The organism is Kitasatospora sp. GP30, from assembly GCF_029892145.1.
Classification (GTDB): domain Bacteria; phylum Actinomycetota; class Actinomycetes; order Streptomycetales; family Streptomycetaceae; genus Kitasatospora; species Kitasatospora acidiphila.
In genome coordinates this window covers 1-53,441 of record NZ_JARZAH010000043.1, presented here as the reverse complement: position 1 = coordinate 53,441, position 53,441 = coordinate 1, and the positions used below count along the sequence as shown (strand labels likewise).

Here is a 53,441-nt window from a genome sequence, read left to right as displayed (position 1 = left end):
CGCCGCCCTTCGGCTCCCGCTGAGGGGCTAGGGCCGCTGCTGGAGAACCGCGGCGTCAGCCTTCCCGCGGACGCGGGCGGGCGACAGCCCTGCGGCGGCGCTCAGCTGCGCGGAGTGGGGGCCGTGGTCATCGGGGTGGCAAGTCGAGCCAGCCGGCGCGGTGTTCGTGGTCTTCGGGGGCGGGGAGCGTGGTGGCGAGGCCCTTCTCGTCGAGGGCTGGGTGGGAGTGGTACTCGGTGAGGCCCATGTCGATCGGGGCGTCCCAGGTGATCGGCACGGCCGGGTGCCCGGCGTCGGTGGGCGGTTTTCTGCGGCGATAGCCTCGGGGGGGCACCCCGGGGGTTCACGGCTTGGTTCCCTTATGTTCATCATCTACAGTGACGCAGACCTTCTACGTGGATGTAGACGGATGCTCGTCGCCGTAGCGGATGCCGGCCGGTATCTCGGTCCCGCCCGCAGGCTCGACTTTGAAGGATCCCGCCGATGACCAACTCCGCGGTCCACCTCGCCTTCGACGGCTCCGGTATCGACGGCTCGCTGTTCACCGCCGTCACCGACTTCGCGCGCAGCACGAGGTGGCTCAACACCCCGATCGACCTGTGGACCAACGCGGGGCTCGGGGTGTTCGCGGTGCTCATGCTGATCGGCTGGTGGAACGCCCGTCGCCGCGACACCTCCACCATGACCCTCGCGCTGGCCGCGCCGGTGGCCGTGGGCTTCGCCTTCGCCGTCGCCGAGGTGGCGAAGAAGCTGGTCGCCGAGGCGCGACCCTGCTACGGGCTGCCGCACGACTACTTCGTCGACGCCTGCCCCGTCCCGAGCGACTACGCCTTCCCGAGTGGCCACTCCACCACCGCCTTCGCCACCGTGGCCGCCCTGTGGGCGCTCGACCGGCGCCTGTCGGTGATCGCCGCCGCCTTCGCGGTGTTCGAGGGCTTCACCCGGGTCTACCTCGGCGACCACTACCCCCATGACGTGGTCGGCGCCGCCATCCTCGCCGTTCCCGTCGCCTATCTGGTCAGCCGGATCCTGGGCCGCATCGCCCTTCCGCTGGTGGCCCGGCTGCGCACGGGCGCGCTCTCCCCGGTGCTGACCGCCGCCCCGGGCGGCGCCCACGCCGCCCGCTGAGGTGAGGGACAGCAGGAAGGCTCGAACGGTCAGGGTGCGGTCTGGCGGCTCACCGAGCTGATGACGCGCCAGACGGTGAGCGCGATGGCCAGGCCGGCGGAGACGGCGAACTGCGCGAGGGCGGTGCCGGCGGTCAGGGTCGCGGCGGTGGCGGCGTGCCAGAGCAGCGGGGCGGCGACGGCGACCGTGACCAGGGCCGGGGCGCAGTACCAGAGGACGAACGGGACCGCGCCGTACGGGTCCGCGGAGACGGCCATCAGCTCATAGCGGAGCGGTCCGCGATAGGCGCCCAGCAGGGCGGCGCCGATGCCGGCGGGGGCCCCCGCGGTGAGGAGCAGCAGCACGGCGAGCAGCACGATGGGCGGGGCGCCGATCAGCAGTGCGGTCGCGGCGGCGGCACCCGCGCCGAGCAGCGCCAGCAGGGCGGTCGGCACCACCAGGTGGGACAGGGCGATCCGGGCCGGGGTGAACGGGAGCAGGGCGGTGCGGGCCAGCCGGTCGGTCTCCTCGCGGGCGGGTTCCACCAGTGCGGCGGCCGCCAGGTACGGCCCGAGGCTCAGCAGGCTGCCCAGCCAGGCGGCGGTCAGCGGACCGGGGTGGGCCTGCCCGGCCCACAGGCGGGTCGCGTCCAGCAGTGCGACGGTGCCGGCCGACCAGGCCGCGGCGGCGACCAGGCGGCCGGGGCGCCGCAGCAGGGCGGTGGCGTCGCGCCAGGGCAGGATCAGCAGCCGGGAGCGGGGCATCGGGAGCCGCAGCCCGGGGCCGGTCCGCCGGGCGCGGGCGGCGGCCTGGGCGACCAGCGCGATCTGCCGGAAGTCGAGCAGCAGCAGGCCGATGTGGGCCCGCCCGGCCGCCCGGGAGCGGAGCGCCAGGTCACCGGTCGGCAGGGTGGCCAGCGAGCGGTCGGCGGCGGTGACGGCCAGGGCGGAGACGCCGGCCAGGGCCAGGGCGGCGAGCAGCGGGACCGGAGCGGAGCCGCCCGCCGTGCCGCCGATCGCCCGGCCCGCCCAGCCCCACGGGCCGGAGGCGGCCAGGACGTCGGACAGCAGCGGCCGGTGGCCGGCCAGCAGGTCAGCGGGGCCGGCCAGGCCGAGCAGCGTGGAGCCGGCCCGCACCAGCCGGGCCCGGCGCGCCGAACCCTCGGCCAGTACGCCGACGGCCGCGGCCAGCCAGGCCAGCAGCAGGCCGACCACCATGGCGAGCCCGATCCCGACCACGCCCGGACGGCCCCCCGACGCGGCCACCGCCCCGCACGCCGCGCCCAGCACGGCGCCGGCCGCCCCGGCGGCGAGCAGCGCCGCCGACAAGCGCGGTCGCAGCAGCCAGCGGCGGTCCACCGGCAGTGGCAGCAGCCAGCTGAGTTCCGGTGCGGGCAGCACGATCGGGCCGAGCCAGAGCGACAGCCGGAGCAGCCCGGCCGTGCCCAGCGTGGTGAGGCCGACCAGCAGCCCGGGGAGTCGGCCGTCGTGGGCGTGCGCGAGCACCGCGCCGGCCAGCCGGGACAGGGTGCCGACCGGCCCGGCCACCATGCACACCAGCAGCGCGGCGGTGACCAGGGCGATCCAGATCCGCTGGGTGCGATCGCCGATCGGACGCACCGCCCGCCGGGCCCGGGTGCGCCGCAGTTCCTCGACCGCTTCCCGGGCGGTGTCCGCAGGCAGCTGAGGCTCCGTCAATGCCACGGCGTGGCACCCCGGTTGATCACTTCGGCGGTCGGGCCGTGGTCGACCACGCGACCGCCGTCCAGCACCAGCACCTGGTCGGCGAGCCGGCCGAGCAACTGCCGGTCGTGGACGGCCATGACGATCGCCGTGCCATCGGCCATGGTCTTGCGCAGCGCGTCCGCCAGGCGCTCCCGGGCGCCGGTGTCCAGCCGCTGCTCCGGTTCGTCCAGCAGGAGCAGTCGGGCCGGTCGGACCAACACGGCGGCGAGCAGCAGCAGTTGGCGCTGGCCGGCGGAGAGGGTGTCGGGGAAGGCGTCCGCCCGGTGCCGCAGGCTCAGCAGGTCCAGCACCTGCTTGCAGCGTTCGGCGGCGGTCGGGCCGAGCCCGTGGGCGGTGGCGACCATCCGCACGTGCTCGGCCACGGTGAGGTCGGGGAAGCACGCGGCGTCGTCCAGGAAGACGCCCACCTGCTGCCGGAAGCTGGGCTCGTGCTCCCGGACCGGGCGGTCGTCCAGCAGCACGGTGCCCTGGTCCGGGTGGAGCAGCCCGGCGAGCGCCTTGAGCAGCGTGGACTTGCCGGACCCGTTGACGCCGACCAGTCCGAGGCAGCCGCCCGCCGGCACGCTGACGGACGGTACGGCGAGCAACTGCCGGCCGCCCGCGCTGACCCGCAGGTCGGTTGCCCGCAGGAGTGGCAGAAGTGGCAGAACTGGTTTGAGGCGCTTGGCCATGCGTGTTCCCCCAGGAGCGTTCGCTGACGTCTCGACGGTACGTCAGTCGCTCAGCAGCTCGACCAGCCGCCGCCCGGCCGGGGTGCCCGGGTGGGGCAGGCGCAGTTCGGTGCGGTGGAGCAGCCGGGGGCGGCCGATCGGCACGCCGGTCAGCCGGGGGGCGACGGCGCGGCGGGGGAGGACGGCAAGGCCGTGGCCGGCCGCGATCAGGGCGGTCAGGGTGTGCGGGTCGGTGCCCTGGTAGCGCAGGTGCGGGCGGAAGCCGTCGGTGTGCGCGGCGGCCCGCAGGGCGGTGAGCGGGACGGCGGCCTCGGGGGCGTCGATCCAGCGGGCGTCGACCAGCTCGGGCAGCCCCAACTCCCGTCGTCCGGCCAGCGGGTGGCCGTTCGGGAGGGCGAGCAGCAGCGGCTCCTCGGCGACCATCAGCACGCTGCCCGGGGTCTGGTCGGCCTCCGGCAGGTGGAGCGGGTCGGTGGGGGCCGCGATGCCGTCCAGCAGGACCAGGTCGAGGTCGCCGGTGGCGAGCCCGGCGAGCGCCCGCGGGGTCGGCAGGGTCTCCAGGGTGACCAGCAGCTGCGGCAGGTCGGCGCGCAGCCGGGCGAGCGCCGCGGCGAGTCGGTCGGTGGCGGCCAGCGGGGTGAGGCCGATCGCCAGCCGGGCGCTGGGTGCGGCGGCCAGTCGGGTCAACTCGGTGCGTACGGCGGCCAGTCGGAGCAGCAGCGGTCCGGCGTGCTCCAGCAGCCGGGTGCCGGCCTCGGTCGGCGCGACCGGGCGGCGGGTGAGCAGCGGCACGCCGAGGTCGGCCTCCAGTGCCGCGATCTGCTGGGAGACGGCGGACTGGGTGTAGCCGAGCTCCTGGGCGGCGGCCGAGAAGGAGCCCTCGCGCGCCACGGCGACGAAGGTGCGGAGCAGGTGCGGATCCATGGGGATAAGCATTGCTGATGTCGAGTGCAGGAATCATCGTTGGCGCTGACCTTGTCGGCCGGGGCAGCATGGCGGGCATGACCGAGACCCTTGTTGCGGCGCGGCTGGCGCTGGTCGGCGACCGCTCCCCGAACGTCCGCTCCCACGCCAACATCCCCGACCTGCTGGCCGCCCTGGCCGAGCGCCACCGGCTGGCGCTGGACGCCTACTGGCTGCCAACCGAGGAGGTGGCGGCCGACGGCGTGGCCGGCTTCGACGGCGTCTGGCTGCTGCCCGGTAGCCCCTACCGCAGCGAGCAGGGCGCGCTGCACGCCGCCCGGACGGCGCGCGAGCAGGGCATCCCGTTCCTGGGCACCTGCGCCGGGTTCCAGCACGCGATCCTGGAGTTCGCCCGCGACGTCTGCGGGCTCGACGCGGCCGGGCACGCGGAGAACGACCCGGGCACCGAGCAGGCCGTGATCACGCCGCTGAGTTGCTCGCTGGTCGGCCACGAGGGTGCCGTGCTGGTGGCCCCGGACACCCTGGCCGAGCGGCTGCTCGCCGACCGGCGCACCCAGGAGCGGTACCACTGCAACTACGGTGCGGCGCCGGACTACCTGCCGGTGCTCGAGCGGCACGGCATGCGGTTCAGCGGCCGGGACGAGGCGGGCGAGCTGCGGATCGTCGAGCTGCCGGAGCACCCGTTCTTCCTGGCCACGCTCTTCCAGCCGGAGCTGGCCCCGCTCACGGGCGACGTGCACCCGCTGATCCGGGGCTTCGCCGCGGCGGCGGTGGCGCACAGCAGGGCGGTGGTGCGGCGGTGAACGAGCGCTCGGTCAGCTGCCGATCGGGATCGTGCAGAACGACACCAGTGACAGCAGCGCAGCAGCAGGCGCCAGCAGATACAGCGTGGACCTGAGGGCCGGGCCGGCCGACCGCGCGGCCGGCCAGCTGCCGATCCAGAGCAGCAGGGCCACCGGCAGGCAGGCCACCGCCAGCACGATGTGCTGGTCGGTCTGCGGGCAGCCGCCGGAGTCGCAGGGGTCGTAGGCCATCGGCGACAGCACGGCGAGCAGGCCGTCGTAGGCCAGCAGCGGCAGGGTGATCAGGGTGACGATGGCGGGAGCGATCCACCACCCCCGGCGGGCGATGTCGCGGACCGGGTGGAAGGCGGCGCGGGATGCGGTGGTCATGCCTCAACCATCCGGCCTGGGCGGCCCGCCCCGTCACCGCCCGGCTACTCGAACGGCCTGAGTACGGGTACTCAGGCCAACCCGAGCTCCTCCGGCGCCGGGTCGAAGTGCCGGGCCACCGCCTCCTCCGTGACCCCGGCCAGGGTGGCGGGGGACCAGTGCGGGTTGCGGTCCTTGTCGACCACCTGGGCGCGGATGCCCTCGACGAAGTCGTGGTCCGCCAACCCGGCGCACGAGACCCGGAACTCCTGCTCCAGCGCGGCCGCCAGGGAGGGCAGCCGGCGGGCCCGGCGGAGCGCCGCGAGGGTGGTCTTGAGCGCGGTCGGCGACTTGGCCCGGATCAGCTCCGCGGCCTCCTTGGCCTCCGTCAGGCCGGTCTCGTCCAGCCGCTCCAGGATCTCCTCCACCTGGTCCGCCGCATAGCAGCGGTCGATCCAGGCCCGCTCCCCGGCCAGCGGCGCGACGCCCACGGGCACCGCGAACTCCCGGACGGCGTCCGCCGGTTCACGCTCGGCCAGGGCGGCGCTGAAGTCCGCCAGCCGGTCGAGGGGCACCAGGTGGTCGGCGAAACCGCAGTACACCGCGTCCGCCGCGGTCATCCGCTCGGCGGTCAGCGCCAGGTGGGTGCCGAGCTCGCCCGGGGCGTGCGCCAGCAGCCACGTCCCGCCCACGTCGGGCACGAAGCCGATGGTGGTCTCCGGCATCCCGACCGCGGCCCGCTCGGTGACCACACGGACCGAGCCGTGCGCGGAGACGCCGACGCCGCCGCCGAGCACCAGCCCGTCCATGACCGCGACATACGGCTTGGGGAAGCGGGCGATCCGGTGGTTCAGCCGGTACTCGTCCCGGAAGAAGGCCCGCACCGCCGCCCCGCCCAGCTTGGCGTCGTCGTGGAGGAACCGGATGTCGCCGCCCGCGCACAGGCCGCGCCCGCCGGCGCCGGTGAGCACCACGGCGGCCACCGCCGGGTCCGCGGCGAACTCGTCCAACGCGGCGTGCAGGTCCAGGATCATCCGGTGGGTGAGCGCGTTGATGGCCCGGGGCCGGTTGAGGACCAGCCGGCCGGCCCGCCCGTCGCGGTGGGCCAGGACCAACCGGTCTTCCTGCGCTGCGGCCATCGGGAGTGCTCCTTGTCGGGCGGGCGGACGGTGCGACCGCCACCGTACGCGGCCTGCCGCGCGATGCCTCCCACGGGCCCCCGATACCCCGAAAGACACATCCCGAGCTGCGGTGATGCGGGAATCGGCGTTGGCACCGGCCTCGTTGACCGGGCTGATACCCGCTCAGTTCGGAGTGAACCCGGAGGCCCGCATGACCGTCCTCGACCGGGTGCCGCTGGCAACCCTCAGCCTTCTCGACCCGGAGCAGTCGCCCCGGGCCGCGAGTGTGGACGAGGAGCACGCCGCCCGCCTGGCCGCCCTGCCGTCCGCCCTGCCGCCGATCCTGGTGCACCGCCCCACCATGCGCGTGGTCGACGGTGCCCATCGGCTCCGGGCGGCCGCGCTGCGCGGTGACTCGACCATCACCGTGGAGTACCTGGACGGCGACCCGGTGGACGTCTACCTGCGCGCCGTCGAGGCCAACGCGGTGGACGCCAAGCCGGCCGACTCCGGGGAGCCGCTGGTGCTGCCGCTCACCCTCGGAGAGCGCAAGGCGGCCGCCGAGCGGATCATCACCCTGCGCCCGCAGTGCTCCGACCGCTCCATCGCCCGGGTGGCGGGCCTGTCGGCCAAGACGGTCGGCGAGCTGCGCCGTCGCAGCGGGGTGGCCGAGCTGTGCACCAAGTCCCGGCTGGGGCTGGACGGGCGGCTGCGCCCGGTCAACCCGGACGAGGGGCGGCGCCGGGTGCTGCAGGTGATGCGCGAGCGCCCGGACGCCTCGCTGCGGGAGATCGCCCAGGCGGCCGGGGTGTCGCTGGGCACCGCGCACGGGGTGCGGGCCCGGATCGGGCGGGGCGAGGCGGCGGTGCCGGCCCGGGTGCCCCGGCCTCGCCGCGGCGGGAGCAAGGCGGCCGCCCAGTCGCAGGCCCAGCGGCCCGAGCAGCCCCAGCAGGCGCAGCAGCCGACCGCCACGCACCAGCCGAGCACCGCACACCAGCCGGCCACCGTGCCGCCTGTCATGCCGACCCCCGTGCCCCGCGCCGTGCCGACCCCCAGGAAGGCCCCCGAGAGCCAGACCCCGACCGGGGCCACCCTGACCCCGGCCGCCCTGGCCCCCGCCACGCCGACCCCGATCAAGCCCGCCCCCGTGCGCCCGGCCCCGGTGCGCGCGGTGCCGACCCCGCCCGCCCAGGAGCAGCCCGCCCAGCCGCCGGCCGCCGTGCACCCGTTCGGTGCCGCCCGCCGCCGCCCGCTCGGTCGGCGGGCCGGCGAGGCCTTCGCGGACCTTGGCCTGCTGCGCCGCGACCCGTCGCTGCGGATGACCGACCACGGCCGGGCGCTGCTCATGTGGCTGCAGCGGCGACTGGTCCCGGTCAGCATCACCGAGCGTGAACTCCAGCAGATCCCGGCCCACTTGATCCCGGTGGTGGCCGATCTGGCCCTGGAGTGCGCGGCCGGCTGGCAGCAGCTGGGCGAGCAGTTGCAGCGCCGTTCCCGCCAGATCGGCTGAGGTGACCCCGCCAGCCCGCCAGCCCGCCAGCCCGCCAGCCCGCCAGCCCGCCAGCCCAATCCGACCGTCCGGCCGCCCACCAACCGCAATGCCAATCCCACTCCCCGCCCCAATCCCGTTTTCCACAGGCGAGTTGACTCACCATCAGATTGGTCCATACTCAACGGTGGGCGGACGATCCATCGCACGTTCTTCACTCGGCCAGCCGAGCCTGAACCTGGACTGAACGCTGTACGACGCGCCGTTCGGAATCGACCCGGGGATCAGGTTTGTGAGCCAGACTGCAACCATGCTGGGGCTACCCGACCACATTCGCGCCTGTCTCTTCGACCTTGACGGTGTGCTGACGCAGACCGCCAAAGTGCACGCCGCCGCCTGGAAGGCGATGTTCGACGACTTCCTGCGGGCGGAAGCCGACCGCACCGGCGACGCGTTCGTCCCCTTCGACCCGGTCGCCGACTACGACCAGTACGTCGACGGGCGCCCGCGGCTGGACGGCACGCGCACCTTCCTGGCCTCCCGGGGCATCACGCTGCCCGAGGGCGGCCCGGACGACAAGCCCGGCGACCGCACCGTCAACGGCCTGAGCACCGCCAAGAACGAGCTGGTGCTCACGCTGATCCGGGAGCAGGGCGTGCAGCCGTACCAGGGCTCGGTGGCCTACCTGAACCGGCTGCGCGCGGCCGGCGTACCAAAGGCCGTGGTCTCCTCCAGCGCCAACTGCCGGGACGTGCTGAAGGCGGCCGGCATCGACGGCTACTTCGACACGGTGATCGACGGCATCGTGGCCAAGCGCGAGGGCCTGCCCGGCAAGCCGGCCCCCGACACCTACCTGGCGGCCGCCAAGGCCCTCGGTGTCGAGCCGTCGGCCGCGGCGGTCTTCGAGGACGCGCTCGCCGGGGTGGCTTCCGGCCGCGCGGGCGGCTTCGGCTGCGTGGTCGGGGTGAACCGGACCGGCCAGGCCGAGGCGCTGCGCGCCAACGGCGCCGACCTGGTGGTGGACGACCTGTCGGAACTGATCGAGGGGGCGGCGCAATGACCGCACAGGAGGGCTTCGCGGTCGATCCGTGGAGCATCACCGAACACCGTCTTGACCTGCCGGGCATGGCCCGCAGCGAGTCCGTCTTCGCGCTGTCCAACGGGCACATCGGCCTGCGCGCCAACCTGGACGAGGGCGAGCCGCACGGCCTGCCCGGCACCTACCTGAACGGCGTCTTCGAACTGCGCCCGCTGCCCTACCCGGAGGGCGGCTACGGCTACCCGGAGTCCGGGCAGAGCGTCATCAACGTCACCAACGGCAAGCTGATCCGGCTGCTGGTCGACGACGAGCCGTTCGACCTGCGCTACGGCGAGCTGCGCGGCCACCGGCGGTCGCTGGACTTCCGCGAGGGCGTGCTGCGCCGCGAGGCGGAGTGGACCTCCCCGGCCGGACGCACCATCAAGCTCCGCTCGGCCCGCCTGGTGTCGCTCACCCAGCGGGCGATCGCCGCCGTGGACTACGAGGTCGAGGCGGTGGACGGCCCGGTCCGGATCGTCATCCAGTCCGAGCTGGTCGCCAACGAGCAGCTGCCGGACAGCACCGACGGCGACCCGCGGGCCGCGGCCGTGCTGGAGGCGCCGCTGGTCGCCGAAGCGCACCACGCGCACGGCACCAAGGCGACGCTGGTGCACCACACCCGGTACAGCAACCTGCGCCTGGCCGCCGGCATGGACCACGTGATCGAGGGCCCGGACGGGGTCAGCGTCACCAGCGAGGCCCGGCAGGACCAGGCCCGGATCAGCGTCACCACCGTGCTGAAGCCCGGCGAGCGGCTGCGGATGACCAAGTTCCTCGGCTACGGCTGGTCGGCCACCCGGTCGCTGCCGGCCGTCCGGGACCAGGTGGAGGCGGCGATCACGGCGGCCCGCTACTCCGGCTGGGACGGCCTGCTGGCCGAGCAGAAGCAGTACCTGGAGGAGTTCTGGGACGCCAGCGACATCGAGATCGACGGCGACGTCGAGCTCCAGCAGGCCGTCCGGTTCGCGCTCTTCCACGTGGTGCAGGCCGCCGCACGAAGTGAGGAACGGGCCATCCCCGCCAAGGGGTTGACCGGCCCGGGCTATGACGGGCACAGCTTCTGGGACACCGAGACCTTCGTGCTCCCGGTGCTCACCTACTGCCTGCCCGGCGCGGTCGCCCAGGCGCTGCGCTGGCGCCACTCCACGCTGCCGCTGGCCCGCGAGCGCGCCGCCCAACTCGGCCTGGCCGGCGCGGTGTTCCCGTGGCGGACGATCCGCGGCGAGGAGTGCTCCGGCTACTGGCCGGCCGGCACCGCCGCGTTCCACATCGGCGCGGACATCGCGGTCGCGGTGTCCCGCTACGTCCGGGCCACCGGGGACGTCGAGTTCGAGCGCAGCTACGGCCTTGAGCTGCTGGTCGAGACGGCCCGGATGTGGCGCTCGCTGGGCCACCACGACTCGGCCGGCCGGTTCCGGATCGAGGGCGTCACCGGCCCGGACGAGTACAGCGCGATCGCCGACAACAACGTCTTCACCAACCTGATGGCGCAGACCAACCTGCGCGCCGCCGCCGACGCGGTGGCCCGCCACCAGCTGGAGGCGGCCGCGCTCGGGGTGGACACCGAGGAGACCGCCGCCTGGCGGGACGCCGCCAAGGCGATGTACATCCCGTACGACGAGAAGCTGGGCGTGCACCCGCAGGCCGACGGCTTCACCCTGCACCAGCAGTGGGACTTCGACGGCACCCCCAAGGAGAAGTACCCGCTGCTGCTGCACTTCCCGTACTTCGACCTGTACCGCAAGCAGGTGGTCAAGCAGGCCGACCTGGTGCTGGCGATGCAGATCCGCGGCGACGCCTTCACCCCGGAGCAGAAGGCCCGCAACTTCGCCTACTACGAGCGCCTGACGGTGCGCGACTCCTCGCTCTCCGCCTGCACCCAGGCGGTGATGGCGGCCGAGGTGGGCCAGCTGGACCTGGCCTATGACTACACCGCTGAGGCCGCCCTGATGGACCTGCACGACCTGGGCGGCAACACCCGGGACGGTCTGCACATGGCCTCGCTGGCGGGCGCCTGCATCGCGCTGGTGGCCGGCTTCGGCGGGATGCGCGACCACGGCGAGGCGATCGGGTTCCGGCCGCGGCTGCCCTCCGGGCTGGTCCGGCTGGCCTTCTCGATGCGGATCCGGCAGCACCTGCTGCGGGTGGAGATCGGCCATGACGAGACCACCTACACGCTGCGCGAGGGCGACAAGATCCTGGTCGAGCACGAGACCGAGAAGCTCTGGGTGGAGGTCGGCCGCCCGGTCTCCCGGCCCACCATCACCCCGGAGGCGGGTGAGCGGCCGATCCAGCCGCCCGGCCGCGAGCCGGCCCGGCGCAAGCCGCAGGCCACGCCGATCGGCATCTCGCCGATAAGCGCGTCGGACCACCTGGCAGCGGAGTAGCCGCTGCGCGGGAGGGCCCCTGGGGGAGTACCCCCGGGGGTCTTTTTGCCTCACAGGCACATTTGTTGCCTCGGCGGCAGCGACGGTGTGCACTGAGTGCATGACCACCGACGAGGAGCTGCCGGGGCTCGGCGCCCGGCTGCGTGAGCACCGGCAGTCGAGCCGGCTGACCCTGGAGGCGGCCGCCGCCCGGGCCGGGCTGTCGCCAGCGTACCTCTCCCGGTTGGAGACCGGCCGCCGCCAGCCCTCGCTGCCGGTGCTGCTCTCGCTGGCCCGGCAGTACGGCGCCACGGTGGCCGAGCTGCTCGGCGAACAGCCCGGCAGCCCCGACCCGGTGATCCGCGGCGGCCCGATCGAGCCGAGCCGCACCGGCGGCTGGGGCTACCGGCGGGCCGGCGCGCCCGGCATGGCGATGCAGGCGCTGCGGGTGCACATTCCGCCCGGCCCGGAGGCCGCGGTGGTCCGGGTTCATCCGGGCGAGGAGTGGCTGCACGTCACCAGCGGTCGGCTGCGGCTGACCCTCGGGGAGCAGAGCCATCTGCTGGAGCCCGGCGACAGCGCCCAGTTCGACTCGCTCACCCCGCACCGGCTGGCCGCCGAATCACCGGAGGGCGTGCAACTGCTCTTCGTCCACACCCTGCTGCAGAGCCCGGCCGGCGACCTCTGCCTGCCGACCGGGCACCGCGGCGTCCACTGAGCCTGAGCAACCCCCAATTGAGCAACCCATTGAGCAAGACCCCCTGAAGGAGCCCGAGATGGCCGTTCAGCACCCCAACACGTATGCCCCCACCACCGACGGCGGCAAGCGGACCGACCGCCGGGTGGCGATCCGGGTCGGCATCTACATGGCGGCCGCGCACCTCTTCGGTGCCTTCCTGTTCCTGCTCTTCTGGATCGGCGGCCATCGCTGACGCCCCACCAGTCCCACCGCTGACAACAGTTGGATCACGGCTCTGCTGAAACCGTGTCACACCTCACCGTTCCTGTGATCGAGTGCGCCCGGCGAACACGCTCACTGGAAACGGGAGGGTTCTGTTGTCGGCACGACTGACTACCGGGCGATGGCTCACGATCTGCGCCATCACCGCCACCATGGGATTGACCGTCGGCTCACCGGCGGGGGCCAACCCGCTGCCGCACGCGGCGTCGGGCACCACGGCGCAGCCGATGGACAAGGGTGATGGCGGGGACGAGTCCGACTCCATCCAGGAGGGCGCCGACCAGCGCGCCGAGGCCCGCACCTCGCCGGGCGTGGTGGCGCCGGGCGCGTTCGGCGCGGCCTGGAACGCGCTGAAGGCGCTCCCCGACACCGGCGGCCAGTGGCAGCACACCACCGGTCTGCCCTATGACTCGGACGACCCGCGCTACCGCGATACCGCCTCCAACTCCAGTGCGGGCATGGGCAAGGTGACCGGACGGGCGTCCGCCGTCGCCGCCGACGACAAGGGCGACGTCTACGAGGGCAGCGCGGGCGGCGGCGTCTGGCGCTCCACCACCGGCGGCGGCAAGTGGCAGCCGATCAGCGACAAGCTGCCCGCCCAGGCCACCGGCGCGCTGGCGCTGGACGGCAAGGGCCGGCTCTGGCTGGGCACCGGCGAGGCCTCCACCAACTCCGACGCCTACCTGGGCGCCGGCGTCTTCGTGCTGGACCACCCGGAGCACGGCGAGTTCAGCGCCAAGTCCCGGGTCGGCGGCCCGGAGTTGGACGGCACCACCATCCACGAGCTGCGGTTCGGTGGCGACAAGGTGTGGGCGGCGACCAGCAAGGGCGTGTGGAGCCACTCCACCACCGACCTGAGCGGCCCGTGGACCCTGGAGTTCGCGCCCAACCCCGACTACCTGCCCGGCGGCAAGCTCGCCGCCGACCCCAACGCGCCCTACAAGAACCTCACCAACGACATCGCCATCGACCCCAAGGACCCGTCCAAGGTGGTGCTGGCCGTCGGCTGGCGCACCGGCGACACCTACAACGGCTTCTACAGCCAGACTGCGGATGGCAGTTGGCAGCGGGTGAGCGCGCTGGGCGACCTGCCGTCCGACGCCGCGGACATCGGTGAGGTGACCTTCGCCCGCTCGGCCGACGGCTCCAAGTACTACGCCATCGACCAGTCCCCGACGATGCAGAACTCCGGCGCCCCCAGCGCGCTGGCCGGCATCTTCGTCTCCGACTCCGGCTCCCCGCTGGGTCCGTGGACCAAGGTCGCGGACGCGAGCAAGCTGGCCGGCTCCGGCTCGGCGCTCACCTCGTCCAGCCAGCTGCCGGGTCAGCAGTCCTGGTACGACCAGTCGCTCCAGGTCGACCCGAACGACCCCAAGCACCTGTGGGCCGGTCTGGAGGAGGTCTTCGAGTCCAAGGACGGCGGGGCCACCTGGAACACCGTCGGCCCGTACTGGAACTTCACCTTCGCCTGCTGGAGCATCGACCCGACCAAGCAGAGCGGCAGCTGCCCGCAGACCACCCACCCGGACCAGCACGCGCTGGCGGTGGGCTCGCTGAACGGCAAGTCCTATGTGCTGGCGGGCAACGACGGCGGCCTCTACTCCCGCCCGGTCAGCGGCCAGGTGGACGCGCTGGGCCACGGCACCGACTGGACCTCGCTCAACGACGGCACCATCGACACCCTGGAGTACTACTCGGTCGGGGTCGGCAAGGACCTGACCTACGGCGGCACTTCGGTCACCGGCGGGATGCAGGACAACGGCCAGTCGATGCTCCGCGGCCGCGGCGACAAGGTGATGGGCTCCAACTTCGGCGGTGACGGCGGCGAGACCCTCACCGACCCGGCCAACGGCTGCAACATCGCCCAGGAGTACGTCTACCTGGCGATCAACGTGACCCAGAACTGCGCGGTCAACGACGGCAGTTACCTGACCGACCCGAGCAAGGCCACCACCTTCTCGGTGGCCCCGCCCGACAACGCGCTCGGCGGCGCCGGTGCCCGGTTCATCGCCCCGATGGCGGCGGACCAGCAGAACGGCAACCTCTGGGTGGCCGGCGGCCGGCACGTCTGGGTGCAGAGCCAGGGCTACGCGATCCGGGACAGCAGCGCCTGGACGAGCGCCTACGACCTCGGTGACGGCCATGTCGCCACCGCCGTCGCGTCCTCGGGCGGCAAGGTCTACGCCGCCTGGTGCGGCCCGTGCAACAACCAGGGCTTCACCCGCGGCATCGCGGTCGGCAACGCGGACGGCACCGGCTGGCAGCAGCTGACCCTGCCGGCCGACGGCACCGTGCCCAACCGCTACCTGGCCGGTCTGGCGATCGACCCGAAGAACCCCAGCCACGTCTTCGTCGCGGTCAACGGCTTCTCGCGGGCCTGGACTTCGGGTCCGGGCGCGGGCGTCGGCCATGTCTTCGAGTCCACCGACGCCGGTGCGCACTGGGCGGACATCTCGGCCAACCTGCCGGATGTGCCGGCCGACTCGCTGGTGATCACCAAGACGGGCGGGCTGGCGCTGGCCACCGACCTCGGCGTGCTCTACCGGGGTGCGGGCCAGCGCGGGTGGCAGCGCGTGGGCGAGCTGCCGGCGGTCGCCGTCGACCAGCTGACGCTCGGCACCGACGGCCGGCTCTACGCGGCCACTCACGGCCGCGGCATCTGGTCGTTCAAGGTGGACGACCTCGACCAGAACGAGCAGTAGCCGAGTAGGTCAGCGAGGGGGTCGGGGCGCGGGTTCCCGGCCCCCTTCGTCATGCGCCCTACTGCCCGTCCACCTCGCCGTAGCCCGGCTGCGGCCGGGCCGGCACGGTGGCGAGCGAGCGCAGTCCGCGGATGACGGCCAGCCCGCGGCGCACGGCGGCCCAGCCGGTGGGCTGCGCCGGTGCGGCCGGTGCGGTGGTGGGGGCGGCGGGCCGCGGTGCCGGGGCGGTCCGCTGGGCGGGGACCGCGGTGGTGCCGTCGGCCGTGCCGGGCTGCTGGGTCATGGCCCCTCCTGGTCTCCACGGGTGAGAGGGACTTTAGTCCTATCCGAAGTCCTATCCGATCCGCAGACCATCACACCAGGGTGAGAATCACCTTTGCTCCGGCGCTCAGTCGCTCTTCGCACCCGGCCAGTTGCGCAGGCCGTCGGTCAGCAGGGTGAGCAGCCGGTCCTGGGTCTCGGCCAGGTCCTCGCTCAGCCGGAACGCCCCGGCGATGCTCAGCGAGGCGAAGCCGTGGGCGATGGCGCGCACCGAGCGGGCCGCGTGCACCGCCTCGGAGTCGGTGATGCCGTAGTCGGCGAGGATCTCGAAGATGGTGCCGACCAGCAGGGTGGCCGCGTCCATCAGCTGCTCGTCGCCGGGCAGCGGCGCCTGCGGCAGCGCCGCGTACCGCAGCGGATAGGTCATCGCGTAGGAGTGGTAGGCCTGCATCAGCGCCGTCACCGCCGGCTCGCCGTGCTGCCCGGCGATCGCCCGGCGCAGTTCCCCGGCCAGGTCGGTGGTGACCCGGATGGCGATCAGTCGGCGCAGTCCGGCCAGTCCGCCCGGCACGTGCTTGTAGAGCGAGGGAGCGGCGACCCCGGCCCTGGCGGCGACGGCGGCCAGGGTCAGGGCGTCCGGCCCGTCCTCGTCGATCAGGGCCAGGGCGTGGTCGACCACGGCGTCCGGGTTGAGTCCGGCACGGGGCATCAGGCCACCTCCTTCAGGAACGGGAGCAGGGCGTCGGCGGTGGCCTGCGGGAACTGGGCCTGCGGGTAGTGACCGGCGCCGTCGATCATCACCTTACGGCCGTTCAGCGCGGCCACCTGACGGCCCGCCACCAGCTCCGGGTCGGGGAAGTCGGGGTCCTTGCTGCCCATCACCACCAGGGTCGGGACGTTCACCCCGGTGCTCCAGCCGATCGGCGCCGAGTCGCCGAACACCTGGCCGCGGGTGGCCTTGCGGCGGCCCGGGGTGCGCAGGTCGGCGACCAGGCCGGCGTTGTAGGCGGCGATCTCCTCGGTCACTCCGCCCGGGTAGGCCACCTTGTTCAGGTAGTAGCCCCAGACCTTGGGGAAGGCCAGCACGGCCGAGCCGAGGGTCTTGACCATGGCCTTCTCGAAGGCGGTGGCCGGGACCTTCTCGATGAAGGCGTTCATCAGCACGATCCCGGCCACCCGCTCCGGCGCGTCGGCGGCGACCCGGACCACGCTGGCACCGCAGTAGGAGTGGCCGACCAGCACGGCCTTGTCGATCTTCAGGTGGTCGAGGAGGGCGATGGCGTCCGCGGCCGCCGAGGCCGGGCTGTAGTCGTCCCAGTCGATCGAGGACTCGCCCCAGCCGCGCAGGTCCATGGTGATCACCCGGTGGCCGGCCGCGGCGAGCAGCGGGCGCAGGTGCCGGAACAGGGCCCGGTCCTGGAGCATCCCGGGGAGCAGCAGCACCGGGGCGCCGCCGCCGGTGCCCGGAGTGTCGTCGAAGGCGAGGGTGCCGCCGGGGAGTCGGAGGTACTGGGTCTGCGGGGCGGTGCTGGTGGCGTTCGTGGCGTTCATGGCGCGGGCCTCCTGACCGGGATCGGTGGGTGCCGGCTGCTGCCGACACCCACAAAGCTATGGCTAATAGCCTTAGCCGTCAACCCCTGGACGGCCAGTGGCATCAGGACTCCACCCGGAACGGATCGTGCTCGGCGAGCAGCTTCTCCAGGCGCGCCTGGTCGACCCGGTTGACCACCTCGCCCTCCTGCTGGCGGTCCCGGATCACCTTGGCCAGGGTGAACGCCGAGGTCACGGTGTAGAGCGCGCCGAGCGCGAGGAAGGCGCGCACCCATGCGCTGACCGGCAGATAGGCGATGCCGATCGCGAGTCCGCTGCCGGCAAGGGCGAAGGAGAGGATCGCCTGGACGTAGTAGGCGGACGTGGTACGCGGCTGCACCGAGGAAGTCATGTGTGAAGGATCGCCAACTCCGGTGCGCGGCACCTGAGTACGCGTACTCAGTTCGGCACTCAGCGTGAGGGGCGGTCAATCCCACGGGGGCGGCTTGGAATCAGGAGCTCCTAGGATTAACGTTTGATAACGCAGCGCGGTCGGAAACGCCGTACCCTGACGGCACCGTGCGCGTCGCCTAATCCGCAGGCCTGCCTCAACCGCAGGTCGGGAGCCGGGGAACCACCGTTCCTTGGGGTGAATCGGAGCGATCCCGGCCACGGCCGGGGCCGCTCGGTAGGAGACCTTCCGCTCCGAACCCGTCAGCTAACCCGGTAGGCGCGAGGGAAGGAAAGGAGCGCGCCCCCCGTGGCGTTGACGCACACCCCGCATGGCAACAGCGGCCTGCTCGACCACCCCGACGCGCCCGACGACACCGCCCGCCACCGGCTGCCCAAGCAGACCCGCACCAGCGCCCCGGTGCTCGGAGTCACCGCGATGGCCGCCGCCCTCGGCGCCACCGGCTTCACCGCCACCGCCGCCGCGGCCGCCGCCCCGACGAGCGCCGCGCCCGCGGTGAGCGCGCCCGACCAGGCGGACCCCGGGCTGGCGCTGGCCGCCCGCATCCAGCAGCAGGCCGACGGCGCCCCGGGCGCCGAGGACGGCGAGGACGCCGACCAGCTGACGGCCGGCCAGGGCGCTGCCCACCAGGAGAGCGCCCGGCAGGAGGCGGCCCGGTTGGCCGCCGCGCAGGAGGCAGCCGCCAAGCGGGCCGCCCAGCAGGCGGCCGCCACCGAGCAGGCCACCCGCACCGAGCAGCCGGCGGCTCCCGCCGAGGCCTCCGAAGCCGCCATGGCCGCACCCGCCGAGCAGCCGGCCGCCGTCTCCCCGCTGCCCGGCTACACCGTCGACACCCCGGCCGCCACCCCTTGGGTGCAGCTGCGCACCGGCGTCGAGATCTCCGCGCCCGCCCACACGCCGGTGCGCGCGATCACCGCCGGCGCCGTCAGCTCGGCCGGCTGGTCCGGCCGCTACGGCTACCGGGTGATCCAGACCCTGCCGGACGGCACCGAGCTCTGGTACTGCCACCTCGCCTCGATCTCCGCCACCGGCGGGGAGCTGGCCCCGGGCGCCGTGCTCGGCCAGGTCGGCGCCACCGGCAGCCGCGCCACCGGCCCGCGCCTGCACCTGGAGGTCCGCCCGGGCGGCGGCGCCCCGGACGACGCGCTGGCCTGGCTGCAGGCGCACGGGGTCACCGACTAGCTCACTCGCCTTCGGCGGTGCCGTCCCACTGCCCGATGTCCGGCAGCTCCACCAGGCCGCGCTTGACGATGTACTGGTCCACCTCGGCGGCGCCCGGCTCGGGCGCCAGGTCCTGATACTCCGTCAGCAGCAGCTCCGGCAGCCCGGGAACCGTCCACTGCCCGAGCAGCCGCACCGCCTCGGCCTGCACCGCCGCCTCGAACTCGGGGAGGTCGCCGGCCAGTTCGGCGGGCATCGGGAGGCCAAGGGCGGTCAGATCGGCCAGGTTGCGGTAGCTGCGCTGCTTCAGGTGGTCCTCCACCAGCAGCCGGGCGCCGTCGGTGGCCATGCCGATCGACAGCAGCACGCCCTCGGTCCAGCCGTCCACGCCCTCCGGCTGCTCCAGCTCCGTGAGTTCGGCGAGCACCGCGATCCGGTCGTGCGGATCGAGCACCCGGAACCAGTCCAGCCAGGCCCGCACCGCGTTCTCGTCGGCGGTGTCCACCCCGGCGGCGCGCAGCAGCAGGGTGTACAGCCGGGGCCAGGTCAGCAGGTGCGGCTGGCGCAGCAGCCCGGCCAGCAGCTCGCCCTGCCACTCGGCCTCCTCGTGCAGCCGCTGCTGCCGCTTGGCGTTCAACCGCCGGGCCGCCCGCTGGTGGTCGATCAGCAGTCGGACGGCGGCGCCGTAGGCCAGCGGGTCCTCGTCCGGGGCGGGCTGCACATACAGGTGGATCCGCTCGTAGAGCAGCTCCTGCACCAGCGCGGAGGTGAGCTCGGGGAAGCCGTCGTACATCCGGGCGTCACCCAGTTCGAGCAGCGCCAGGACCGCGTTCAGCGGACCCTCCGGCACTGGGTCGAGACCCTGCTCGGCAGCCCAACGCAGCAGCTCAGCGGTGTGCGGCCGGGGTGCCAGCCGCAGGTTCTCGTCGTCCATGACCGGTACGGTAACCGCTTCGGCGGGCACTACCGTACGTGCCATGCACCCCGTCCTGCTCACCGGGCCACGGCTCACCATCCGTGAGTTCCACCATGTGCCGCGCGACATCGACGCGTTGCACGCGATCTTCGGCGATCCGGAGACCGCCCGCTACCTCTCGTTCGAGCCGCGCGACCGGGAGGACTGCGCCGACCAGGTCGCGCTCTACCTGGACGAGGCGGAGAAGCAGCCGCGCACCGTCTTCCGGATGGCCGCCACCCTGACCGAGGACGGCGAGGACGCCGTGCCGCTCGGCAACGCGGTGCTCGGCATCGAGGGAACCGAGGCGCAGCGCGCGGCGTTCATCGGGTACGCGCTGCGGCGGGACGCCTGGGGGCTCGGGTACGCCACCGAGATCGCCCGGATGCTGTGCGACTTCGCCTTCGGCGAGCTCGGGCTGCACCGGCTGGCCGCCCGTCTGGATCCGGCCAACCTCGCGTCGGCCCGGGTGCTGCGCAAGGTCGGCTTCCAGCTGGAGGGCCGGATCCGCGACGACCTCCACCTGCGCGGCGAGTGGCACGACGCGCTGCAGTACTCGCTGCTGGAGCACGAGTGGAGCCCGGGCGGCACCACGGTGGGCGGGGCAGCGGGGGGTTAACCCCACCCCGGGTTCGCCGGGCAGCCGCATTACCGCGCGGCGCCCGCCCCGGCAGGGTGGAGGCATGACGACGACGACCTTCGCGACCACGGCCACTACCCCGTCGGCCCGGCGCGCCCCGTACGGCCACCGGACGTTCCGCGAACTCGGCTACATCTGCACCTCGCTGGTCACCGCGATCATCGGCTTCACCTGGGTGGTCGCCCTGTTCTCGATCGGCGCCGGCACCCTGGTCACGGTGGTCGGCCTGCCGGTGCTCGCCCTGCTGCTGGCCGGCGCCCGGGGCCTGGGCCGGCTGGAGCTCCACCGGGTGCACCGGCAGCTGGGCCTGCCGCTGGCCGCGCCCGCCCCGGTGGCCGTGCCCGAGGGGGCCGGCTTCTGGGGGCGGGTCGGCGCGCGGCTGCGGGACGGCGCGGGGTGGCGGGCGGTCGGGTACCAGGTGCTGATGTTCCCCTGGCGGGTGTTCAGCTTCTGCGTCGCCGTCACCCTGTGGAGCACCGGGCTGGCGCTGGCCACGCTGCCGGTCTGGAACTGGGTGTTCCCGACCTACGTGGGCTGGCCCGGCTACCGGCTCTTCGACTACACCGACGCCCACCACGTCCACCACGCTTACTACATCGCGTCGTTCTGGCAGGTGACCCGCGCCTCGCTGGTCGGGATCGGGTTGCTCCTCCTGGCCGCCTGGGCCACCCACCTGCTGACCAACGTCTCGCGCGGCGCGGCCCGCGCGCTGCTGGCGGACTGGTCGTCCTAGCCCTCCTGCGCCGGGCGGTAGGTGCTGACGACCGCCCCCGTCTTGGCGGCGACCGACGAGACCAGCTCGAAGCGCCGCTTGCCGCCGTCCGCCGGGAAGATCGTCTTGCCGCCGCCGAGGATCACCGGCATCTGGATCAGCGTCAACTGGTCCACCAGGCCCTCGCCCAGCAGCGCCCGCACCAGCGTCGGGCTCCCCATCATCGCCAACTCCCCGCCGTCGGCCGCCCGCAGCGCGCGGATCTCCTCGACGGCCCGCGCCGCGTCGATCCGCACGGTGTTGTGCCAGGTCAGCTCGGAATCGCCGAGCGTGCCGGTCACCACGTACTTGCGCAGCGAGTTCATCCGGTCCGCGAACGGATCCCCGGCCCGCTCGGGCCACGCCGCCGCCATGGTCTGCCAGGTCCGCCGCCCGAACAGCAGCGCCTCAGCCTTCTCCAGCCCCGCCGCGAACGCCCCGCCCACCACCTCGGGATCGAAGAACGCATGGGACCAGCCCCCGTGCGCGAACCCCCCGTCCACATCCTCCTGCGGTCCACCCGGCGCCTGCACGACCCCGTCCAGGCTGATGAACTCACTGACCACCACGCGCATCCCACTGCCTCCTCGTCTGCGGCCCTACGGCAATGAAGACCCCGTCCTCACCCGGAAATCATCGCTCGCGGCGCATCGGATCCGGTGATCCGACTCACATCCGCTCACTGCACGGCCCCGGCCCGGTCCAGCAGTTCGATCACCACGCCGTTGGGGTCGGTGACCTGGAAGAGGCGCTCGCCCCACTCCTCCGCGAGCAGCGGGAGGGTGATCGGGGCGCCCTCGGACTGGAGTCGGGCGTACTCGGCGTCGAGGTCGGCGACGGTGAGGGCCAGGATCGTGCCGGCCGCGCGCTGGTCCCGGAAGTCGGCCGGGAGGACTTCCAGCCCCCGGCGCAGGAAGATCACGCCCGCCGTGTCGTTCCGGGTCAGGGAGACGAAGCCGTCGGCGGACATCGCCTCCTGGTAGCCGAAGTGCCTGGCCAGGAAGGCGGCGGAGCCGGCGACATCGTCGACGGTGAAGCAGATGGCGGTGTTGGTGACCTGCATCTGAAGCTCTCCCAAGCTCGGTCATGAACTCTGTACGCAGTACTCTATACAACGTACAGAGAATAGCGCCAGGGCTTGCGAGAAGATGTCCCCATGGCGAAGGCGAAGGACCGCAGTGGCGCAGGCGACCCGGTGCGCACCCTGGAACTGCTGTGGCGCGAACCCGGGCACGGCGTGGCGGCGCGCGGACCCAAGCAGCAGCTCAGCGTGGACACGGTGGTCGACACCGCCGTCGAACTGGCCGACCGCGAAGGGCTGGACGCGCTCACCATGCGGGCCATCGCCCAGCGGCTCGGCGTCACCCCGATGACGCTCTACACCTACGTGCCGGGCAAGGCCGAGCTGCTCGACCTGATGCTGGACGCCGTCTACCTGCGGATGCCCCGCACCGCCCACCCCGCCGCCACCGCCTGGCGCACCCGGGTGGCCGCCGTGGCCGCCGAGAACCGCGAGCTGCTGCTCGCCCACCCCTGGGTGATCGGCCTGGCCGCCACCCGGCCGCCGCTCGGCCCGGGCCTGATGACCAAGTACGAGCACGAGCTGGCCGCCTTCGAAGGGCTCGGGCTGGACGACATCGAGATGGACGCCGCCCTCACCCACCTGCTGGACTTCGTCCGCTCGACCGCCCGCACCGCCCTCGACCAGCAGGCGGCCGCCGCCGACAGCGCGATGTCCGACGCGGCCTGGTGGGAGGCCAACGCCCCCCTGCTCGCCCGGGTCTTCGACCCCGACCGCTTCCCCCTCGCCACCCGCATCGGCACCGCCGCCGGCACCGCCCACCAGGCCGCCCACAACCCGGACCACGCCTACGAGTTCGGCCTCTCCCGCATCCTCGACGGCCTCGCCGCCCTGATCGACCGCCACTGACCCCTCACTGCGCCACCCCCGGCGTCGGGAACGCGTGGCGCGGCTCGGCGCCCGACCACCAGGCGCCGATGGCGAAGGCGGCCGTCGCCTCCAGGTAGGCGGCGCGGGAGAGGGGGCCGCAGGGGAGCGGGGTGCAGCCCATCGAGGTGATCAGGGTGGTGACCGCCTGCCGGGCAGGCTCCGCGTCGGCGCAGAACGGGACGGTGAGGGGCGCGCCCGCGAACTCCAGGCGGTCCAGGGTCCAGATGCTCTCGTGGCACAGGTTGAACGCCTTCACCACGTGCGCCTCGGGGGCGGCGTCGGCGATCTGCTGGGCGACGGACCGGCCGGCGGGGGTGGCCAGCATCAGGCCGTCCGCCCCGGGGGCCAGCGCGTTGGTGCAGTCCAGGACGGTGCGCCCGGCGAGCTCCGCCGCCAACCGGCCGGCCGACTCCGGTGCCGCGGCGGCCGGCACGGCCAGCAGTACCAGCTCGCCGAACCGTGCCGCCTCGGCCAGGGAACCGTGCCCGGCCGCGCCGATCCTGGCGGCCGTGGCCTGTGCCGCCGCCTCGCTGCGCCCGCCGATCCGGACGGTGTGGCCGGCCCGGACCCAGGCCCCGCCGAGGGTGGTGGCCATCGAACCGGTGCCCAGAATGCCGATGTTCATGGGGTGCTCCCAACGTCGTTGTCGTCGTTGCACCGCACGGTAGGTCGGCCGTTGCACACCGCATGGTGTCCATCGGATCGGGGAGGATACGGGCGTGGAACTGCCCCGACTCGACTACACCTCGGACTGCCGCGCCCGCCTCGCCTTCGAGGTGCTGGCGAACCGCTGGGACAGCGTGGTGGTCTTCACCCTCGCCGAGAACGGCCCGCTGCGGCCCCGCGCGCTGCGGGCGCGGATCGGCGGGATCGGCGCCAAGGTGCTCAATGACGCGCTGCGCCGCCTGGAGTCCAACGGCCTGATCGTGCGCCAGGTGTACGCCGAGGCGCCGCCCCGCGTCGACTACGAATTGACCGGGGCGGGCCGGGCGTTGCTGGTCCCGATGGCGGCGATGGGGGAATGGGCCGCCCGCTACGGCGACGAGGTGCTGGCCGCGCAGGACCGGTTCGCCGAGCGGCGGTCGGGTCAGTGCTGACGAGCCGCCGCGATCTCCAGTGTCAGATCCGTGGTGACCTCGCGCAGCCACTGCCGCTCCGCCCGCCGCGCTGCGGCCGCGCGGACGAAGATGCCGCGGCGGAACCGGGCGACCTCATCGGCGCGCACTGCTCGCCCGTTGTCGTAGAAGAAGCTGGCCGGCTCCTCGATGTACTCCAACCGGCGGCGCAGCACCCGCAGTTGGTCCTGGAGGTCGGGCAGCAGGTGGAGGAAGGCGAGCAGCGTGGCGAAGGCGTTGTTGTCGGTGATCTCCACGGTGCTGGGATCGGCGAGCCGGCCCAGCAGCTCGGCCCGCCCGTCGTCGGTGAGGGTCAGCACCTGGCGGGGCGCGCCCGCGCTGCCGGGCTCCTCGTGGCGGGTGAGCCGGCCGGCCGCGCGCAGCCGGTTCAGCGCCGGATAGAGCGCGCCGTCGCTGACCGGCCGGACGTGCCCGGTCAGACCGGATATCCGGGCGCGGAGCTCATAGGCGTGCAGCGGCTCCTCGGCCAGGAATCCCAGGATGCACAGGGTCAGCATGGCCGCCAGCCTACCCCGGATGCCTCGATTAGAGTTGTGAACGCGAGGGCCGGGCGGTACGGGGGTCCGTCCGGCCCTTCGGCTACTGCCGGAGCCGGTCGGCCGGGCCCATGACGATCACGGGGTGCGCGGCCGGGTCCAGCATGGTGAGCAGGGTGCGCATGTCGTCCTTGGCGAGGGTGACGCAGCCGTGGGTGGGGCCGCCGTGGTCGACGTGGAGCCAGATGCCGCCGCCGCGGTAGTCGCCGAGTGGCTGGCTCTCGTCGAGCGGGGAGCGGCCGGGGACGCGGTTGTAGTCGATGGCGACCACGTAGTCGAAGGCGCCGGTCAGGGGTTCGCCCTCGAAGCCGGTGCCGCCGACCGCGAAGGCATTCGACCGGTAGTAGGGCAGCCTGGTGCCGGGGTCGGGCAGTTGGCCGCCTGCGTCGCTCAGCGAGAAGACCCCGATCGGGCTGTGCAGGTCGCCCGAGCGGTGCTCGGCGGTCCAGCCCTGGCGGGCGTTGTGGGCGCGCCACGCCGGGCCGGCCGTCCAGTGCCCGTCGTCGTCGGCGGTCCACAGCTGGACCGCGGTGTCGGAGGAGTCCGCCCCGCTGCCGGCGGCCACCAGCACCTGACGGGCGTCAGGGGGCAGCAGCGCCAGGGTTCCCGGGCCGAGGCCGGCGATCGCGGGGGGCGCGGGCAGTGGCTCCAGGGGCGGCACGTCGGCCGCCGGCGCACCGCTGAGGGTGGGGTGCGCCGGAGGCGTGGGCGGGAAGGCGGGGGTCGCGCACGAGGCGGTCGCGCCGGCGAGCAGGCCCACCGCGCACAGCAGCGCTCGGCCGTGCCGGCGCATCAAGTCGCGCGGCGGCCGGGCGGCGGCACCGGCAAACCTGGCGAAGTCCTTCACGGCGCGGGCCCTTCACTGGACTGGTGGTGTCCTGGCAACGACGGCGAGGGGTGCGGGGTACTTGTCGAATTGCGCCAAACGTTGCGATAGGCAGGCAAATGCCTGCACAATCGAATCATGAGCCTCGAAGGATCAGCCATCGACGCGGTCTTCAAGGCGCTGGCCGACCCGACCCGCCGACTGCTGCTGGACCGGCTGCGCGAGCAGGACGGCCAGACCCTGCGCGAGCTGTGCGAGCAACTGGAGATGGCACGGCAGTCGGTGACCCAGCACCTCGACGTCCTGGTGCGGGCCGGCCTGGTGACCGTCGTGCGGCGCGGCCGGGAACGGCTGCACTACCTGAACCCGGTGCCGATCCACGAGATCGAGGAGCGCTGGATCGGGGGCTTCGACCGGCCCCGGTTGCAGGTGATCAGCGCCATCAAGAACCAGGCAGAGCAGGAGCGAGCCATGAGCGACACCTCCGCGGGCGCGACCGGATCCGTGCCCACATACGTCTACGTCACCTACATCAAGGCCACCGCCGAGCAGGTCTGGCGGGCGCTGACCGACGCCGACCTGACCGTACGCTACTGGGGGCACGCCAACGTCTCCGACTGGCAGTCGGGCTCGGCCTGGGAGCACCGCAGGACCGACGGTTCGGGCATCGCCGACGTGGTCGGCGAAGTCCTGGCGGCCGAGCCGCCGACCCGCCTGGTGGTCACCTTCGACGGCCCGGTGGACCCCGACCCGGGACACCGGCCGGCCACGGTCACCTTCCTGATCGAGCCGCACCAGGAGATCGTCCGCCTCACCGTGACCCATGAGAACCTGCCCGACGAGCAGGCGCTGCACGACGTCTCGCGCGGCTGGCCGGCGGTGCTCGCCAACCTCAAGTCGCTGCTGGAGACCGGCGCGGTGCTGCCGCAGGTGCCGTGGGAGATGCCCTGACGCGGGGGCGCCCTTGAGTCTCCACCAGGTGGAACCGGCAAGCTGCTGCCATGTCCAACGGCGACACCACCCGCTACTCCATCGGTGAGCTGGCCCGGCGTACCGGGCTGGCCGTACGAACCATCCGGTTCTACGCCGACGAGGGGATCGTGCCGCCGACCGATAGGAGCCCCAGCGGCTACCGGCGCTATGACGAGGATGCGGCGGCCCGGTTGGATCTCGTCCGCACTCTGCGGGACTTGGGGATCGACCTGCCGACGATCCGCCGGATCCTGGACCGGGAGACCACGCTGCCCGAGGTGGCCGAGCTGCACGCGCGTGCGATCGAGGCGCAGCTCGGCATGTTGCGGCAGCGGCTCGCGGTGTTGCGCGCGGTGGCCAAGCGCGGGGCCTCAGTTGAGGAGACGGATCTGATGCACCGGCTTGCCCAGTTGTCCGATGCCGAACGGCGAAGCATCATCAGCGATTTCGTGGAGGAGGTGTTCGCCGGTCTGGACGCCAACCCGGCGCTGGTGGCGATGATGCGGGCGGCGATGCCCGAGCTGCCCGAGGAGCCGACCGTGGAACAGGTGGAGGCCTGGGTCGAGCTCGGGGAGCTCGCCCAGGACCCCGACTTCCGCGCGGCGGTGCGGCGGATGGCCGAGTACCAGGCGGCGGAGCGCGCGGCCGGTGACACCACCGGGCTGCACCACGAGCTCACCCAGGCGGTGCGCGAGCAGGTCGGCCGCGCGCTGACCGACGGCCTGGCGCCGGACTCCCCGGCCGGTGCCGCGGTGCTGGACTCGCTGACCGCCCAGTACGCCCAGGTCTTCGCCCGGCCGGACGACACCGAGCTGCGGCACTGGCTGCTGCGGCGGCTGGACGTGGCGGGCGACCCCCGGACCGAGCGCTACTGGCAGCTGCTCTCGATCGTCAACGGCTGGCCGGTCCCGGAGAGCCTGGCGCCGGTGATGGCCTGGCTGGCGGCGGCGCTGCGGGCGGCGCCGACGGCGTAGGCGGGTCCCGGGATGCGGGGCGTCACCGGCCGTGGTCGGCTGGGCGGTGTGCTGATCACCTCCCGTCCGCTGGACGAGTACTGCGTGTTCTTCGGGCTCAGCCGGGCCCGGCTGAGCGCGCTGCCCGGGCCGGTGCTCGACTGCCCGGGCGGGGCCTCGGGCCTGGTGGCGGAGGCGCGGGCGCTCGGGTGCCGGGTGGTGGCCGCCGATCCGGCGTACGCACGGCCGACGGCGGAGCTGCTGGCGGCGGCGGAGCGGTCCCGGCAGGCCATGGCGGCCGCGATGCCGGCCGACCCGGCCCACCATCCGGCGCCCCGCCACCGCCCGTATGACAAGTACCTGCGCAGCTGGGACCGGGCCCGGGCGCTGTTCGCCGCCGACCGGGCCGCCCACCCCGGGAGCTACCTGGCCGCCCGCCTGCCCGAACTGCCCTTCGCAGATGGCAGCTTCGCGCTGACCCTCAGCTCCTACCTGCTCTTCGCCTACCCCGAACGGTTCGGCCCCGACGAGCAGTTCGAGGCATTGCTGGAGCTGGTCCGGGTCACCGCGGCCGACGGCGAGGTGCTGGTGCACCCGCTGCACGACGGCGCCGGCCACCGCTGCCCGCACCTCGCGCAGCTGCGCCGGGCACTCGGGGAGCGCGGCGTGCACAGCGAGTTGCGTACCGCCCGCGAGCCGGGGGACGGACGGCGGCGCTGGTCAATGAGACTGACGCATTATCAGAAGCAGAGGGAGGGTCAGAGGAATGGCGGCAGAATCCGGCCAAGTGCGGGGAAATCCGGAACAGAAGCATCCTCTCCCGCTACCGTGCGTTGAGTGACCATCACTCTGACCAAGACCAGCAGCCTGCTCACCGCCGTGATCGCGGGTGCCGCCCTGCTCACCGTGACCGCCCCGGCCGCGCACGCCGGCAGTCTGCCGTCCGACCAGTGCTCGGCCGACTTCTACGACGGGGATGCCCGGCTCGGCCCGGCGCAGCTGCCCAGCACCGGCCCGGTCGGCCAGGAGATGTCCGGCTACAACCGCACCGGCGGCGCGAGTGACCAGTCCTTCCTGCAGCAGTACTACGACTCTGCGTCCGGCAGCTGGAAGTACCCGCCCGCCGACGGCTACGTCGTGGTCAACAACCAGCCGGTGGAGTTCGACCAGACCCTTCCAGTCGGTCAGGACATCGACCGGTTCGGCTCCGAGTACGGCTCCTTCCTGGCGCCGGAGGGCCTCCCCTACGCGATGCGTTCGATCCCGCCGCAGAGCCTGGACGGCAGCCCGGCGGCCGGCTGCAACTACCACGACTACAAGGTGCTCAAGCCGTTCGCCGTGCACGCCGGTCCGATCGCGCCCTGGTTCAACCAGCCCGGCTACGGCTGGCAGTACCAGCTCGACGCGACCCTGGTGCCCGGCGCCCCGGCGAAGATCAACGTCGGCTGGCTGATCACCAACGGCTATCTGCAGCGCCTGATCTGATCATCGATCAGGTCTTGATCGGCGATCAGGTTCACACCCCGGACGGACGCGCCGCCGGGACATGGCCGATGGCGTCCAGCTTGGCCAGGATCCGCTCGGCGATCCAGCGGCGGTCGGAGGCGTCCGGAATGCCGTCCGGGGCCAGCAGTTGGTTGATGACGGCCGTCCGCAGCCGCATCCGCTGGTCCCGGCCGAGCCGGCTCAGCATGCCCCGGGCGGCGAGCAGCGCGTTGTAGTGCTCGAACGCGCTGCGCGGATGCTCGATGTACTCCAACACGCTCTCGAAGTCGCCCAGCGCGGCGTTGCCCTGGGTCAGCGCCAGCGCCTGCAGCCGCAGGCCCTCGTCGTCGGAGGCGAACAGACCGCGCACCTCGTCCGGGGTGGCCGGGGAGCGCTTGGCCCCGGCCCGCACCTCGGCCACCTGGCTCACCGACGCGGCCCGCTGCGCGGGGCCGGGCTGGCCGGCCTGGTGGGCGAACTTGCCGAGCCGGCCCATCGCCTGCACCCGCAGGTCCTCGGCGCCGACCTCGTTGCCCTCCTTCAACTGCTCCTGGGCGCTGGTGAACAGGTGCAGCGCGGCGCCGTCGGCCCGGGTCAGCGCGCCGGCCAGCAGCAGCCGGGTGGCCAGCCAGCCGCCGAGGAAGCCGAGGATCACGAAGTAGAGCACCAGGGCGGCCGCGAACGGGGTGGCGTCGGTGCGGCCGCCGAGCGCGGGGGAGAGCGCCCGGCCGAGCTGGCGGGCGCCTTGCCAGATGCTGCCGAGCTGGGACAGGCCGACACCGAGCAGCAGCTTGGTCAGCCAGTCGGAGACCTGCTCCAGGTTGGTGTTGGCGATGTACTGCCCGCTCAGCGGTGCGGAGTTGGCCGTACTCGTCGAAGTCGTCGAACCCGCGGCGTTCGGTGCGCCGGTACCGCCGCCGAGCACATGCGGAATGCCGAACAGGAAGCCGACCAGGGCGCCGGCCACGGTGGTGGCGCAGGCGATCATCACGCCGGCGCCGAGCGCGCTCACCGGATGCGGCGCGCCGGTGGTGTAGAGCAGCAGCCCGAGGAAGCCGAGCCCGAACAGGGTGCCGATGGCGACGGCCTGCCAGCGCCGTATCACTCCGGTCGGTCCCTGCTGCCGACCCGCCGACCCCTGCAGTGCCTGCAACCCCTGTAGCCCCGCCATCGCCCGCTCCCCGTCGCATCCGGTCCGCTCCGAACGCGAACTGTAGCGCTCCGGGGGCCGCCGACATGCCGACGACGAACGGCGAACGCACGCAACGTCGACGACCGGAAGGCGAGCGGAAAGAGGAGGGGGAGACGACGGGAGAGGTGCCCCGGAAATGCCGAAGCCCCCGGGCCTCGTTTTGAGGGGGTCCGGGGGCTCGACAACTTCTGCGCGGTTCCATCCGCGGGGCGCCGGCTGATCAGGCCGACAGCTCCACGGAGGCGCGCCCGAGCGAGTCAGACGCGCGAAGCGCAGTCATCGTGGTACTCAACTCAGGATCACCTCCTTTCCGTGTTCGACGCCACGATAGGCAGACGGCACCGCCAGAGGCAACGAATTATCGGAGCCGATTGCCGGGCCGGTTCAGCGACCCGTTCAGCACCCGGCTCGGCGCCCGCCTCAGTGCCCGGTGAGCGCCTTCAGCTTGGCGGCGTCGATGACCTGGTCGGCCGGCGGGGCGGTGACGGTGACCGGCACGTCGTAGTCGGTCAGCGTGATCTTGTCGGTGCCGCCGGTGCCGTTGCCGCCGGTGGCCTGCAGCGGGTACGGCTTGCCCTTGGTGGACACCCAGAGGGTGGACTTGGTGCCGTCCGACGCGACCTCCTGCAGTGTCTGGGCCGGCTGGCCGTTCAGCGTGGTGGCCTGGCCCTTGGTGGGCTTCTCGCTGCCGTCGTCCATCTGGGAGCTGAGCGCCTTGAGGTCGCAGAAGCCCACCATGCCGGCGACGGTCGGGTCGGTGACCGGCCCGCTGACCCACTTGCCGTGGAGGGCCGCGACGGCCTTGGCGCCGCCGAGCGACGCCCAGTAGGTGTCGTCCGGCTTCAGGTAGGTGGTCTTCGACTTGTCCTGGATCACGTCGGCCGAGCCCTTGCCGGGCATCGAGATGGTGCCGGTGCAGCCGCTGCGGTTGTCGGTGGCCAGCTTGACCTTCTGCTCGCCGCCGGTGCCGGCGATCGTCATGTCGATCTTGACGGCCTGGGCGCCGGTCAGCGCGGTCTCGGACGCCTTGAGGATCTGGTCAGCACTCATCGTCGACAGGTCCGGGCCGCCCGACGTGTCGGCGGAGGGGGCGCTGGAGGCGGCGCCGGAGCTCGCCGCGGAGGGCGCAGCGGGGCTGGCCGCAGGCGCCGCGCTGGAACTCTTGGCGCTCGAACCGCAGGCGGTGGCGGCCAGCGCTATCGCGGCGCAGGAAAGGGTGACCCCGAAGGTACGGGAGATTCGCACGTTCTGTCCTTCTCGCGGGACGTACCCGGCCGGTCGGTGCCGGGCGAAAGCTCACGAGAAGCTATCACCAAGATCAGAGTGTTTTGGTTCCACCGCCCGGCCCCTGAATTCCAGCCCTGCGGCCCACTCGCCACGGGAACGCCGAAGGCCCGGTGGAGAATCTCCACCGGGCCTTCGTGCTACTGAGTAGCGGGGACAGGATTTGAACCTGCGACCTCTGGGTTATGAGCCCAGCGAGCTACCGAGCTGCTCCACCCCGCGTCGGTGAACACAACAGTACGCGACGACGTCGTAGAAGGGAAATCGCTTACGCGGCGCCCCCTCACCCGGGCATCCGAGCAGCTCAGGTCGGCTGCACAGGATGCGCGGGATGCGCGGGATGCGCGGGATGCGCGGGTGCCACGGGCGGCGCCGGCCGATCACGGCGGGGCAGGCCGCGCGGTCGGCTGCGCGCCCACACGGCCAGGGCGGCGACCGCCGCGAAGGCGGGCATCATCAGCAGCGTGTAGACGGCGAGGAAGCCGTGGGTGCCCAGGCCGGCCGCCGCGTTCCAGCCGCTGTGCAGGGCGACCGCCGCCAGCCAGCCGGCGGGGGCGGCGAGCCGGGCCAGCCAGCGCCGGCCGGCGGTCAGCGAGACGGCCAGCCCGAGCCCGGTCAGCGCGGTGAGCAGCGGATGGGCGAACGGGGTCAGCAGCGCCCGCAGCACGAAGGTCTGCACGGTGCCGTCGTAGTCGCGCAGCGAGGGACTCAGGCCCAGGCCGATCGACTCCAGCCGCTGCTGCTGGTCGTCGGTGAACGCCCGGCCCAGGTAGAGCACGTTCTCGGTGAAGGCGAAACCGCAGGCGGTGATCCCGCTGAGCACCAGGCCGGTGGCCACCGCCCGGTGCCGCAGCCGCACCCGGGCCCGCGGGGAGGGCCCGGCCCTGAGCCCCGGTCGGCGGCGGCGCAGCGGCAGCATGGTGGCCAGCAGTATCAGGCCCTTGGCGGTCTCCTCGATCACCGGAGTGGCGAACTGCGCGCCGAGCAGCTGCCCGCGCGTACTGCCCTCGGTGGTGGTGAGCCAGTCACTGACCCAGCCGTTGGCGAACAGCGCCATGGTGGTGGCCGCGCAGGAACCCCAGGCCAGGCAGAGCGCCAGCCGCCGCCCCGGCAGCCGGGCGCTCTGGTTGAGCCAGGTGAGGACGAACAGCACGAACGGCACCGGCAGGATCGCCAGCCCGAGCCCGACCAGCAGCCCGGTGGTACCGGTCTGACGCTGCACCAGACGGACGAGCAGCACCGCGCAGCCGGCCAGCGTGACGAGCGGCACGGCGCTCGCGATGCGGCGGGCGCGGTGCGAACGGCTCATCCCCGAAAGGGTAGGGGACGATCCGGCGCCGCGTCAGCGGTTGTGCACGTTCGGTGGCGGTGGTCGGCGTCAGCGCTTGCGGAACAGCAGGTCGTGCACCACATGCCCCTTGGCCAGGCCGGCCCGCTCGAACTTGGTCAATGGGCGCCACTCGGGCCGCGGCGCGTAGCCGGGTACGGTGCCGTCCCCGCGGTCCTCCAGCCAGGACGAGCCGTCGCCCTCCGGGTGCAGGTTGACCAGCTCGGGGCGGGCCGAGAGCACGTCCGCCATCTGCTCGGCGTAGTGCTCCCAGTCGGTGGCGCAGTGCACCAGCGCGCCGGGGGCCAGCCGGGGCAGCACCAGGTCGAGGAAGCCGTGCTGGACCAGCCGGCGCTTGTGGTGCTTGGGCTTGGGCCAGGGGTCCGCGAAGTAGACCCGCAGCCCGGCCAGCGAGGCGTCCGGCAGCATGTCGCGGATCAGGATGATCGCGTCGCCGGCGGCCAGCCGGACGTTCTGCGAGCCGCTCTGCTCCAGCAGGTTGAGCAGGGCGCCGTGACCGGGGGTGTGCACGTCGGCGGCCAGGATGCCCATGCCCGGGTCGGCGGCGGCCATCGCGGCGGTGGTCTCGCCCATGCCGAAGCCGATCTCCAGGGTGACCGGCAGACCGCCGAACAGCTCGGGGAGGTCCAGCGGGGTGCCGTCGATCGCGACGCCCCAGCGCTCCCAGTGCTTGTCCAGCGCGCCGGCCTGCACCTGGGTCATCCGGCCGCGGCGCGGCTGGAAGGTGCGGATCCGGTGCTCGCGGTGCTGGGCCTCGGTGGCCTTGTGCGGGTACATCGGCGCGGGGTAGCCGGCCGGGGCCGCGGAGAGCCGCTCGGAGGGGCGCTGGCCGGGGAGCTCGGCGCCCGGGGCAAGCTGAGGGGTCTGGGGGGAGGGGGCAGTCGAAGTCACAATGCCGTCGAGTTTACGGGGGCCCGTTGGAATCGCCAGGGCCCGGATCAGCCACCGGCGGTGAGCGCGGCCAGGGCTCGCCGGGCCACCTCGGCGCCGATCGGCAGCGAGGCGGTGGCGGCGGGCGACGGGGCGTTGAGCACGTGCACGGTGCGGCGCGGGGAGCGCGGGTCGGCGGGGTCGAAGCCGGCGAACGCGAAGTCGTCCAGCAGCCGGCCGTCGGGCGTGACCGCCTGGGCCCGCACGCCCGCCGCGGCCGGCAGCAGGTCGGGGGAGTCCACCGAGGGCAGCAGCCGGCGCACCGCCCGCAGGAAGGCGGCCTTGCTGAGCGAGCGGTGCAGCTCGCCGAGCTCCTGGCGCCAGTGCCGGCGGGCCAGCTGCCAACTGCCCGGGTAGCGCAGCGTCTCGCCGAGGTCGCCGAGCCGCACCGTGCCCCAGTCGTAGCCCTCACGGGCCAGCGCGGGCACCGCGTTGGGGCCGATGTGCACCTCGCCGTGGATGCCCCGGGTCAGGTGCACACCCAGGAACGGGAAGGCCGGGTCGGGCACCGGGTAGACCAGGTTGCGGACCAGGCCGCGGCGGTACGGCACCAGTTCGTAGTACTCGCCGCGGAACGGGATGATCCGCACGCCCGGTTCGTCACCGGCCAGCCGGGCGATCCGGTCGCTCTGCAGGCCCGCGCAGTTGACCAGCACGGCGCAGCGCAGCTCGGTGCCGCCGGTGGTGCGGACCGTCACCGCGTCGGCCCGCCGCTCGATGTCCAGCACCTCGCGGCCGGTGAGCAGTTCGGCGCCGCGTTCGCCGGCCAGCCGGGCGTAGCAGCGGGCCACCTCGGCGAAGTCGCAGATGCCGGTGGACGGCACCCAGAGCGCCCGCAGCCCGGCGACCGCCGGTTCGCGCTCGCGCAGCCGGGCCGGCGGCAGCTCCAGCACCTCCAGGCCGTTGGCCCGGCCGCGTTCGGCCAGCGCGGCGAGCCGGGGCAGTTCGGCGGGCACGGTGGCCACGACCGCCTTGCCGGTCACCTCGTGCGGCAGCCCGTACTCCTGGCAGAACCGGACCATCGCCGCGGCGCCGGCCACCGCGAACCGGGCCTTGAGCGAGCCGGGCCGGTAGTAGATGCCGCTGTGGATCACGCCGCTGTTGCGCCCGGTCTGGTGCGCGGCGAGCTCCGGCTCCTTCTCCACCACCGCGACCCGCAGTTCGGGCCGCTGCGCCAGCAGGGCCCGGGCCGTCGAGAGGCCCACGATGCCGCCGCCCACCACCAGGACGTCGTAGAAGTCGTCCGCCATCGTGCGATGGTGTCACGGCGGATGGCGTCATGTCAGCCAATGTCGGTGTTTCGCACGGGTGTTCAGACGGGCGTGGCCAGCATCAGACGGGCGCGCTCGGTGAGCTCGCGCACCTGCTGCTCGCCCTGGAACTGCTCCAGCAGGCGCAGCAGCTCCCACAGGTACTCCCGGCTGCGCTGCGAGGAGATCCGGCCGGCCACCTCGACCGCCCGCTCGCCCGCGGCCACCGCCGCGTCCAGGTTGCCGGCCTCGGCCTCGGCCATCGCGGAGACCACCAGCCGCAGGCCGTGCGAGCGGACGAACCCCTCGGTCGGCTGGGCCAGCGCCTCCAGGGTGAACTGGCGGACCTTGGCGGGCATGCCGAGGTCGCGGAAGCACTCGGCGGCGTCGGCGGCCAGCCGGTCGTAGGCGTAGAAGTCGAGCCAGGCCGGGTCGGGGTCGCCGGGGCGCGAGCGCTCCAGTGCGCTCTCGGCGGCGGCGAGCGCCGTGCCGCACGCCGCCGCGTTGGCGGCCTTCGCCTGGGCCCGGGCCTCCACCAGGTGGAAGAAGCTCATGGTGCGGTTGGTGGCCACGCCGCGGTTGCGCTCCAGGGCCGCCTGGGCCAGGTCCACCGCCTCCTCGGCGAAGCCCCGGTAGCCGGCCTGCAGGCTCATCGAGGCCAGCACATAGCCGCCGAGCGGCACATCGGCCGCGGCGCGGGCCAGCCGCAGGGCCTGGATGTAGTAGCGCTGGGCGGCCTCGTGCTGGCCGGTGTCGAAGGCCATCCAGCCTGCCAGCCTGGTGAGTTCGGCGGTGGCGCCGAACAGCGCCCGCCCCACCGCGTCGCTGTAGGAGGCCAGCAGCAGGGGTGCGGCCTCCTGCCGCAGGCACTCCGGGACCATGGACGAACGCCAGTCGCCGCCACCGTACTTGGAGTCCCAGCGGCGGGCCTCCTGGGCGGCCTCGCGCAGCTTGGCGGCATCCGCCTGGCCGACGCGGAAGCCGCCGGGGCGCGGGCCGGCGAGCTCGCCGCGGGCCACCGAGCTGTCCGCCGGGCTGATCAGCCAGCGGGAGACCGGGGTGGTGTACGCGGCGGCGGAGAAGGTGCCGGCCAGCGTGTCGCTCCAGCGCCCGCCGCCCGCGCCGCGGCGCAGCTCCAGATCCACCCGCCACAGGTCGGTGGCGGAGCGGACCGCGTCGGCCACCTCGCGCGGAAAGGCCAGGCCGAGCTCCGGGGCCGGGTCGGTGCCGCCCAGGCCGATCTCCTCCAGCGGCACCGGGCGGCCCAGCTTGCCGCCGATCGCGGTGGCGATCAGATGCGGCACCGGGCCCTGCGGCACCATGCCCTTGCTCACCCAGCGGGCCACCGAGGTCTTGTCGTAGCGCAGCGTCAGACCGCGTTGCGCGCCGAGGTCGTTGACCCGGCGGGCCAGGCCGGCGTTGCTTATCTGGGCCTGGGTCAGCAGGGCGCCGAGCCGCTCGTTCGGTCCACGTGAGGTGGTGCTCATGCGCCCACCTCGCAGAGCTCGGCGGGGGCATTGGCCCACGCGCGCCCTTCGATGATGAGCTTGCTTCGCGCGCTCATGCGACGGCCCCCCTTGTTGGGTGTGCGCGGCGGCGTGTGGGTGTGCGCGCGGCGGCCCGATGCGGTGGCACCTAGCGTAGTCGGCCGCGTTCCCAGGGTTAAGAGGAGATATTCCGGATGGCGGGATCGTGCGCCCCGGGGCGCCGCGCCGGGAGCGCACCTCCTGGCGTGCGGGGGTGGCGCGGGGCTGACGCGGCTGCGGCGGCGGGAGCGGTGGTTCGCTGACGGTGCGTCGCCCCATACTGACGGTACGTCAGGGGTGTGGCCGTGCTCCGGTCGTGTGTTGACGTGCGCCCACCTGTGCCCCCTGGTTCCACGGCTGCCCCGGCAGTTCGCTTGGGGGCAGTGGGTCGGCCCGCCGTCGAGGACCCGGCGGGCCGGGGGATGCCGCTGCCTCAGTTCCCCGCGGGTGGTGGCCGAGGCTCGGGAGGGCATGCGGATGCCCTCCCGGGCTTTGCGCTACTTTCAGCCATCTCGTCATGGCCATGACGCGATTGGAGCGGTACGCGGCCGGGGCGCCGCGAATCGGACGCGCGGCGCCCGCCCCCCAACCACCGAGCTCGGACGGCCAGACACCGGGTGGAGCCCGGCAGCGCCGCCCGCGCCGCGCGGTCCGGGGCAGGGAGGGGGAGCCCCGGGCCGCGCGGCACCCCAATCACGTGTCCGAATTCGCCCGTCCGGCACCGGAATCACCCGACCTGGCCGGCCCGGCGCCCGACCACCCCGCAGTGGGACGATGTGCCATGGCCCGCACCGGGCCGGTACGACCACGGGGCCTGGGTGGAGGCACGATGCGGTGGCTTGCGGGATGGAGCGGCGGCCTGTCGCAGGCCCGGCTGCCCGCCGCCCGGCGCCCGCTCGACCAGACCGTGCAGGAGGCGCTGACCGCCCTCGCCACCGTGCGCCCGATAGCCGCCACCGCGCTGTGGACCGGCCCGGACCCGCTGTGGGCGGTCGGCGACTGGCGCCCCGAGGAGGTCCGCCAGTTCGTGCACCGGCCCGGCGACCGAACCCCGCAGCAGGTCACCGGCACGGCCGACCTCGGCGCCGACACCGAGGCCACCGCCCGGCTGCTGGTGCTCGGTCACTGCGGAGCCGGCGACCAGGAGTTGGCCGCCGGGCTGGCCGCCGCCCGCGGCGGCGCGGTGCGCCACCTCACCGGCTGGGCCGGCAGCTACATCGCCGTGCTGCGCCTGGGCACCCGCTCCACCCTGCTGGTCACCGACCTGGCCGGCCTGCAACCCGTCTTCCACACGCCCTGGTGCGGCGGCACCGCCTACGCCACCGCCGGGCTGCCGCTCGCCGACCTGGTCGGCGCCGGCGTGGACACCGGCCACCTGGCCGCCGCGCTCGCCTGCCCCGAATCCACCGAGGCGCTCGGCACCAGCAGCCCCTACACCGGCGTGCACCGGGTCCCGCCCGGCCACACCCTGGCGATCCGCGGCGGCCGCCCGCAGGTGAACGGCTACGACGACGAGGGCACCGCCGGCACCGGCCCGTCACCCGACGGCGAGGCGGCGGCGGTACGGGAGTTGACCCGCAGCCTGCTGGAGGCGGTCCGCTCCCGGGTCCGCCAGGCCCCCGGCAGCCCCGCCGCCGACCGCCCCCGGATCGGCGCCGACCTCTCCTACGGCACCGCCGCCACCGCCGTCACGCTGCTGGCCGCCGCCGTGCCGATCAGCGCCGCGCCCGCCGCCGCCCCACCGGCCCTCACCGTGCCGGCCCAGCTGCGCCGGACCGGCGCCACCAAGGGCTCCTGGGTCCGCGACGAGGCCCTGGAGGAGGAGCCGCCGGCCCCCGAACTGCTCGCCGCCGTCACCTCGCACGAGTCGGCGCGCCCGGCCCCCGAGCCGCCGCACGACACCGGGCGCCCCCGGCTGCGGCACACCGTGCTCCCCACCGACCCGAGTCAACTCCCGTACGCCGAACTGACCGACGACCCGCTGGCCGGCCCGCTCACCGACGCCCCCGGGCGGGCCCTGGTCACCGGCGGCGCCGCCGTCGCCCGGCTCACCGCGGGCGGCACCGACCACCTCACCGGGCACGGCGCCCGCCAGGTGCTGGACGGCCACCCGGCCCGGCTGGCCGACCTGCTCCGGGACGGCCGCCCCCGCGAACTGCTGCCCCCGGTCGCCGCGTTGGCCGGCGCGGACCGGGCCCTCACCGGCACCCTGAGCGGCGCCCTGCGCACCCCCGTCACGGTGCTGCGGGCCGCCCGCAAGCTGGCCCGGGCCCGCTGGGCCGAAGCCCTGGACGACGCCGCCGTCCAACTGACCGCCCGGCGCGGCCCGATGCGCCCCGGCGTGCGTCCCACCATGGGCGCCCACTCGGCCGCCGACCTCGCCTGGGTGGTGCCGGGGCCCGCCGCCCGCTGGCTCTCCGACGACGCGCTCGCCGCCGTCGCCCTGCGGCTGCGGCTCGCCGCCCGGGGGCCCGAGCCGCTGCTGGCCCCCGGCGCGCACCGGGCCAAGCTGGCGCTCCACCACCACGCGGGCAACTACCGCACCCTGGTGCAGGTCGCCGAGCGGCACGGGCAGCGGGTGCACGCGCCGTTCTTCGACAACCGGGTGCTCCGCGCCGCCCGGCTGCTCCCCGCCGACCTGCGGCTGCAACCCGGCGCCCGGCACGCCCTGCTGCGCACCGTGCTCGCCGGGGCGGGCCGCGCCGACCTGCCGCCCGACTGGGGCCGGGCGCCGCGCCCCGACCGGGCCGCCGCCGCCCGGCTCGGCCTGCGCCGGGCCGGTGACGGGCTGGCGGACCTGTTCCGGGCGCCGCTGCTCGCCGAGGCCGGGCTGATCGACCTGCCCGCGGTGCGGCGGGCGCTGGGCTCCGCCACCGACCCGTACGGCGAGGTGCCGCCGGGCGCGTTGGACGGGCTGGCCGACCTGGTGGCGGTGGAGCTGTGGCTGCGGCGCTTCGAGGCCCGCCGGGGCGGCGCCTGCTGGACCGGGCTCCCGGTGCCGCAACGGCGGGCGCTGGCGGGCGTGCGGGTGGGGTGACGGGGGTGCGGGCGGCACGGCGGTGACGGGTGCCACGGCGCTCCGGCGTTGGCGGCGCGGCGGCTTCCCGGGGCCGGGCGGCACTGGTGCTCTGGCGGGCACGGGCGCTCTGGCGGGCACGGGCGGCGTGGCGGCTTGCGGGTGCGGTGAGGGCCGACGCCCTGGCGAGCACCGGTGGCGCGGGTGCCTCCGGTTACCGCGAGCGCTGGTGCCCCGGCGTTGGCGGCGCGGCGGCTTCCCGGGGCCGGGCGGCTCGCCGATCATGACGGGTGATGCGCTGTCAGCCGAGGAGGGCGCCCCCGTGACCATCGTTGACCCGGCCTCCACCGCGACCCCGCTCACCGTCAGCACCGTGCTGCCCGTCCCGCCGCACCCGCCGGGGGTGCTGGCGGCCTGCGACGGCTCCGACGGCTCGCTCTGGGCCCTGGAGCGCGCGATGACCGAGGCGGAGCTGCACGGCCTGCCGCTCTACCTCCTCGGCGTGGTCGACCCGGCGCAGGGCAGTGGCCACCCGGTGGGCCTGGCCGAGGTGCTGCAGGACAGCGTGGAGCACCTCAGCGCGAGCATGACCGACGGGCTGCGCCGCGCCGTCCACACCGTGCAGCAGGCCCGGCAGCGCCCGTTCACCGGTCCGTGCTCGGCGCACGTCGCTTGCGGCCAGGCGATCGAGGTGCTGCTCAGCGCCGCCGCCGGCCAGCACACCCTGGTGCTGGGCGCCCGGGGCAACGGCGGGTTCAGCCGGCTGCTGCTGGGCTCGGTCAGCTCGGCGGCCGCCCATCACGCGGCCTGCCCGGTGCTGATCGTCCCGGCGCCGCCCGGGCGGTAGCCGGCGAGGCCGACCGGGCGGGCGAGTGAGGCCGCTCGTCCCGGCGCCGCCCGGTCGGTAGGGCTGTCAACCGGCCTGCTGCTCCCGGTGCTTCTGGTAGTGCCGGGCCGCCCGGGCCCGGTTGCCGCAGCCCGGGCCGCACCACTCGCGCCGCGGGTGGTCCTTGACGAAGAACTGCACGCATCCCGGGCCCTGGCAGGCGCGCAGCTCCTGCCGCTGCGGGCCGCCGAGCAGGCGCACCGCGTCCTGGGCGAGCTCCGCCAGTGCCTCGGCGGTCCGGTCCGCCCGGACCGTCTCCTCACGGACCGTCAGCGTCCCGTCCGCCTCGTGCGCCAGCACCGGCCAGCGCGGCGCGGCGGACGATGCCGCGTTCACCACTGCCAGGTCGGCCGCCGCGAACTCGCCACCGCCGGTGGCCGCGGTCAGCAGCCCGCGCACCGCGTCCCGCAGCTGGCGGAAACGGCCGGCGTCCGAGGCTATCCGGGCATCGGCGAGCCAGCCGTCCAGCTCGTCCCGCAGGGTGCCGCGCTTGGCCACCACCGTGTTGGCGAACTCGATCGCCGATGTCGTCATTGCCGCTCCTCGAATTGCGTTCCTCCGATTCTAACGTTTCAAGGCCCTTGCATCCATGAGAATGGCCTGCCAGGATCTAATGCATCGACAGCTGGCCAAGCGTTAGAAAGCTCGGGGGATCGACCCTATGACCACCACGACGCCCACCACCGCGGCCGTCTCCACACCCGGTGCCACCGGCGAACTCTGGCGCAACCGCGAGTTCCTCACCTTCTGGTTCGGCGAGACCCTCTCCCTGCTGGGCACCCAGGTCACCACCCTCGCCCTGCCGCTCACCGCCGTCATCGCCTTCCACGCCAGCCCGGCGCAGGTCGGCCTGCTGCGCTTCCTGCAGCTGGTGCCGTACCTCGGTCTCGCCCTGGTCTTCGGCGCCCTGGTGGACCGGATGCGCCGCCGCCGGGTGATGATCGCGGCCAACGCGGCCCGGATGGTGCTGATCGGCCTGATCCCGCTGCTCGCCGCCACCCACCTGCTGACCATCGGCCTGCTGCTCGGCCTGGCCTGCGCGATCGGCATCTTCTCGGTGCTGTTCGACGTCAGCTGGATGTCCTTCGTGCCCACCCTGGTGAAGGACAAGGCGCACTACGTGGAGGCCAACCAGAAGCTCGGCGTCACCTCCTCCACCACCGACGTGGCCGGCCCCGGCATCGCCGGCGCGCTGATCGGCGCCCTGACCGCGCCGATCAGCCTGGTGGTCGACTCCACCTCCTACCTGGTCTCGCTGGCCACCCTGCTGCTGATCCGCACCCCCGAGACCCCGCCGGCACCCGCCGCCGAGAAGCGGCACCTGGGCGGGGAGATCGCGGAGGGCCTGCGGTTCGTCCTCGGCCACCGGGTGCTGCGGCCGCTGGCGCTGGTCGGCCCGTTCTGCAACTTCTCGATGATCTCGGTCTGGACGCTCTTCCTGCTCTACGCCGTCCGCGACGAGGGCCTCCCGGCCGGTCTGGTCGGCCTGGTCTTCTCGGCCTCCTCGATCGGCGGCCTGGTCGGCGCCGCCCTCTCCGGCGCGCTGCTCAAGCGTTTCCGCACCGGTGCCGTGTACGCGGTCTCGATGACCCTGGTCTTCGCCGGCCCGCTGCTGATCCCGTTCGCCGCCGGCTCGCGTCCGGTGCTGCTGGCCTTCTTCGTGGCCGCCTTCTTCCTCAGCTACCTGGGCCTGGGCGTCGCCAACGTGGTGATGGTCAGCCTGCGCCAGGCGAGCACCCCGCAGGCGCTGATGGGCCGGATGAACGCCGCCTTCCGCACCCTGCTGTTCGGCGGCGGCTCGCTGGGAGGCCTGATCGGCGGCTACCTGGCCGGCGGTCTCGGCACCCACACCGCGCTGACCGGGATCGCGATCGGCTCCGCGCTGATGGTGCTGGCGGTGGCGGCCTCCCCGGTGAGCCGGCTGAAGGCGATGCCGGCGGCCCAGTGACGGTCAGACGGCCTGTCGGCGGACGAGCCAGAAGCACAGCCCGCTGATGAGCAGGGCCAGGGCCAGCAGTACCCCGCTCTCGGCCCACTGCAGCGGCCAGAAGTGGCTCGCCGCGTGGAAGGTGGTCTCCTGCTGGTAGCCCAGCTTGCCCAGCACGCCACCGCACACCTGCGGATCGCCGCCGGACTGCATGCAGTTGGTGAACGCCGGAGGCACCGAGACCGGGTGGCCGGCGGCATCCAGGGTTCGTGAGGCGATGACCCAGGCGCCGTGCTGGTTGAAGTCCACGGACAGGGCGCCGTTGCGCAGCCCCATGAAGTTGTCGGCGGTGATCGGCGTGCTGACCCGGCTGGGCGCGACCAGCATCGGCCGGACGAGCACCGAGATCACGCCCTCGGCCACCGCGAAGGCGGCCAGCGTGGTCGCCATCGCGGGCACCGTCCGGCGCAGCACGATCCCCACAGCGACCCCGAGCGCGAAGGCGAAGGCCGCCCAGCCCACCGGAACCACCCCACGTGAGTCGAACATGGTGGGGGAGAGCCGCGCGGAGTAACCCGCCGCGCCATGACCATGGACGATCGCTTGCTCGATCGGGGCGTACCACCAGGACGCGGCGAGCGTGAGCAGCCCGGTGGCGGCCACCGCGGCCAGTCCGACCAGTCCGAGCTTCACGGCCAGCCAGCGGGTCCGGGTGGCGGACTGGTTCCACACCAGCCGGTGCGTGCCGGTCTCCAGCTCACGGGCGACCAGGGGCGCGCCCCAGAAGACGCCGATGATGACCGGCACGGCACGGCACAGCAGGGCTCCCAGCAGGTACACCGAGAAGTCGTCGCCGCCCAGCAACTGGACGAAGTTGTCCCCTGCGGTGTGCTGCAGGTGCACCAGGTGCGGGCCAGTGGCGAGCATGACGGCTGAGAACAGGGCGAGGGCGCCGAAGACCCAGGCGGCCTGCACGCGGAACTGACGCCAGGTCAGCCAGATCATCGGACGTTCTCCAGGAGGGTGGGGTTGCTCATGTAGGCGAGTACCAGGTCTTCGAGGGTGCTGTGCTGTCGATGGGCGCTGAGCAACTCGTCGATCTCTCCGGCCACCTGCACCCGGGAACCGACCAGCACGATCAGGTGGTCGCAGCACCGCTCCAGATCGGAGACCAGGTGCGAGGAGAGCAGCACGCTCAACTCCAGCTCGGCGACGGCCTCCACGAGGTCATCCAGGAACCTGCTGCGGGCCAGGGGGTCGAGGGCGGCCACCGGTTCGTCCAGGATCAGCAGCTCGGGGCACTTGGCGATGCCCAACGTCAGTGCCAGCTGGGCCCGTTGCCCGCCCGATAGGCGGCCGGCCCGCTGGGCCGGGTCCAGACCGAGCCGCCGGATCCGGTCTTGGGCCAGGCGATCGTCCCAGCCCGGGTTGAGGCGGGCGCCGAGCCGGAGGTGGTCCTCGATGCTGAGCCCGGCGTAGACCGGGGTGTCCTGGGCGACGAAGCCGACCTTGCCCAGCTGCGCCGCGCCGCTCGCCGGGCGGCCACCGCACACCTCGATCGTGCCCTCGCTCGGGGTCAGCATGCCGGCGGCGAGGTTCAGCAGCGTCGACTTCCCGGCGCCGTTGGGGCCGACCAGCCCGACCACGCGGCCGGCCGGGACCTCCAGGGTGCAGTCCGACAGGGCCCAGCGCTGCTTGTACCTCTTGCCCAGCCCCTGGGCTCGCAAGACGGCGGTCACGTTCTCTCCTTCCGTGGCGGGTTGAGGCCCCAACGGTGTCGCGGAGCGGCCCGGCACCGCGTCTGGCCTGTGGCGGACGCCGGTAGCCCGCCGGGCGTACGCCTCCAGGGGGACGCCGGGAGGGTGGGGTGGCTGGCTACCATCGCCGGGTGGATCAAGCGATGCCGCGGCCCCCGTGGCTGAGACGACTGCCGTCGGGTGTCTGGTCGGCGTTGACCTGGTGTGCCGCCGGGCTGTTCGCGCTGCTGCTGTTCGTCACCACGACCTACCGGGCCGGACCGCTCGGCCTGCGGCCGCACCCGCCGGTCACCCTGGACATCGCGGTCCGGGCGGGGGTGGCCGTCGTGCTGGCGGTGGCGATCGGCTGGGCCCGCCGGTGGCCGCTGCCGGTCTTCGGAGCGCTGCTGGCCGAGTCGTGCGCGGTCGCGACCCTGGGGATGCGGACCTGGCCGTTCTTCCTGGTCCTGGCCACCCTGGTCGGCTACCTCGCGGCCACCCGGCCGCGCCGCACGGCCCTCGCGGCCGCCGGTGCCGAACTGGCCGTGTGGGTCGGCCAATGGGCGGCATTGAACCAGGGCCAGGAGACGGTCAGCGACCTGCTCAGCATGCTGTCGGCACTGGCTGCGGCGATCGCCATCGCCTGGCTGATCGGCAACTCGATCCGCCAGCAACGGGATTACGGCGAGGCCCTGCGCTCCCACGCACTGACCGCAGAACGGCTCCGGATCGCCCGGGAGTTGCACGACATGGTGGCGCACAGCATGGGCGTCATCGCGTTCCAGGCGGGTGCGGCCGGCCTGGTGCTGGACACCCAGCCGGCCAATGCGCGCAAGGCACTCGGCGCCATCGAGACCACCAGCCGCGAGACCCTGGCCGGACTGCGGCGCATGCTGGTCTCGCTGCGCCGGGCCGACGAGGACCTCTCCGGAGCCGCCGTCGCCGTGGGCCTGGAGGCGCTCGACCGGTTGGCCGAAACCACCTCGGACGCCGGGGTGCGGGTCCAGGTCCACCGCGAGGGGCGGGCACGCCCGTTGCCCCCCGAGATCGATGTGGCCGCCTTCCGGATCATCCAGGAGTCGGTCACCAACACCGTGCGCCACTCGGGTGCCCGGCGCTGCCAGGTCTGTGTGACGTACGGGGACGAGGAGTTGGCCATCGAGATCACCGACGACGGGCAGGGCGCGGGGCGGTCATCCGCCGGCTCGGGCTTCGGAATCCCCGGGATGCGTGAGCGAGTCGCCCTGCTGGGCGGCCGGTTCAGCGCGGGCAGCAGGCCCGAGGGCGGCTTCCGGGTCACGGCGGAGCTGCCGGTATGACCGCCACCCGGGTGCTGCTGGCCGATGACCAGGAACTGGTGCGCACCGCACTGAGCATGGTGATCGCCGATCTCCCCGACCTCGACGTCGTGGGCGAGGCCGGCAGCGGAGACGAAGCCGTCCAGCTGGCTCTTCAACTCCAGCCCGACGTGGTGGTGATGGACATCCGGATGCCAGGAATGGACGGCATCGAAGCCACCCGTGCGATCACCGCGACCGCCCCGACGCCGCGTGTCCTGATGCTCACCACCTTCGACGAGGACGACAACGTCTATGCCTCGCTGCGCGCCGGCGCCAGCGGCTTCCTGGTCAAGGACATGGCGCTGCTGGACATCATCGCCGCCATCCGCGTCGTCGCCGCCGGTGACGCCCTGATCGCCCCGTCCGTCACCCGCCGCCTCATCGCCGACTTCGCCACCCGCCCCGCCGCGCCCAGCAAGCCTCGCCGGCACCTCGACGGCATCACCGACCGCGAACGCGAAGTCCTCACCCTGGTCGGCCGTGGCCACTCCAACGGCGAGATCGCCGAGCAGCTCTACATCGGCCCCGCCACCGCGAAGACCCACGTGGCCCGCCTGCTGACCAAGCTGAACGCACGGGACCGAGTGCACCTGGTCATCGCGGCCTACGAGGCGGGACTGGTGTCGGCGGACGGGTGAACATGAGGATTGATCGCCCTGTGCGGAGCCGCGGGTGCGGCCGCAGCGCACGATGACAACGGTGGCGGCGACCAGATCTTCCAGCGCCACCGCGTCATGTGCACCGGCACCATCCTCGTCCAACTCCGGGCGCTGCACCCGATTGAGCTGCTACAGCTCGCGCAAGCGTTGCTCACTGCTCCCGAGTGATCGTGGACCCCCGGAAGTCGGCCTGTCCGACTTCCGGGCACGCGTCGGACGCTGCCGATACCGCCGCGCTACCCGGCCGATACCGACCGCCCCCAGCATGGTCGACCAATCGGTCGGTCGGCGTCTCAACAGCCGTCCACCGTCGCACGGTTCACTCGTTCAACGAAGAGGAGTGGCACCATGAACAAGCGGATCAAGCAGATCACCGCTCGCGTCGGCGTCATCGCAGCGCTGACCGCCGGTGCGGCTGTCGCGGTTCCCACGGCGGCCAACGCGGCCTCGTACGACGGCGCTTGCGGTTCGGGCTACGTCGGCATCAGGCACATGGACATGACGGGTGGCACGGTCTGGCTGGCCTACAGCAGCGCCACTGGCGAGAACTGCGTGGTCACGGTGCGCAATTCGCCTGGCGCAGCCGAGCCCATGACCGCCTCGATCCGGATTTCGGGCGGCAGCTGGCTGGAGGACTCGGGCAACTACACGACGTACGCGGGCCCCAAGTACGTCTACGCGCCCGGCCAGTGCGTCGATTACACCGGCTCGATCAACGGCTACAGCAACGGTGAATTCGGCGTGGCCTGCCGCTGACCCGCGCAGCCGGCCCTGCCCGCCCCTTCTCGACTCTCGACCGGAAGGGGCGGGCAGACCCCTACGTAGTGGCCGCCTACAGTGGCCGCCATGCAGATCGAGCTGAACCCGCCCCACGGCATCACCGGCTTTCCCCTCGGCATGCCCGCCGACGCGCTCAAGGAGGCGGCCGCCGCCCTCGGCCGGATCAAGGTCACCGACGAGGGCAAGAGCAGCCAGTTCAGCTACATGAAACTGCTGGCGCTGCACCCGCAGTTCGAGATCGTCTTCCATCTGGAGGACGGCAAGTCCCTCACCGCGGCCGAGGTGTGGAGCCCCCGGCCCGGTCCCGAGGACATCACCGTCACCTTCCGGGGCACCGACGTCTTCCGCACTCCGGCGCTCCAACTCCTCGCCCAGCTGGAGCGGATGGGTGAGCCCATCGTCCGGGGCAGTGGCCTCTACCCCCTGGCGCCCGGCCTGCCGCTGGGCTTCACCCGGGTCGCCGGTCACGAGGTGCCGCTGGACACGGACAGCGAGCCGCGCTACTTCCAGGCGGTGCTGGTCGGCCCCGCCGGCTACTACGACTCGCTCTGAGGTCGGCCTCGGACGGTTCAGCGCCAGCTCCGCCGCCCCTACTCGGCCGCGTAGGCCGCCCACCGCCCGAGGGTGAACTCGCCACCCGCTCGCCGGACCTCCACGGCCCCGGTGCCGCCGAAGTGCGCGGGGATGACCAACTCCCGCAGATCGGCGGCCCGTTCGAGGACTCGGCGGCGGCTGGTCGCGGCGCCCGCCGGATCCAGGCACAGGCAGCTGCTGCAGGAGGGGGCGAGGATCTGCACCGGGCTGTGCAGCAGATCGCCGACGAACACAGCCCGGTCGCCCCCGGATTCGAGCCGCAGGACGGACGAGCCGGGCGTGTGGCCGGGCGCCGACTCCAGGCTGAGGTGTTCGTCGATGCGGTGGCTGCCGTCCCACAGCACCGACTGTCCGGCGCGGTGGACGGGGGCGATGCTGTCCTGGTAGATCAGGCGGTCGTCGACCCGCCGGCCGTTCCCGTACGCGTTGTCCGGGCCGTAGTGGAAGTCGTCGGCGGCCGGCATCAGGTACTCGGCGTTGGGGAACGTCGGCACCCACTCGCCCGCCGCGTCCATGGTGTTCCAGCCGACGTGATCGACGTGGAGATGGGTGTTGACGACGACGTCCACCTCCTCCGGGCGGACGCCGGCCTGGGCCAGCCGCCCGAGGAAGTCGCCCTGCCAGTGGTGGAACGTCGGCGAGCTGGGGCGCTCGCGCCCGTTGCCCACCCCGGTGTCGACCACGACGGTCCGCCCGCCACTGCGCAGCACCCACGTCTGCAACGCCACGATCGCCTGGTCGCCATCCGGCACCCAGTGGTCCGGCGCGAGCCAACCCTCGTTGTCCTGCCATCGCTCCGCCGGGAAGCCCGGGACCAGCGCACGGGCGCTCATGTAGGGCCCCTGCCACTCGACGACGCGAATGACCTCGACATCGCCCAGCATCATGCTCTGCACGCTCTCACTGTTCATGCAATCGACCCTAGGGAGAGCACCTGATGCTCTCAATGCTCTGGCAGCTCATCAAGATGCGCGTCCCTCTCACTCCTGAGCTCACGGGTACGCTGAGCCGATGGACGTGGTGAGCGATGCGATAGCGGCCGTGCGCGTCGGGCGGCCCTCCTCCAACCGGGTGCGGATCGGGGGGAGTTGGTGCACCCGGCTGGCCCCGTACGAGGGCGCGGGGTTCCACGTGGTGCTGAGCGGCGGTTGCCGGTTGCTGACCGATGGCGGCACTCCGCTCCCGCTCAACGCCGGTGACGCGGTGCTGCTGCCGCACGGCGCGGGTCATCTGCTCGCGGATGCCGACGCGGACGAAGGTGCGATCGAGCGGGCGGTGCCGTTCGAGCGCTGGCTCGACGGGAGCACCTCGCGTCCGCCCCTGGCGGGCTCCGGCGAGGTGGAGCTGCTCTGCGGCAAGTACCGGCTCGACCGCAGCCAGGTGCATCCGCTGCTGGCGGAGCTGCCGCAGGTCGTCCACCTCCCCAGCCGGGTCGGCAGCCATCAGGAACTCCGGTACGCCATCGACCTGTTGGGGCGGGAGCTGGGCGAGCAGCAGCCGGGAGCCTGCATCGCCGTGCCCAGCCTGCTCGACCTCCTCCTCGTCTACATGATCCGCTCCTGGATGGCCGAGAGCACGACCGGAGCCTGGCCGGGCGTCCTGGGCGACCCGGTGGCGGCCGCTGCCCTGAGGGCGCTGCACTCGGACCCGGCCGCGCCGTGGACCAATGACCGCCTGGCCGCCGAGGTGGGTGTCTCCCGCCCCACCCTCGCCCGGCGGTTCACCGCCCTGGTCGGCCGCCCTCCGATGGGCTACCTCACCTGGTGGCGCCTCACCTTCGCCGCCACCCTCCTCCGCGATACCCAGGACCCCCTCGCCACCATTGCCCGCCGAGTCGGCTACGGCACTCCGTACGCCCTCTCCCACGCCTTCAACCGCGAGTTCGGCACCACTCCGGGCCGCTACCGAGCAACGGTGGCCCGATAGTTCCGAGAACGCCACTACTGTGCCGATGTGACCACCAAGAATGCCGATCCCTGGGACAGCCCAGCCGTGCGTGCACGCATCGCCGTCATGTCCCAACAAGACCCGGAACGTCAACGCTTCGGCGCCGATTGCCACGATTACCGCCTTCGCCCTCCCCTGGAAGAGGGGGTGATACGAGCGTTCGAACAACGGCTCGGTATTGCGCTCCCCGATTCATTCCGGAGCTTCGTCCGCCATGTCGCCGATGGGGGAGCGGGCCCGGATTACGGGGTGGTGGGGCTCACGGAGGAGATCGACGACGAGGAAGCGCTGTACGGCCTGTATCAGGAATGCCTGCAACCCGGCTTTCTGGCCGCACCGTTCACGTATTCCGAGAAGACGGCGCGGCCGTATTCACTGCACGGGACCTTGGTGATCGGGGAGATCGGGTGCGGGATGTTCTCGCGGTTGGTGGTGACGGGCCCCTGCGCGGGGCAGGTGTGGCTGGACGATCCCGACTGGGGCGGCTTTGCGCCGGGGCCCGACTTCCGCGAGTGGTACTCCACATGGCTGGCTTCGGATCCCCCGCGAAGGGGAGGCGGTCCGTCCTGACGGGGGAGGTGGCGGGGCGCCGGGGATTGCCATGGTGGAGGTCCAACAAGCCGTCAGCAAGCGAGGTTTGAACATGCGCACATACCTGCTCGGCGCAGCAGTGGCAGCCGCCCTGGCCGTCGGTGTCCCGGGATCCGCCTCGGCTGCACCCGCACCCGCACCCGCATCCGAGGCGGCAGCGCAGCACCTGCATGGCTTCGCCCAACTCGCCCTCGGCAGCCCGGCGCTCAGCCCGGACTACCAGATCACACTGCGGATGGACGCCAACGGCCATGGCGGCGACGCTCACGGTCACGCCACCATGCAGCACGTGTTCTACGACCACGGCGCCTGGATCGGGACGGTACGGGTCGAGGTCAGCGTCGACTGCCTCACCGAGACCGATGCCGGAGCCGGGACCGACGCGGGCGCGACCACCGTGGTCACCGGCACGGCCGCCAGGATCAGCTACACCACCCCGCCGGGTGTGCCGCCGCTGCAGCAGCCGCCGCGCGACTGGCACCCCGAGGCCGCCTTCAGCTTCTACCGGGACGGTGACGGCCACCTCCGGGTCGGCTGGTCGGGCAAGCCCGTGTCGCCGACGGCTAGCCCGGTCGCGACCCGGTGCCAGGCGCCGCACACCGGGCCGGACCTCTATCTGGCGCAGGGCGGCTTCCAGTTGACGGGCGCCTGAGCAGCCGAAATGTGATTGGCCGCCACCGGCCTCCCTACTACCGTGCGGATCATGGATTTCGTGATCACCACCCTCGCCGAGCGCCCCGAACTCGCGCACGCGGACTTCCCGGACATCTGGCCCGCGTTCTCCTTGGCCGACCCCGTGGGCCGGGCGTTCTTCGCCGAACTGGACTCGGCGTTCCCGGAGTTCACCGTGGTGGCGACAGAGGCGGACGGTTCCGTGGTGGCCCGCGGGCACAGTGTGCCGTTCGCGCTGCGGGTGGAGGGGCGCGGGGAGTTGCCGCCCGGCGGGTGGGACGAGGTGCTGCTGTGGGCGTTCAAGGACCGGCGGACCGGCGCGGTCCCGGACACCGTGAGCGCGATCGACATCACCGTCCGGGAGGACCGGCTGGGGCACGGGCTGTCGGCGCTGATGCTGGACGCGATGCGCCACAACGCGCGGGACCGGGGGTTCGCGGAGCTGGTGGCCCCGGTCCGGCCGACCGGCAAGCACCTGGAGCCCGAGACCCCGATGGCGGAGTACATGCGCCGTACCCGGGAGGACGGTCTGCCGGTGGATGCCTGGTTGCGCACCCACGTGCGGGCCGGCGGCGTGATCGAGGCGGTGGCGCCGTGCTCGATGACGGTGTCCGGGACGCTGGCGCAGTGGCGCGACTGGACGGGGCTGCCGTTCGACACCGCCGGGCCGGTCCTGGTGCCGAAGGCGCTGGTGCCGGTGGAGTGCCTGCCGGAGCGGGACTGCGCGAGCTATGTGGAGCCGAACGTCTGGGTGCGGCACGGGCTGGCCTGACGGGACCAGCTGACGGTGGACGAGGCCCACAAGTGGTCCGTCCAGGTGATGGTGGAGCTCAGCCGTGGCGTGCGCCGGTTGGAGAGGGACGGGCTGGTGGCGTGCACCGTGCACCCGACCGTGCCGCCCCAGGTCGAGTACGAGCTGACCGGCCTGGGCTGGAGCCTGGCCCGGCTGGTCCGCACCGGGGCCGCGGAATAGCAGGTCGGACATAGTGGTTGAACTTTCACGTTCATCACATAAAGCCACCCACTGACAGGAGCCACCTCCGCCATGAAGGTCGAGATCTACTCGGACATCGCCTGCCCCTGGTGCTACATCGGCAAGCGCCGCTTCGACCGGGCGCTGGCCCAGTTCGGCGGAGACGTCGAGGTGGTGTACCGCCCGTACCAGCTGGTGCCGGACGCCCCGGCGACCGCCAGCCCGCACCGCGCCTGGCTGGCCGAGCGCTACGGCCCGCAGTCCCGCGCAATGGACGACCGGGTGACTGAGCTGGGCAAGACCGAGGGCATCGACTACGACTTCGACGCCGCGCTGCACGCCAACACCTTCCTCGGCCACCGGCTGCTGCACCTGGCCGAGACCGAGTACGGCGCCAAGGTGCAGGGCGAGCTGAAGGAGGCGCTGCTCAAGGCGCACTTCTCGGACGGGGTGGACGTCGGCGACCGGGCCGCGCTCACCGAGGTGGCGGTGGCCGCGGGCCTGGACCGGGCGCGGGTGGCCGAGTACCTGGCCGGCGAGGAGGGCGCGGCCGAGGTGCGGGCTCAGCTGGCCGAGGGGCAGCAGCTGGGGATCAGCGCCGTGCCGACCTTCGTCTTCGAGGGCCAGTGGGCGGTGCAGGGCGGCCAGGAGACGGAGACCTTCCTCAAGGTGCTCCAGCAGGTCGCCAGCGAGACGGGCACCGCCGAGACGGGCACCGCCGAGACGGGCGACGGCGAGGCCTGCGCCGACGGGGCCTGCGCGATCTGAGCAGGGCCCCACCGGGTGGACGTCAGCATCGGGCGGACGTCAGCAGGTGAAGCGCGCGTCCGCCCAGTCCGCCAGGTTGGCCGCCGACCAGATCCCGTTGTCGTGCGGGCTCACCACCAACTGGATCCGGTGCAGGCCGGCCAGCGGCACGTGCACCGGCACGGCCGCCTGCCCGGCCCGCAGCGCGGGCGAGGTCCACAGCGGCCTGCCGTCGCCGTCCCGGACGCTGAACCGGAACTTCCGCGGTGACAACGTCAGGTTGTCGAGGCCGACGACGGCGTCATAGGCCGAGCAGGCCCGGTTGAGGTCGATGGTCACGGTGTCCGGGGCGTGCACCGAGAGGCCGCGGTTGTAGGGCGTGTCGCCGATGATCAGGAAGCGGTGCTGCCACAGCCAACCGCTCTCGTCGCGGACGATGCTCGGGCCGGGCGGCGGCTGCCGCTGGTCCTGCGTGGAGAACGGCAGGGTGTCCACCCAGAAGCTGGCCGGCGGGGGCGGGGGCGGCGGTACCACGGGGCTCGGGCTGGGCGTCGGGACCGGCGGCGGCGTCGGCACCGGGGTGGGCGGCAGCGGCGGCGTCGGCACGCTGGGCCCGGGCGGCGTCGGGACGGTGACCGCCGGGATGCTGGGGGCCGGCAGCGGCAGGGCCCTGGTCGGCGTGGGCGCGGCGGTGGTCGGCGCGGGCGCCGGGGGCTGGGCGTGCGTGGGTGACGGCTGCGCTGACGCGGGCGCCGGTGAGGGCGCGGGTGTCGTCGGTTTGGGGGCCGGCGGCGCGGGAGCGCTCGGCGGCGGGCTCGACGGGGCCGTGGCGGGCGGCGCGGGCGCGGCGGCGGCCGGCTTGGGCGCGGGGGAGCCGGACAGCGCGAAGGCGACGGCCGCCGCGGCGGCGACCACGACGGCGGCCACGATGCCGGCTTTGCCCGCGGTGCCGAGCCCCTCACCGGCCGCGCCCGCCGCACCCGCACCGCCGGCGCCTGACCCACCACCGGCCGCGCCCGCCGCACCCGCACCGCCGGCGCCTGACCCACCACCGGCCGCGCCCGCCGCACCCGCACCGCCGGCGCCTGACCCACCACCG

At 73.4% G+C, this 53,441-nt stretch carries 57 protein-coding genes, 1 tRNA gene, 1 pseudogene and 1 riboswitch (1 of these 60 running past the window's edge); of the genes and pseudogenes, 31 read left to right on the top strand and 28 right to left on the bottom strand.

Features of this window, described 5'->3' with window-relative positions:
* Positions 1-23 carry the 3' portion of a hypothetical protein gene (locus P3T35_RS34785; protein WP_143676802.1) on the top strand. The gene continues 202 nt to the left of window position 1, outside the view, so the window shows 23 of its 225 coding nt (coding positions 203-225); the start codon falls outside the window, past its left edge; it ends in the stop codon at positions 21-23.
* Between the two features lie 104 nt (positions 24-127).
* Here P3T35_RS34785 and P3T35_RS34780 read toward each other — a convergent pair whose 3' ends face one another.
* A complete protein-coding gene (locus tag P3T35_RS34780; RefSeq protein WP_180356451.1) occupies positions 128-277 on the bottom strand; it encodes a hypothetical protein in 150 nt (49 codons plus the stop codon).
* A 206-nt stretch (positions 278-483) separates the two neighbouring features.
* Between P3T35_RS34780 and P3T35_RS34775 the strand changes: the two genes are divergently transcribed.
* Complete coding sequence (locus P3T35_RS34775) at positions 484-1,128, top strand: phosphatase PAP2 family protein (RefSeq protein ID WP_101380424.1); 645 nt, start codon at positions 484-486, stop codon at positions 1,126-1,128.
* A 29-nt stretch (positions 1,129-1,157) separates the two neighbouring features.
* Here the strand turns inward: P3T35_RS34775 and P3T35_RS34770 are convergent, their stop codons facing one another.
* From P3T35_RS34770 to P3T35_RS34760, 3 genes are read right to left on the bottom strand one after another with little or no spacing between them, the layout of a single operon-like run.
* On the bottom strand, positions 1,158-2,804 hold the full coding sequence (locus P3T35_RS34770; RefSeq protein ID WP_101380423.1) for a DUF6297 family protein: 1,647 nt from the start codon (positions 2,802-2,804) through the stop codon (positions 1,158-1,160).
* Positions 2,801-3,523, bottom strand: coding sequence for an ABC transporter ATP-binding protein (locus P3T35_RS34765; RefSeq protein WP_101380422.1), 723 nt, complete (start codon positions 3,521-3,523; stop codon positions 2,801-2,803). Before P3T35_RS34765 ends, P3T35_RS34770 begins: the two co-directional genes overlap by 4 nt.
* Before the next feature lie 42 nt (positions 3,524-3,565).
* Positions 3,566-4,447: a LysR family transcriptional regulator gene (locus P3T35_RS34760; protein ID WP_101380421.1), complete on the bottom strand. Its 882-nt coding sequence runs from the start codon at positions 4,445-4,447 to the stop codon at positions 3,566-3,568.
* 77 nt (positions 4,448-4,524) lie between these two features.
* On the opposite strand from P3T35_RS34760, the gene P3T35_RS34755 reads away from it, so the two are divergent.
* The gene (locus tag P3T35_RS34755; RefSeq protein ID WP_101385024.1) at positions 4,525-5,250 is read left to right on the top strand and encodes a hypothetical protein; all 726 of its coding nucleotides are present in this window, start codon (positions 4,525-4,527) and stop codon (positions 5,248-5,250) included.
* Positions 5,251-5,262: 12 nt separating this feature from the next.
* Here P3T35_RS34755 and P3T35_RS34750 read toward each other — a convergent pair whose 3' ends face one another.
* Positions 5,263-5,619, bottom strand: a complete 357-nt coding sequence (locus P3T35_RS34750) for a hypothetical protein (RefSeq protein WP_101380420.1) — start codon at positions 5,617-5,619, stop codon at positions 5,263-5,265.
* Between the two features lie 71 nt (positions 5,620-5,690).
* Complete coding sequence (locus tag P3T35_RS34745) at positions 5,691-6,737, bottom strand: enoyl-CoA hydratase/isomerase family protein (RefSeq protein WP_101380419.1); 1,047 nt, start codon at positions 6,735-6,737, stop codon at positions 5,691-5,693.
* A 193-nt stretch (positions 6,738-6,930) separates the two neighbouring features.
* Here P3T35_RS34745 and P3T35_RS34740 point away from each other — a divergent pair, with 193 nt between their 5' ends.
* The 6 genes from P3T35_RS34740 (at position 6,931) to P3T35_RS34715 (ending at position 15,315) form a co-directional block, all read left to right on the top strand.
* Complete coding sequence (locus tag P3T35_RS34740) at positions 6,931-8,229, top strand: ParB N-terminal domain-containing protein (RefSeq protein WP_101380418.1); 1,299 nt, start codon at positions 6,931-6,933, stop codon at positions 8,227-8,229.
* A gap of 289 nt (positions 8,230-8,518) precedes the next feature.
* A complete protein-coding gene (locus P3T35_RS34735) occupies positions 8,519-9,268 on the top strand; it encodes a beta-phosphoglucomutase family hydrolase (RefSeq protein WP_180356867.1) in 750 nt (249 codons plus the stop codon).
* Complete coding sequence (locus P3T35_RS34730; protein ID WP_101380417.1) at positions 9,265-11,673, top strand: glycosyl hydrolase family 65 protein; 2,409 nt, start codon at positions 9,265-9,267, stop codon at positions 11,671-11,673. Before P3T35_RS34735 ends, P3T35_RS34730 begins: the two co-directional genes overlap by 4 nt.
* A 100-nt stretch (positions 11,674-11,773) precedes the next feature.
* Positions 11,774-12,370, top strand: coding sequence for an XRE family transcriptional regulator (locus tag P3T35_RS34725; protein ID WP_101380416.1), 597 nt, complete (start codon positions 11,774-11,776; stop codon positions 12,368-12,370).
* Positions 12,371-12,428: 58 nt separating this feature from the next.
* Positions 12,429-12,584 carry a DUF6126 family protein gene (locus P3T35_RS34720; RefSeq protein WP_180356450.1) on the top strand — a complete coding sequence of 52 codons (156 nt, stop codon included), beginning with the start codon at positions 12,429-12,431 and terminating at the stop codon, positions 12,582-12,584.
* 181 nt (positions 12,585-12,765) lie between these two features.
* Positions 12,766-15,315, top strand: coding sequence for a glycosyl hydrolase (locus P3T35_RS34715; RefSeq protein ID WP_101385022.1), 2,550 nt, complete (start codon positions 12,766-12,768; stop codon positions 15,313-15,315).
* Between the two features lie 58 nt (positions 15,316-15,373).
* Here the strand turns inward: P3T35_RS34715 and P3T35_RS34710 are convergent, their stop codons facing one another.
* From P3T35_RS34710 to P3T35_RS34695, 4 genes are all read right to left on the bottom strand, one after another.
* Positions 15,374-15,598: a hypothetical protein gene (locus P3T35_RS34710; protein WP_101380415.1), complete on the bottom strand. Its 225-nt coding sequence runs from the start codon at positions 15,596-15,598 to the stop codon at positions 15,374-15,376.
* A gap of 105 nt (positions 15,599-15,703) precedes the next feature.
* Positions 15,704-16,285, bottom strand: coding sequence for a TetR-like C-terminal domain-containing protein (locus P3T35_RS34705; RefSeq protein ID WP_101380414.1), 582 nt, complete (start codon positions 16,283-16,285; stop codon positions 15,704-15,706).
* Complete coding sequence (locus P3T35_RS34700; protein WP_101380413.1) at positions 16,285-17,127, bottom strand: alpha/beta hydrolase; 843 nt, start codon at positions 17,125-17,127, stop codon at positions 16,285-16,287. Before P3T35_RS34700 ends, P3T35_RS34705 begins: the two co-directional genes overlap by 1 nt.
* 103 nt (positions 17,128-17,230) lie before the next feature.
* Positions 17,231-17,518 (bottom strand): YiaA/YiaB family inner membrane protein, encoded by a 288-nt coding sequence (locus P3T35_RS34695; RefSeq protein WP_101380412.1) that lies wholly within the window; start codon positions 17,516-17,518, stop codon positions 17,231-17,233.
* Between the two features lie 165 nt (positions 17,519-17,683).
* Positions 17,684-17,853: riboswitch (cyclic di-AMP (ydaO/yuaA leader) on the top strand.
* A gap of 13 nt (positions 17,854-17,866) precedes the next feature.
* Between P3T35_RS34695 and P3T35_RS34690 the strand changes: the two genes are divergently transcribed.
* Positions 17,867-18,760: a M23 family metallopeptidase gene (locus tag P3T35_RS34690; protein WP_101380411.1), complete on the top strand. Its 894-nt coding sequence runs from the start codon at positions 17,867-17,869 to the stop codon at positions 18,758-18,760.
* A 1-nt stretch (position 18,761) separates the two neighbouring features.
* On the opposite strand, the gene P3T35_RS34685 is transcribed toward P3T35_RS34690, so the two are convergent.
* Positions 18,762-19,673: a hypothetical protein gene (locus P3T35_RS34685; RefSeq protein ID WP_101380410.1), complete on the bottom strand. Its 912-nt coding sequence runs from the start codon at positions 19,671-19,673 to the stop codon at positions 18,762-18,764.
* Between the two features lie 43 nt (positions 19,674-19,716).
* Here P3T35_RS34685 and P3T35_RS34680 point away from each other — a divergent pair, with 43 nt between their 5' ends.
* A complete protein-coding gene (locus P3T35_RS34680; protein ID WP_180356449.1) occupies positions 19,717-20,313 on the top strand; it encodes a GNAT family protein in 597 nt (198 codons plus the stop codon).
* Between the two features lie 64 nt (positions 20,314-20,377).
* Positions 20,378-21,067 carry a sensor domain-containing protein gene (locus tag P3T35_RS34675; protein ID WP_101380408.1) on the top strand — a complete coding sequence of 230 codons (690 nt, stop codon included), beginning with the start codon at positions 20,378-20,380 and terminating at the stop codon, positions 21,065-21,067.
* On the opposite strand, the gene P3T35_RS34670 is transcribed toward P3T35_RS34675, so the two are convergent.
* The gene (locus tag P3T35_RS34670; RefSeq protein WP_101380407.1) at positions 21,064-21,660 is read right to left on the bottom strand and encodes a dihydrofolate reductase family protein; all 597 of its coding nucleotides are present in this window, start codon (positions 21,658-21,660) and stop codon (positions 21,064-21,066) included. The two genes, P3T35_RS34675 and P3T35_RS34670, sit on opposite strands and share 4 nt — an antisense overlap.
* 104 nt (positions 21,661-21,764) lie before the next feature.
* Complete coding sequence (locus P3T35_RS34665; RefSeq protein ID WP_101380406.1) at positions 21,765-22,148, bottom strand: VOC family protein; 384 nt, start codon at positions 22,146-22,148, stop codon at positions 21,765-21,767.
* A gap of 93 nt (positions 22,149-22,241) precedes the next feature.
* Between P3T35_RS34665 and P3T35_RS34660 the strand changes: the two genes are divergently transcribed.
* Entirely contained in the window at positions 22,242-23,015 is a 774-nt protein-coding gene (locus P3T35_RS34660; RefSeq protein ID WP_101380405.1) for a TetR/AcrR family transcriptional regulator, read from the top strand.
* Positions 23,016-23,019: 4 nt separating this feature from the next.
* On the opposite strand, the gene P3T35_RS34655 is transcribed toward P3T35_RS34660, so the two are convergent.
* Positions 23,020-23,661, bottom strand: a complete 642-nt coding sequence (locus tag P3T35_RS34655; protein WP_101380404.1) for an NAD(P)-binding domain-containing protein — start codon at positions 23,659-23,661, stop codon at positions 23,020-23,022.
* A 100-nt stretch (positions 23,662-23,761) separates the two neighbouring features.
* Here P3T35_RS34655 and P3T35_RS34650 point away from each other — a divergent pair, with 100 nt between their 5' ends.
* Positions 23,762-24,133, top strand: coding sequence for a helix-turn-helix domain-containing protein (locus P3T35_RS34650; protein ID WP_101385021.1), 372 nt, complete (start codon positions 23,762-23,764; stop codon positions 24,131-24,133).
* Here the strand turns inward: P3T35_RS34650 and P3T35_RS34645 are convergent.
* Together P3T35_RS34645 and P3T35_RS34640 are read right to left on the bottom strand one after the other, a co-directional pair.
* A complete protein-coding gene (locus tag P3T35_RS34645) occupies positions 24,124-24,669 on the bottom strand; it encodes a PadR family transcriptional regulator (protein WP_101380403.1) in 546 nt (181 codons plus the stop codon). The genes P3T35_RS34650 and P3T35_RS34645 overlap by 10 nt on opposite strands.
* Before the next feature lie 82 nt (positions 24,670-24,751).
* Positions 24,752-25,555, bottom strand: a complete 804-nt coding sequence (locus P3T35_RS34640) for a L,D-transpeptidase family protein (RefSeq protein WP_280709098.1) — start codon at positions 25,553-25,555, stop codon at positions 24,752-24,754.
* A 138-nt stretch (positions 25,556-25,693) separates the two neighbouring features.
* Between P3T35_RS34640 and P3T35_RS34635 the strand changes: the two genes are divergently transcribed.
* The 4 genes from P3T35_RS34635 to P3T35_RS34620 are packed head-to-tail and all read left to right on the top strand — an operon-like array spanning position 25,694 to position 28,944.
* On the top strand, positions 25,694-26,485 hold the full coding sequence (locus P3T35_RS34635) for a metalloregulator ArsR/SmtB family transcription factor (RefSeq protein ID WP_218976794.1): 792 nt from the start codon (positions 25,694-25,696) through the stop codon (positions 26,483-26,485).
* A 50-nt stretch (positions 26,486-26,535) separates the two neighbouring features.
* Entirely contained in the window at positions 26,536-27,480 is a 945-nt protein-coding gene (locus P3T35_RS34630) for a MerR family transcriptional regulator (protein WP_101380401.1), read from the top strand.
* Between the two features lie 12 nt (positions 27,481-27,492).
* Complete coding sequence (locus tag P3T35_RS34625) at positions 27,493-28,296, top strand: hypothetical protein (protein ID WP_101380400.1); 804 nt, start codon at positions 27,493-27,495, stop codon at positions 28,294-28,296.
* Entirely contained in the window at positions 28,297-28,944 is a 648-nt protein-coding gene (locus tag P3T35_RS34620; RefSeq protein WP_280709095.1) for a TNT domain-containing protein, read from the top strand. It abuts the gene before it with no gap.
* A 31-nt stretch (positions 28,945-28,975) separates the two neighbouring features.
* Here the strand turns inward: P3T35_RS34620 and P3T35_RS34615 are convergent, their stop codons facing one another.
* The 7 genes from P3T35_RS34615 to P3T35_RS34585 all read right to left on the bottom strand — a co-directional run bounded on the left by P3T35_RS34615 (position 28,976) and on the right by P3T35_RS34585 (position 36,435).
* On the bottom strand, positions 28,976-30,115 hold the full coding sequence (locus P3T35_RS34615; RefSeq protein WP_143676800.1) for a hypothetical protein: 1,140 nt from the start codon (positions 30,113-30,115) through the stop codon (positions 28,976-28,978).
* A 441-nt stretch (positions 30,116-30,556) separates the two neighbouring features.
* Complete coding sequence (locus P3T35_RS34610; RefSeq protein ID WP_101380398.1) at positions 30,557-31,381, bottom strand: hypothetical protein; 825 nt, start codon at positions 31,379-31,381, stop codon at positions 30,557-30,559.
* A gap of 187 nt (positions 31,382-31,568) precedes the next feature.
* Positions 31,569-31,642: transfer RNA gene (locus tag P3T35_RS34605), tRNA-Met, on the bottom strand.
* A gap of 82 nt (positions 31,643-31,724) precedes the next feature.
* Complete coding sequence (locus P3T35_RS34600) at positions 31,725-32,729, bottom strand: PrsW family intramembrane metalloprotease (protein WP_101380397.1); 1,005 nt, start codon at positions 32,727-32,729, stop codon at positions 31,725-31,727.
* Positions 32,730-32,798: 69 nt separating this feature from the next.
* Positions 32,799-33,659: a tRNA (guanosine(46)-N7)-methyltransferase TrmB gene (trmB, locus tag P3T35_RS34595; RefSeq protein ID WP_280709091.1), complete on the bottom strand. Its 861-nt coding sequence runs from the start codon at positions 33,657-33,659 to the stop codon at positions 32,799-32,801.
* 47 nt (positions 33,660-33,706) lie between these two features.
* Positions 33,707-34,948 carry an L-2-hydroxyglutarate oxidase gene (lhgO, locus tag P3T35_RS34590; protein ID WP_101380396.1) on the bottom strand — a complete coding sequence of 414 codons (1,242 nt, stop codon included), beginning with the start codon at positions 34,946-34,948 and terminating at the stop codon, positions 33,707-33,709.
* Between the two features lie 62 nt (positions 34,949-35,010).
* On the bottom strand, positions 35,011-36,435 hold the full coding sequence (locus P3T35_RS34585) for an MFS transporter (protein WP_101380395.1): 1,425 nt from the start codon (positions 36,433-36,435) through the stop codon (positions 35,011-35,013).
* An 868-nt stretch (positions 36,436-37,303) separates the two neighbouring features.
* Here P3T35_RS34585 and P3T35_RS34580 point away from each other — a divergent pair.
* Both P3T35_RS34580 and P3T35_RS34575 read left to right on the top strand, forming a co-directional pair.
* Entirely contained in the window at positions 37,304-39,511 is a 2,208-nt protein-coding gene (locus P3T35_RS34580) for an asparagine synthase-related protein (protein WP_101380394.1), read from the top strand.
* A gap of 301 nt (positions 39,512-39,812) precedes the next feature.
* The gene (locus P3T35_RS34575) at positions 39,813-40,337 is read left to right on the top strand and encodes a universal stress protein (RefSeq protein ID WP_180356448.1); all 525 of its coding nucleotides are present in this window, start codon (positions 39,813-39,815) and stop codon (positions 40,335-40,337) included.
* A gap of 66 nt (positions 40,338-40,403) precedes the next feature.
* Here the strand turns inward: P3T35_RS34575 and P3T35_RS34570 are convergent, their stop codons facing one another.
* Positions 40,404-40,910, bottom strand: a complete 507-nt coding sequence (locus tag P3T35_RS34570; protein ID WP_101380393.1) for an ABATE domain-containing protein — start codon at positions 40,908-40,910, stop codon at positions 40,404-40,406.
* A 127-nt stretch (positions 40,911-41,037) separates the two neighbouring features.
* Here P3T35_RS34570 and P3T35_RS34565 point away from each other — a divergent pair, with 127 nt between their 5' ends.
* The gene (locus P3T35_RS34565) at positions 41,038-42,324 is read left to right on the top strand and encodes an MFS transporter (protein ID WP_101380392.1); all 1,287 of its coding nucleotides are present in this window, start codon (positions 41,038-41,040) and stop codon (positions 42,322-42,324) included.
* Between the two features lie 3 nt (positions 42,325-42,327).
* On the opposite strand, the gene P3T35_RS34560 is transcribed toward P3T35_RS34565, so the two are convergent.
* On the bottom strand, positions 42,328-43,308 hold the full coding sequence (locus tag P3T35_RS34560; protein ID WP_101380391.1) for a transporter: 981 nt from the start codon (positions 43,306-43,308) through the stop codon (positions 42,328-42,330).
* Positions 43,305-44,042 (bottom strand): ABC transporter ATP-binding protein, encoded by a 738-nt coding sequence (locus P3T35_RS34555; RefSeq protein WP_101380390.1) that lies wholly within the window; start codon positions 44,040-44,042, stop codon positions 43,305-43,307. The genes P3T35_RS34560 and P3T35_RS34555 overlap by 4 nt, the downstream gene beginning before the upstream one ends.
* Positions 44,043-44,203: 161 nt before the next feature.
* Here P3T35_RS34555 and P3T35_RS34550 point away from each other — a divergent pair, with 161 nt between their 5' ends.
* The 4 genes from P3T35_RS34550 (at position 44,204) to P3T35_RS34535 (ending at position 47,370) form a co-directional block, all read left to right on the top strand.
* Positions 44,204-45,358, top strand: a complete 1,155-nt coding sequence (locus P3T35_RS34550) for a sensor histidine kinase (protein WP_101380389.1) — start codon at positions 44,204-44,206, stop codon at positions 45,356-45,358.
* On the top strand, positions 45,355-46,017 hold the full coding sequence (locus tag P3T35_RS34545) for a response regulator transcription factor (RefSeq protein ID WP_101380388.1): 663 nt from the start codon (positions 45,355-45,357) through the stop codon (positions 46,015-46,017). The genes P3T35_RS34550 and P3T35_RS34545 overlap by 4 nt, the downstream gene beginning before the upstream one ends.
* 369 nt (positions 46,018-46,386) lie before the next feature.
* Positions 46,387-46,794, top strand: coding sequence for a spore-associated protein A (locus tag P3T35_RS34540; protein WP_101380386.1), 408 nt, complete (start codon positions 46,387-46,389; stop codon positions 46,792-46,794).
* Between the two features lie 90 nt (positions 46,795-46,884).
* The gene (locus P3T35_RS34535) at positions 46,885-47,370 is read left to right on the top strand and encodes a hypothetical protein (protein ID WP_101385016.1); all 486 of its coding nucleotides are present in this window, start codon (positions 46,885-46,887) and stop codon (positions 47,368-47,370) included.
* Between the two features lie 38 nt (positions 47,371-47,408).
* Here P3T35_RS34535 and P3T35_RS34530 read toward each other — a convergent pair whose 3' ends face one another.
* Complete coding sequence (locus tag P3T35_RS34530) at positions 47,409-48,323, bottom strand: MBL fold metallo-hydrolase (protein WP_101380385.1); 915 nt, start codon at positions 48,321-48,323, stop codon at positions 47,409-47,411.
* A 100-nt stretch (positions 48,324-48,423) separates the two neighbouring features.
* On the opposite strand from P3T35_RS34530, the gene P3T35_RS34525 reads away from it, so the two are divergent.
* From P3T35_RS34525 to P3T35_RS34500, 6 genes and pseudogenes are all read left to right on the top strand, one after another.
* Entirely contained in the window at positions 48,424-49,338 is a 915-nt protein-coding gene (locus P3T35_RS34525; protein ID WP_101380384.1) for an AraC family transcriptional regulator, read from the top strand.
* 27 nt (positions 49,339-49,365) lie between these two features.
* Entirely contained in the window at positions 49,366-49,929 is a 564-nt protein-coding gene (locus tag P3T35_RS34520) for an SMI1/KNR4 family protein (protein ID WP_101380383.1), read from the top strand.
* A gap of 73 nt (positions 49,930-50,002) precedes the next feature.
* On the top strand, positions 50,003-50,602 hold the full coding sequence (locus P3T35_RS34515) for a hypothetical protein (protein ID WP_101380382.1): 600 nt from the start codon (positions 50,003-50,005) through the stop codon (positions 50,600-50,602).
* A 51-nt stretch (positions 50,603-50,653) separates the two neighbouring features.
* Positions 50,654-51,394, top strand: coding sequence for an N-acetyltransferase (locus P3T35_RS34510; protein ID WP_101385015.1), 741 nt, complete (start codon positions 50,654-50,656; stop codon positions 51,392-51,394).
* A 69-nt stretch (positions 51,395-51,463) separates the two neighbouring features.
* Positions 51,464-51,595: pseudogene (locus tag P3T35_RS34505) on the top strand (winged helix-turn-helix transcriptional regulator); the annotation flags it as partial.
* A gap of 51 nt (positions 51,596-51,646) precedes the next feature.
* Entirely contained in the window at positions 51,647-52,363 is a 717-nt protein-coding gene (locus P3T35_RS34500) for a DsbA family oxidoreductase (protein ID WP_280709111.1), read from the top strand.
* Positions 52,364-52,402: 39 nt separating this feature from the next.
* Here P3T35_RS34500 and P3T35_RS34495 read toward each other — a convergent pair.
* Positions 52,403-53,441: NPCBM/NEW2 domain-containing protein (locus P3T35_RS34495; protein ID WP_280709082.1), on the bottom strand; the 1,039-nt coding region annotated here is incomplete at its 5' end.

What these genes read in the sequence shown, in the direction of transcription:
- P3T35_RS34585 (WP_101380395.1), bottom strand. Translation starts at nt 36,435, where the DNA reads ATGAGCACCACCTCACGTGGACCGAACGAGCGGCTCGGCGCCCTGCTG.
- P3T35_RS34740 (WP_101380418.1), top strand. Translation starts at nt 6,931, where the DNA reads ATGACCGTCCTCGACCGGGTGCCGCTGGCAACCCTCAGCCTTCTCGAC.
- P3T35_RS34630 (WP_101380401.1), top strand. Translation starts at nt 26,536, where the DNA reads ATGTCCAACGGCGACACCACCCGCTACTCCATCGGTGAGCTGGCCCGG.
- P3T35_RS34685 (WP_101380410.1), bottom strand. Translation starts at nt 19,673, where the DNA reads ATGGACGACGAGAACCTGCGGCTGGCACCCCGGCCGCACACCGCTGAG.
- P3T35_RS34775 (WP_101380424.1), top strand. Translation starts at nt 484, where the DNA reads ATGACCAACTCCGCGGTCCACCTCGCCTTCGACGGCTCCGGTATCGAC.
- P3T35_RS34660 (WP_101380405.1), top strand. Translation starts at nt 22,242, where the DNA reads ATGGCGAAGGCGAAGGACCGCAGTGGCGCAGGCGACCCGGTGCGCACC.
- P3T35_RS34615 (WP_143676800.1), bottom strand. Translation starts at nt 30,115, where the DNA reads ATGGCGGGGCTACAGGGGTTGCAGGCACTGCAGGGGTCGGCGGGTCGG.
- P3T35_RS34750 (WP_101380420.1), bottom strand. Translation starts at nt 5,619, where the DNA reads ATGACCACCGCATCCCGCGCCGCCTTCCACCCGGTCCGCGACATCGCC.
- P3T35_RS34535 (WP_101385016.1), top strand. Translation starts at nt 46,885, where the DNA reads ATGCAGATCGAGCTGAACCCGCCCCACGGCATCACCGGCTTTCCCCTC.
- P3T35_RS34530 (WP_101380385.1), bottom strand. Translation starts at nt 48,323, where the DNA reads ATGAACAGTGAGAGCGTGCAGAGCATGATGCTGGGCGATGTCGAGGTC.
- P3T35_RS34755 (WP_101385024.1), top strand. Translation starts at nt 4,525, where the DNA reads ATGACCGAGACCCTTGTTGCGGCGCGGCTGGCGCTGGTCGGCGACCGC.
- P3T35_RS34715 (WP_101385022.1), top strand. Translation starts at nt 12,766, where the DNA reads ATGGGATTGACCGTCGGCTCACCGGCGGGGGCCAACCCGCTGCCGCAC.
- P3T35_RS34600 (WP_101380397.1), bottom strand. Translation starts at nt 32,729, where the DNA reads ATGAGCCGTTCGCACCGCGCCCGCCGCATCGCGAGCGCCGTGCCGCTC.
- P3T35_RS34645 (WP_101380403.1), bottom strand. Translation starts at nt 24,669, where the DNA reads ATGCTGACCCTGTGCATCCTGGGATTCCTGGCCGAGGAGCCGCTGCAC.
- P3T35_RS34665 (WP_101380406.1), bottom strand. Translation starts at nt 22,148, where the DNA reads ATGCAGGTCACCAACACCGCCATCTGCTTCACCGTCGACGATGTCGCC.
- P3T35_RS34760 (WP_101380421.1), bottom strand. Translation starts at nt 4,447, where the DNA reads ATGGATCCGCACCTGCTCCGCACCTTCGTCGCCGTGGCGCGCGAGGGC.
- P3T35_RS34625 (WP_101380400.1), top strand. Translation starts at nt 27,493, where the DNA reads ATGCGGGGCGTCACCGGCCGTGGTCGGCTGGGCGGTGTGCTGATCACC.
- P3T35_RS34735 (WP_180356867.1), top strand. Translation starts at nt 8,519, where the DNA reads ATGCTGGGGCTACCCGACCACATTCGCGCCTGTCTCTTCGACCTTGAC.
- P3T35_RS34560 (WP_101380391.1), bottom strand. Translation starts at nt 43,308, where the DNA reads ATGATCTGGCTGACCTGGCGTCAGTTCCGCGTGCAGGCCGCCTGGGTC.
- P3T35_RS34745 (WP_101380419.1), bottom strand. Translation starts at nt 6,737, where the DNA reads ATGGCCGCAGCGCAGGAAGACCGGTTGGTCCTGGCCCACCGCGACGGG.
- P3T35_RS34700 (WP_101380413.1), bottom strand. Translation starts at nt 17,127, where the DNA reads ATGAACGCCACGAACGCCACCAGCACCGCCCCGCAGACCCAGTACCTC.
- P3T35_RS34680 (WP_180356449.1), top strand. Translation starts at nt 19,717, where the DNA reads ATGCACCCCGTCCTGCTCACCGGGCCACGGCTCACCATCCGTGAGTTC.
- P3T35_RS34510 (WP_101385015.1), top strand. Translation starts at nt 50,654, where the DNA reads ATGGATTTCGTGATCACCACCCTCGCCGAGCGCCCCGAACTCGCGCAC.
- P3T35_RS34670 (WP_101380407.1), bottom strand. Translation starts at nt 21,660, where the DNA reads ATGCGCGTGGTGGTCAGTGAGTTCATCAGCCTGGACGGGGTCGTGCAG.
- P3T35_RS34580 (WP_101380394.1), top strand. Translation starts at nt 37,304, where the DNA reads ATGCGGTGGCTTGCGGGATGGAGCGGCGGCCTGTCGCAGGCCCGGCTG.
- P3T35_RS34550 (WP_101380389.1), top strand. Translation starts at nt 44,204, where the DNA reads ATGCCGCGGCCCCCGTGGCTGAGACGACTGCCGTCGGGTGTCTGGTCG.
- P3T35_RS34570 (WP_101380393.1), bottom strand. Translation starts at nt 40,910, where the DNA reads ATGACGACATCGGCGATCGAGTTCGCCAACACGGTGGTGGCCAAGCGC.
- P3T35_RS34655 (WP_101380404.1), bottom strand. Translation starts at nt 23,661, where the DNA reads ATGAACATCGGCATTCTGGGCACCGGTTCGATGGCCACCACCCTCGGC.
- P3T35_RS34725 (WP_101380416.1), top strand. Translation starts at nt 11,774, where the DNA reads ATGACCACCGACGAGGAGCTGCCGGGGCTCGGCGCCCGGCTGCGTGAG.
- P3T35_RS34525 (WP_101380384.1), top strand. Translation starts at nt 48,424, where the DNA reads ATGGACGTGGTGAGCGATGCGATAGCGGCCGTGCGCGTCGGGCGGCCC.
- P3T35_RS34540 (WP_101380386.1), top strand. Translation starts at nt 46,387, where the DNA reads ATGAACAAGCGGATCAAGCAGATCACCGCTCGCGTCGGCGTCATCGCA.
- P3T35_RS34515 (WP_101380382.1), top strand. Translation starts at nt 50,003, where the DNA reads ATGCGCACATACCTGCTCGGCGCAGCAGTGGCAGCCGCCCTGGCCGTC.
- P3T35_RS34720 (WP_180356450.1), top strand. Translation starts at nt 12,429, where the DNA reads ATGGCCGTTCAGCACCCCAACACGTATGCCCCCACCACCGACGGCGGC.
- P3T35_RS34695 (WP_101380412.1), bottom strand. Translation starts at nt 17,518, where the DNA reads ATGACTTCCTCGGTGCAGCCGCGTACCACGTCCGCCTACTACGTCCAG.
- P3T35_RS34565 (WP_101380392.1), top strand. Translation starts at nt 41,038, where the DNA reads ATGACCACCACGACGCCCACCACCGCGGCCGTCTCCACACCCGGTGCC.
- P3T35_RS34675 (WP_101380408.1), top strand. Translation starts at nt 20,378, where the DNA reads ATGACGACGACGACCTTCGCGACCACGGCCACTACCCCGTCGGCCCGG.
- P3T35_RS34705 (WP_101380414.1), bottom strand. Translation starts at nt 16,285, where the DNA reads ATGCCCCGTGCCGGACTCAACCCGGACGCCGTGGTCGACCACGCCCTG.
- lhgO (WP_101380396.1), bottom strand. Translation starts at nt 34,948, where the DNA reads ATGGCGGACGACTTCTACGACGTCCTGGTGGTGGGCGGCGGCATCGTG.
- P3T35_RS34765 (WP_101380422.1), bottom strand. Translation starts at nt 3,523, where the DNA reads ATGGCCAAGCGCCTCAAACCAGTTCTGCCACTTCTGCCACTCCTGCGG.
- P3T35_RS34545 (WP_101380388.1), top strand. Translation starts at nt 45,355, where the DNA reads ATGACCGCCACCCGGGTGCTGCTGGCCGATGACCAGGAACTGGTGCGC.
- P3T35_RS34730 (WP_101380417.1), top strand. Translation starts at nt 9,265, where the DNA reads ATGACCGCACAGGAGGGCTTCGCGGTCGATCCGTGGAGCATCACCGAA.
- P3T35_RS34710 (WP_101380415.1), bottom strand. Translation starts at nt 15,598, where the DNA reads ATGACCCAGCAGCCCGGCACGGCCGACGGCACCACCGCGGTCCCCGCC.